Genomic DNA, 57671 nt, shown 5'->3' on the forward strand with positions numbered 1-57671 from the left:
TGGTTGATAGCGTAAGGGAAACGCCCGGTCCCATTCCGAACCCGGAAGCTAAGCCTTACTGCGCCGATGGTACTGCACCTGGGAGGGTGTGGGAGAGTAGGACACCGCCGACCAAAAACTTTATAAAAACAGAAAGACCCAGGGAAAAACCCCTGGGTCTTTCGCCATTTTTGCTCTCAATAGACGTGATTGTGTTCATATAAATCTATTTTGGTGTTTTGGTCCATTAGGCGCATACTGAACTAATAATAATTTGTCTACAAGGAGGGTTTGATGGACCATCAACCTATTCACCTCGTGCTCATGGGGGTCAGTGGCTGTGGCAAAACTTCGGTAGCCCGCGCACTGGCTCAGCGCCTGTCGTGGCCGTACGCCGAGGCTGACGATTTTCATCCGCAGGAAAACAAGGACAAGATGGCCGCAGGCATCGCCTTGAATGATGACGACCGATGGCCTTGGCTCGAAAGCTTAAGTCGTTGGATGAGTGCCAATGCAATGGCTGGCAACAGTACAGTCGTGACTTGCTCTGCTTTAAAGAAGTCCTACCGTGACTTGCTTTCGCGGTCCTCTGGGAAAGTGTTCTTCGTGCACCTTTCTGGCCCTCAGGAGCTCATTGCACAGCGCATGAGCGCACGTACGGGTCATTTCATGCCAACCACGCTTCTTCCTTCGCAGTTTGCCACTCTTGAACAGCTTGGCGAAGAAGAAAACGGCATTACCTTGGACATCAATGCCTCAGTTAACGAGTTGGCTGATCAGGTAATTGCTGCAGTGAAGGGACTTCGCAAATGAATTCCTTGATTCTCGCTGCTGACTCGGCACCATTGACCGCGGCCCCTAGTGGTCAATTGATCTTCGCCGCTTGCCTTGGCATCGCAGCAATTATCCTGCTGATTACCGTTGCCAAGATTCATCCATTCCTGTCCCTGATGCTCGGATCTGCCACCTTGGCGCTGACCGCAGGCATCCCACTGGGCAAGACTTTCTCGTCGTTTAGCTCCGGTCTTGGATCTACCGTCGGCGGCGTCGGCGTCCTCATTGCGCTAGGCGCGATTATTGGTGCGCTTCTGGTCAGCTCGGGCGGCGCTGATGAGATCGTGGATACGTTCCTCGGTTCGACGAGCGTAGGGAAGCTGCCGTGGGTTATGGCTATGCTGGCCTTCATCATCGGCATCCCGCTGTTTTTCGAGGTCGGCCTCGTTCTGCTGATTCCAGTGGTCATGCTGGTGGCACGTCGCACGAAGACTCCAGTGATCCTGCTGGGTATTCCAGCACTGGCGGGTCTGTCCGCGCTTCACGGCCTTGTGCCACCGCACCCTGGCCCGCTGATCGCTATTGATGCGCTGAAGGCAAATCTTGGCATGACGCTGGGCTTCGGCCTCCTTGTTGCGATCCCGACCGTGATCATCTCTGGCCCTATCGCTGCGAAAATGATGGTCAAATGGGTGCCAATCGAGGCACCTGGCACCTTCGATGCGAAGGCTCCAATTGCCCGCGAAGACCGACCAAGCTTCGTCACTGCGCTATCCGTGATCCTCCTGCCGGTTGTTTTGATGCTGGCCAACACCATTGCGGAGACGACGGGTGTCGACCCGAAGTCCGGCCTTGGCACCGCTTTCGGCTTCGTTGGTAGCCCACTCGTCGCGCTCCTGATCACTGCTCTCTACGCCATGGTTGTTCTTGGTCTGCGGGTAGGGAAGAACCTCAAGGAAGTTTCTGACATCGTTGGCGGGTCCTTCGGCCCGATCGCCGGCATCTTGCTCATCGTGGGCGCCGGGGGCGGTTTCAAGCAGACCCTCGTTGACTCGGGCGTCGCAAAGGTGATCGGTGAGTGGATCCAGGGTGCTCCGCTGTCCCCACTGGTCGCTGGATGGCTCGTGGCTGTCGCCGTACGCCTCGCAACCGGTTCCGCTACCGTCTCCACCATCACCACCGCGGGCATCATGGCTCCTGTTGCCGCTGCGGGCATGTCGGACACCCACATTGCGCTGCTGGTGCTGGCCATCGGCGCTGGCTCTGTCTTCCTCTCCCACGTCAACGACGCCGGCTTCTGGCTTGTCAAGGAATACTTCGGCATGACCATCGGCGAAACCTTCAAGACGTGGTCCCTCATGGAAACCATCCTGTCGGTTGTCGGTCTGCTGTCCGTGCTGCTGCTCGGCCTGGTGGTCTAGCCCGCGCTTCTCGACGACTAAAGCGGTGATCCTTCACAACGAAAGGTCACCGCTTTTCTCTTTGCCTAGTTGAACAACGCCACAATCACAGCGCCGCCCGCAACCTGGATTGCAAGATATCCCAAGCCCTTGCGGGCTGGCAGCGTGCCAACCTCCTTGGCTAGCGTCGACCAGGTGGATAGTGCGCCGGCGAGACCGGCCCCAAGAAACACGGGAGCGATCGTGTGAGACGTTGCCCAGCCAAGCAGGGCGCAGGCGAGCATGTTGGCCACGAAGGTGCCCCACAATGGTGGCAGTGTGCGAGATAAGAACAAGCGGCCCACTCCGCCGATCGCACCACCCAGAAAGACCTGAAGCAAAGTCATGTCGCTGACCTTTCCGCAAACAGGTTGCCAACGTGCCAGGCTCCCAGGCAAAGGACTACCGTGACAGCCATGGCGATGGGATCGCGGGACAGTTCAAAAGCACTGAAGGTGGTGAAACCGCCCATGACGCCAGTTCCCCAAAACAGGCCCGGACGAAGCCTGCCCATGAGAAAACACCCCAGCACGTTGATGGCAACCGTGACCCAGATGGTGGGGCCACCAAGGGCTAGAAACGCATAGCGGGCCACGGCACCGATACCGGCGCCGCAGCCCGCTTTCAGGTAATCCTTCACATCTTAAGTAGTTTAGCTACTTCCAGTCGGTCTTTTGATCCACCAGGAACTGCGCCACGTCTTCGTGGGAAGCGCGAAGCTTTGGATCGAACTTAAGATAAGCCAGTGTTTCACGCGCCACCAGGCCAGACAGCAGGATCAGGCCAATCAGGTTTGGAAGCGCCATCAGGCCGTTTGCAAGGTCAGCCAGGGTCCACACGGTTTCCAGCTCAGTGGTTGCGCCGAAGAACACCACCACGGTGAAGATCAGGCGGTAGGGGAGGGCGCCGTGGCGTCCAACCAGGCGCTCCATGCAGCGCTCGCCATAGTAGGACCAGCCGATGATCGTCGAAAAGGCGAAGAATACGAGGGAAACGGAAACGATCATGCCGCCGTAGTGGCCAGGCAAGCCGGTGGCAAAGGCATCGGAGGTCATCGTGCCGGCGTGTTCCTTACCCTGATTCCAGGTGCCGGTGGAGATGATCACGAGGCCGGTGAAGGACACCACGATCAGGGTGTCGATGAAGGTTTGGGTCATGGACACCAGACCCTGGCGGACTGGGTGGGAAGTCTTGGCTGCAGCGGCGGCGATCGACGCGGAACCCATGCCGGACTCGTTAGAGAAAATGCCGCGGGCAACACCCATTTGCAGGGCGATCATGATGGAGGAACCAAGGAAGCCACCAGCTGCAGCGGTGCCGGTGAAGGCATCGGTGAAGACGAGGGCCAGTGCGCCTGGGATCTTCTCAGCATTAATAATGAGCACCACGATTGCGCCGACAATGTACAGCAGAATCATCAGCGGAACGAAAGCTGCGGTGACTTTACCAATCGACTGGATACCGCCCAGGAGAACGGCGCCCAGCGCAACGAACATGATGATGCCCGAAATGTGAGGTTCGATGCCGAAAGCGTCATGCAAACCTGTAGCTACAGCGTTGGCCTGCGTGAGGTTGCCGATGCCGAAGCTAGCGATGATGGCGAAGACGGTGAAGGATAGGCCGAGGATCTTGCCTACTGGCCCCTTGATGCCCTTCTCTAGGTAGTACTGAGGGCCACCAGATTGTTCGCCGGCGCTGTCAGTGGTACGGAATCGGACACCGAGGAAGGCTTCGGTGTATTTCGACGCCATGCCCACGAGGCCAGTAACCCACATCCAGAACAGCGAGCCAGGGCCGCCGACCGAAATTGCGGTTGCGACGCCCACGATGTTGCCCACGCCCACGGTGGCGGCCAGTGCGGTGGTTAGCGCCTGGTAATTGGTGATGTCACCTTCACCGCTTTGGTCATTGCGGTCGATCAGTCCATGGCGCAACGCAGTGAAAAGGGTTCGGAACTGCAGGCCGCGGAGCCGTACCGTCAGGATCAGACCGGTGCCCAAAAGAAGCGGAATGAGGAAGAAAGGACCCCATACAAAAGAATCGATGTCACCCAAAAGGGTGTTGAAATCTGACATATATCCTTCCCTCTGCCGCTGTATGTTCTACGCCCCCATGCATAGTTTGGGGTGATGTGGATAACATTCTGCCGTGCGAGGTGGGAAAAGGGAAGTGCCAATCCCCCCGTTATGCACCCGAATGAGGAAAATGACGGGGTGGAGGGCCTCTCATCCCCTGCGAGGGCGCAGGTAAACGGGAAAGATGGAAAGCGTACCCAGGTATCAATTCGCGTGAAGGAGAACAGCATGGCACACGAGCGTGCGGGACAACCGGCCAAGTCCGAGGATCTCATCGATATTGCGGCACTGGTCGCCGCGTACTACACCCTGGAACCGGACGTGGAGAATCCGGATCAGCAGGTAGCCTTCGGCACCTCCGGCCACCGTGGCTCCGCGTTTGATACTGCTTTCAATGAAAACCACATCATTGCGATCACCCAGGCGATCGTGGAGTACCGCAAGCAGCAGGGCATCGAAGGTCCGCTGTTTATCGGCCGTGACACTCACGCGCTGTCCGAACCGGCCATGCTGTCCGCCCTCGAGGTGCTGCTGGCCACCGATATTGAGGTCTACGTTGACGACCGTGGCCGCTACACCCCGACCCCGGCAGTCTCCCACGCGATCTTGTCCTACAACGCCAAGCTTGAGGGTGGTGTGCTCGGCAACTCGCCTGAGCGTGCCGACGGCATTGTGATCACCCCGTCCCACAACCCACCGCGAGACGGCGGCTTCAAGTACAACCCTCCTCACGGTGGACCTGCTGATACTGACGCCACCGATTGGATTGCCAAGCGTGCCAATGAGCTACTTGCTAACGAGCTTGAGGGGATTGAGCTCACCCGTGTCGACGGTGTATTGGATGAGCGCGCGACGCCGTACAACTACTTGGATTCCTACGTTGACGACCTGCCAAACGTGATCAACATTGAGGCCATCAAGAAGGCTGGCATCCGCATCGGCGCTGACCCAATGGGTGGGGCATCGGTCGACTACTGGGGTGCGATCGCCGAGAAGCACGGTCTCGATCTGACCGTCGTGAACCCGGATGTGGACGCCACCTGGCGTTTCATGACCCTGGATACCGATGGCAAGATCCGCATGGACTGCTCCTCGCCAAACGCCATGGCATCTCTTATCCAGAACCGCGACAAGTTCGATATCGCCACCGGCAACGACGCAGATTCGGACCGCCACGGCATCGTCACTCCGGATGCGGGCCTGATGAACCCGAACCACTACCTGGCTGTCGCCATCGACTACCTCTTCGCCAACCGTCCGGGCTGGGGTGAGAACACTGCCGTCGGCAAGACGCTCGTGTCTTCCTCCATGATTGACCGCGTCGTCGCTGCCCTCGGCCGCGAGCTCGTCGAGGTTCCGGTCGGATTCAAGTGGTTCGTGCCTGGCCTTATCGACGGCTCCGTCGGTTTCGGCGGTGAGGAGTCTGCGGGTGCGTCTTTCCTTCGCCATGACGGCACTGTGTGGTCTACCGACAAGGATGGCATCATTCTCGACCTGCTTGCTGCGGAAATCCTTGCGGTAACCGGCAAGACCCCATCCCAGCGCTACGCTGAGCTGGCCGAGCAGTATGGCGCTCCTGCATATGCACGCACGGATGCTGAGGCGAACCGCGAGCAGAAGGCCGTGCTGAAGAAGCTGTCCCCGGAGCAGGTGACCGCCACCGAGCTGGCTGGCGAGCCGATCGTGGCTAAGATGACTGAGGCTCCTGGTAATGGCGCAGCCATTGGTGGGCTTAAAGTCACAACCGAAAATGCTTGGTTTGCCGCCCGCCCATCTGGTACTGAGGATAAGTACAAGATCTATGCCGAGTCTTTCAAGGGTGAAGAGCACTTGAAGCAGGTCCAGCAGGAAGCTCAGCAGCTAGTTTCGGCGGTTCTCGAAAACTCCTAGCGAGCTGGCAGGAACAACCGAAAGAAATGTATATATGTCAACTAAAGTGAGTGTTGCAATCCTCAGTGCCTTCTCGAGGTTCGGATTGGCGCTCATCTGGTTGGTATCTGGGATCCAGAAAATGCTGAATCCCATGGAGTTTCGGCAATCCATCGAGGCGTACGAAATCTTTTCACCTCCGCTGGTGTCGGTAGTTGCCATGCTGCTTCCACCAGTTGAGGTGGTGCTTGGACTGTTTCTGCTGATTGGGCTGTTCGTGGTGCCCTCTGCCGTGGTGACTGCACTGATCATGGCAGGGTTCATCGTCGGTGTAGCCTCCGCTGCGGTACGTGGACTTCAGATAGACTGTGGCTGTTTTTCCCCAGGTGACGGTGAGCCCAGCTCGTTGGGGCTGGTGATTGCACGAGATGTCCTATTTTTGGCGATGGCCATCTGGGCGATACTATCTCCATATAGAAAACTTGCACTTCATCCGTAGTTGACGTGCCTAATGCAAAGCGAGACGAACATGAGTAACAAGATCAAGAACCCAAATGAAAAGGGCAATGGCTTTTTGTGGGCTTTGCTCGCAGTGTTGCTGATCGCCGCGGTCATCGTCGGCTACATCTTCATGAGCAACAAGGACTCCAAGATTGAAAAGGTCACTCAGGGCATCGAAAAGACCGATGTCAATGTCGAGATGACTATGACGAACAACGCGTACCAGCTCAAGTCTTCCAAGTCGACGAGCTCGACCCCTCAGGTCGATCTGTACGAGGACTTCTCTTGCCCTCACTGTGCCGATCTGGCCATCGCTACTGACGGTGACATGCTGAAGGCAATTGAAGCCGGCGAGCTGATCGTCAATGTGCGCACCCTGAACTTCCTTGATGGTGAGGCTACGGATGGTCACTCTACCCGCGCAGGGGATGCCCTGATGATTGCTGCGCAGCAGGGCGATGCAGATGTGTACTGGAACTTCCGCGACATGCTGATGAAGAAGCAGGCCGACATCTACGCCAAGTGGGAGATGAAGGACTTCGCTGAGGCTGCGCGCCAGGTGGGCGCCAACGACGAAACCGTGAAGAAGATCGCCGAGGCTCCAAAGGAGCACACCGAGGCAATTGCGATGTTCCGCGCCAACGAAGAGAAGCTGAAGACGGAAACTGGCAAGGTTTCCTCTCCTCGCATCATCAAGAATGGCAAGGACATCAACGACCTGAAGAATTGGGTCGCTGAAGCCAAGAAGTAAAACACCAAAAGAACTCCTCCACAGCAATGTGGAGGAGTTCTTTTATGGGTTAGGTAGCAAAATGTGCGTCTGGTTGGACTAGCCCGCTACCACTTTGACGAGTCTGTTTTGACGAAGATTGCAGGACAGGCTGGGCGGTGAGATGCGACGACCTTGATTCTTCGTCAAAGCAACTTCGTCAAACACACCACCCCCTCAGAGTCGCTCTCCAGGATTCACGCGAATCGACCGACCAATTGGCATGCCCTATCTCCCGATGACTCCCGGGACGACGCGCACCTGCAACGCCTTGAGCCTCGCAATGACAGATGAGCCGGGCGTCAGCTTGAGCTCCGAAGCAGAATGCGGGGTGACGTCAGCGAAGAATTGCCCGCCACCGGCATTGATGACCACACGCACGTAGGAGCCGTGGTGGCTCAGCGCTGCGACAGTTCCTGGCAGAGCGTTTCGAGAAGAGCTCTTCCCTTGCACCCCCGGGGGCTCCACGCTGACAGCACGGGGCGAGAACAAGGCCGTTACAGACTCATCGACGCTAAGTGGCACATCCGTCTGCCCCTGGACCTCAACACTGCCACACGTCAGTGTGACCACCTCATCCACCTGAGTAACCACACCAGAAAGCGCACACAACCCCGCAAATTCAGCGACGAAACTAGAGGAAGGGGCCGCCAAAATACGCGCAGGGACACCCGACTGAGTGATCTGGCCATCCTCGACTACCAGGAGCTGATCGGCCAGCAGTGCAACGTCAACCGGATCGTGGGTCACCATCAGCACCGGAATGTCTGACAAACGAGTGCGAAGGACATCACGCAGCATTGAAGCGGAGGAAGCGTCGACGGCGGCCAAGGGCTCGTCGAGAAGCAAAATCTGCGGCGAGGCAGCCAGCGCACGCGCCAAAGACACCCGCGCAGCCTGACCACCCGAAATTTCTGAGGGGTAGCGGTGCGCGAGATCCGTGGCTCCAACCGCAGCGAGCTCGCTCCAGGCTCTAACGCGGTCGCGGCAGGCAAAGCGCACGTTTTCCAGCACAGTCATATTTGGGAATAGGGCGGGGTATTGGGTGAGGATGATGGCGTCGCGAAGGCGGGGGCGCAGGCGCCGGAGCAGCGTTGTCTTTCCCGCGCCATTGGGGCCGATCACCGTGGTCCACCCGGAAAACTTCAGAGTGCGATCATCCACGGTGACGGTTTGAGGCGGCGCCACAGCCGGAGGAAGTTCAATGATGTCCGGCAGGGCTTGTCGACGGCCACTGCGCGCCTTCGCCAGCAGCCACGGCGTCACCCCTGACAAGGCCACCAAAAACGTTGCCAGACCGAGCAGGATGGCCGCCAGAGCCAGCGCAAGCTCTGGTTGGGCCTCTCTTTCCAGGTAGATGGCCAGAGGCATAGTGCGAGTGATGCCAGGCATCGAGCCAGCGAAGGTGAGTGTGGCCCCGAATTCTCCCAGGGCGCGTGCCATCGCGAGCGCCGTGCCGGACAATACCGATGGGGCGATGAGCGGAAGAATCACCTGAAAAAGCGTTCGGTTACGCCCCGCGCCGAGCCCGCGTGCTGCCTCTACATAACGTACATCCAGGCTTTTCAGTGCGGACTCTGTGCTGAGGACGAGGAAGGGCAGTCCAACAAAGATTTGGGCCAGGATGACCGATGCGGTGGAAAAAGCGAAGAACTCGCCGATAGCTGGAAACGTCGAGCCGATCCAACTGCGCCGGCCAAAGGCGGATAGCAGCGCAAGACCTCCCACGACCGGCGGCATCGTCATCGGGACGACGACGAGCACTCGCAGGGCTGGAGCAAAGCGCCCCGCGCGCGACAATGCGATGGCCAGGGGGATTCCGATGACGACGATAATCAGCGTGGCAACCAGGGAGGTTTTCACCGATAGCCATAGCGCAGCGGCACCTTCGGTGGATCCTAGCAACCTAGGGATTTCAGGCCAGGGAACGTCGCTAAGCAGGGCAAGCAGTGGAATGCCCAGGATCGCTAGCGCGATGATCGCGGGGGCGTAGACCCAACGTGGCGCGGTCATGGGGCGCCGAAACCGAACTCTTGGAGTCGGGCTTTACCTGCGTCGCTGAGCAGATACTCGGTGAAGGGATTATCGCCGGTGAGGTTCGCGATCATATAGTCGCTGCGAACCTGCTCGGCCCCCGGAATGTCGACGGCATGGAAGGAACCTGCATCAGTGCGGTACACAATCCCAGCGTCCGCCTGGCCACTGCGGACCTTACCCACCACATCAGTAACTTTTTGCTCCTCGCTTACCGGACGCAGCTGCCATTCAAACTGGCTGAGCACCTTCTTCGTGGTCGCGCCACACGGAACTTGCTCGGCGCAGACTACAGTCTTCACCTCATTCAGGCGCTGATCGACCGCGGAAATCCCGTGGGGATTGTCGGGCGCCGTGATGAGGACCAGGGAATTCGTGGCAAAAGGGGAGGCTGACACGGACAGCTTTTCTTGCGCGCGCTCCATCGAGCGCCGGTCAGCGGTGGCGAGGACATCGGCCGGCGCCCCGGCCGCAATTTGGTCAACCAGGTTCTGCGACCCATCAAACGAGACCACAACGTCCAGGTCCGGGTGCAGCTTTTCGACGTCCTTCTCAATTTCCTTGAAGCTAGTGTGCAAGCTAGCTGCAGCAAATACTGTGAGGGGCCGCTTTTCAGATTGTTGACCGCAGGCCGTGAGGCCAAGCACGCCGGTCAGCGCGACAATCAACGCAGGCGCGAGCAATTTCTTCCGCATCTTCCACCTTTCTTGATGTCCAGAGTAGTCGGTGGGCACAGACGACTAACCTCCCGAAACATCTTTTGATGTCTCGGGAGGTAGAGGTTCCCTTTTTCCGTCAGTTCCGTAAAGCTATGCGCCTTCGCCAGGGATCTGGCCGTCAGCGCGCTTGTTGGTGGACACCGGTGCCCAACCCTTGTTGCTTGGCAGGGTGCTGGTGTGTGGGGTGCGGGAGCGGTACACCACGTATGGGCGGGTGGTGTACTGCAATGGCGGGGTCATCGCGTGTACGAGCCTGGTGAACGGCCACACCATGAACAGCAGGAACCCTGCCACGATGTGGAGCTTGAAGGACATCGGTACGTCCGCCATCAGGGATGGGTCTGCTTGGAAGCTGAACACTCCGCGCAGCCATGGGGAGATTGTCTCACGGTAGTCGTATCCGTGGGAGCCACCAAAGATCTGATTTTGCACGGTAGCAATGGTGCCTAGGACGATAGGAACCGCCAGCATGATGTACATGATCTTGTCGTTTGTGGTAGTGGCGCGGAAGACAGACTTATCCATGCGGCGACGCCACAACAAACCAATCAGGCCGAGGATCGTAGCGATAGCCGCGATGGTGCCCGGAATCGTGGCTACCCAGTGGTACATGTGATCCGACAAACCGACTGCTCGGGTCCAGGACTTCGGAATGATCAGTCCGATGAAATGGCCCACGGCAACGAACAAAATGCCGTAGTGGAACAGCGGGGACGCAAAGCGGATCAGCTTGTTGCCCAAGAACTGGGAGCTGCGGGACGTCCAGCTGTATTGGTCATTGCGGAATCGCCAAATACTGCCAACCACCAACACGGCGACAGAAATCCACGGGAAGACGACCCACAGGAAGGTTTCAAATGCACTCATGATCGAGCCTCCGGTTCACTGGTGGGAAAGGGAAGAGCCTGGCCGACCATCTCCGTAGGCGGGCCGGCGGTAACTAGGGACAGGTAGCGCTCACGAGTTGCCTCATCGAGTTCAGGCAATGTTGCTGTGAGGGCGTCGAGTAGATGCGAATACGGACTCTTGCGATCGTGCAGGGCAGAGCGCAGCACTTCGATGCCATCGCGATGGGTGGCGAGCACTCCGGCAGCGATGCCCTCAGTTTCCTGCGCCGCAGCTTCGAGCACCACGCAAAGGTGATCGGGAAGCTCGTCCCGAGATTGCTCGAAACCACAGGCAGAGAGCATTTCTTTGAAACTGATCAAGGCAGCACCACGCTGGCGGGTATCGCCCGTTGCGTAGTACGACAGATACAAGCTGCAGCGACGACGCTGATCAAAAGTATCCACGTAGTGAGTTTGCAACTCGCGCAGGGAGTGCGACTCGGCAAAGGAAATGAATGCGCCCAGCTGTCCGGTGACGGACTCCGGGAGCTCGCCCAGAGTAGCCGACACCGCTGCAACACGATCTGCGAAGTCCTCGCTTGGATAATCCAGGAGGACAGCGCAGCTCATCCACACCACCCGATGTTGCTCATCGGTCAAGGAGACCGTGGGTGGGGCGTCGGCAAGCTGCTTGGGGCGCCCGAGAAAATTGACAACCATGGTTAATTCCTCGGGAACATTGAGTCAGGACGGGTGCCTGGCTCCCAGCTTGCCAGCGGAACTGTACCGGAGCCTGCAGCGACTTCCGTGGCAGGAACGCCGTGGAACTGGGCAGCGAAGTCGGCGCCGTTGCCCACGTAATCCTCCACTGCGCATCCCATGGCGGCGATGCCGGCAGGGGTTTCGGTGTGCGCGGTTGGGATGACGTAGCGGTCGTCGTACTTGGCGATCGCAAGCAGCTTGTACATCGCTTCCAATTGCTCGCCGGTAAGGCCCACTGCTTCAGCGATTTCCGGTGATGGTTCGCGTCCGGTGCGGACCTCGCGCATGTAAGTACGCATCGCAGCCAGGCGACGCAGCACCTTTTCCACCACGGCGGTGTCGCCTGCGGTGAACAGGGAGGCCATGTACTCGAGCGGGATACGCATCGTGGAGATTGCGGTGTACAGGATGCGGTGGTTTTCGCCATCGTTGCCAGAGGCAGTGACAGCATCGACCACTGGGGACAGTGGAGGGATGTACCACACCATCGGCAGGGTGCGGTACTCCGGGTGAAGTGGCAATGCCAGCTTGTACTCGGAGATCAGCTTCCAGACAGGGGACTGCTGAGCAGCCTCGATCCAGGATTCCGGTATACCCTCGCGTCGGGCGCCTTCGATCACTGCCGGATCGTGTGGATCCAGCATGATCGCGCGCTGTGCTTCGTAGAGGTCGTGCTCGTTTTCCGTGGCAGCGGCCTCGCCGACGCGATCGGCATCGTAGAAGATGACGCCGAGGTAGCGCAGACGGCCGACGCAGGTTTCGGAACAGATGGTTGGCTCGCCAACCTCAAGGCGTGGGTAGCACAAGGTGCACTTTTCGGCCTTGCCAGAAGCGTGGTTGAAGTAGACCTTCTTGTAAGGGCAGCCGGAGACGCACATGCGCCAGCCACGACATGCATCCTGGTCGACCAACACAATGCCGTCTTCCACGCGCTTGTACATCGCACCCGATGGGCAGGAAGACACGCAGGTTGGGTTGAGGCAGTGCTCGCAGATGCGAGGCAGGTAGAACATGAATGCGTTCTCGATCTCAGTCTTGACCTGCTCGTTCATCTTCTGCAGCACGGGATCTTCGTGCATGGTCTCCAGAGAGCCACCGAGGTCGTCATCCCAGTTGGAGGACCACTTGATGGTGTCCATTGGCTTGCCCGAGAGCTGCGAGACCGGACGTGCGGTAGGCACGTGCTTTGCGCCCGCTGGAGTGGACAGGAGCTTGTCGTACTCGTAGGACCATGGCTCGTAGTAGTCGTCCAGATCTGGCATGTCCGGGTTGGCGAAGATGGTGGCGAGCTTCTTCAAGCGTCCACCGGAGCGAGGCTTGAGCTTGCCGTCCTTGGTGCGAACCCAGCCACCCTTGTACTTGTCCTGGTCTTCCCACTGCTTCGGGTAGCCGACACCCGGGCGGGTTTCGACGTTGTTGAACCAGACGTACTCGGTGCCGCCACGGTTGGTCCAGGCCTGCTTGCAGGTGACTGAGCACGTGTGGCAGCCGATGCACTTGTCCAGGTTCATGACCATGGTGATTTGTGCCATGACCTTCATTAGTATTCAACCTCCTGGGAGCGGCGACGCAGGATGGTGACTTCGTCGCGCTGATTGCCGGTCGGGCCGGTGTAGTTAAACGCATAGGCGTGCTGGGCGTAGCCACCAATGAGGTGCGATGGCTTGATCAGGATGCGGGTGAGGGCGTTGTGAATACCACCGCGCTTTCCGGAGGTTTCGGCCACCGGCACACCCACTGTGCGCTCTTGCGCGTGGTGCATGTACACCGTGCCTTCCGGCATGCGGTGAGACACAACTGCGCGGGCGGCGATGACGCCGTTGCGGTTGTAGCCTTCCACCCAGTCGTTGTCCTTCACACCGATCTTCGCAGCGTCTGCAGGGGACATCCACACGGTCTGGCCACCGCGAGACAGTGCCAGCATGTGCAGGTTGTCGAAGTACTGCGAGTGGATCGCCCACTTGTTGTGTGGGGTCAGGTAGCGCACGGCCACCTCTGCGACCCCGTCTGCGCCGGTGCTGGTGGCGCCGATGGCCGACTCACCGTACAGGTGGTGCAGGTCAAGTGGTGGTCGGAAGACTGGCAGAGCCTCGCCGATGTCGCGCATCCAGTCGTGATCTAGGTAGTAGTGCTGGCGACCGGTGAGCGTGTGGAACGGCTTGGAACGCTCGATGTTGATCACGAAGGCGTTGTAGCGGCGACCGCCGTGCTCACTGCCGGACCATTCCGGCGAGGTGATCACCGGGGTTGGGCGGGAGGAGACATCCACGAAGGTTACGCGCTTACCAGCTTCTTCCTCGGACAGGTCCGACAGCTTGGTACCGGTGCGCTGTTCGATGTTCTTGAAGCCTTCCGTGGCCAGGCGACCGTTGGTGGTACCGGACAGACGCAGCACCATCTCGACGGCCTTGACGTCGGTGTCGATGAGCGCGCGGCCCGCCTTATCGACGCCATTAATTTCCTTCAGCTCTTGGATCTCGCGCGTCGGATCGAACTTCACGCCCTTGGTCATCAGGCCAACCTTCTCAGGCAGCGGACCAATCGAGTTGAACTTATCGATCACCGTGGTGTAATCGCGCTCGAACGGAATGATTTTTGGCATGGTCACGCCAGGGATCTTTGGGGTGGACTCCCACGGAGTGACGCTACCCTGTGGCGTTGCCATGGCCTCTGGGGTGTCATGGTTCAGCGGCGCAGTGATGACGTCAGTCTGGGTGCCCAGGTGCGTCTTAGCCATCTGGCTAAAGCGGCCGGCCAGGTCCTGGAACATCTGGAAGTCGCTGCGTGCTTCCCATGGTGGGTTGATCGCCGCATTGAAGGCGTGCACGTATGGGTGCATGTCGGTGGAGGAGATGTCGTTCTTCTCATACCAGGTGGCAGCAGGGAAGATGATGTCCGAGTGCAGCGTGGTGGAGGTGTTGCGGAAGTCCGCGGTGAACATCAGGTCCACCTTGCCTACAGCTGCCTCGTCACGCCAGACCATTTCCTTTGGTCGGCGATCCTCCGGCACTTCCTCGCCCTGGACTGAGTTATCGCAGCCCAGCATGTGGCGGTAGAAGTACTCGGCACCCTTCGCAGAAGAGCCCAGCAGGTTGGTGCGCCAGTTGGCGATGATGCGTGGGAAGTTCTCCGGTGCCGACGGATCTTCCACGGCGAACTTCAGCTCCCCGGATTCGATCTGCTCGACAACGAATTCCTTGATGTCCTTGCCCTGTGCTTTAGCCTGCTCCGCGATCAGCAGCGGGTTACGGTTGAATGTCGGGTAGGACGGCATCCAGCCGCGCCGGGATGCTTCCACCAGGGTGTCGGCAGTGGTCTTGCCGTCGAAGGAACCCTGGGAGAGCGGGGAGGCGATGCGATTTGCTTCGGTGCCGTCGTAACGCCACTGCTCGGTGGTGAGGTACCAGAAGCCGGTGGAGATCATGTGGCGTGGCGGGCGGACCCAGTCGAGGGCGAAGGCGAACTGCTGCCAGCCGGTGATCGGGCGAACCTTTTCCTGGCCGACGTAGTGCGCCCAGCCGCCGCCGTTCACGCCCTGGCAGCCGGTCATGGTGGTCAGCGCGAGGAAGGTGCGGTAGATCGTGTCGGAGTGGTAGAAGTGGTTCGTGCCGGCGCCCATGACGATCATGGAGCGCCCCTCGGTGTCGATCGCATTCTGCGCGAATTCGCGGCCGATGCGGATCGCGGCGTTCGCAGGAACACCGGTGTGCTCTTCCTGCCAGCCAGGGGTGCCTGGGGTGGAAGCATCGGTGTAGTCTGCTGGCCACTCGCCTGGCAGGCCGTCACGGGCCACAGCGTAGCGAGCAAGTAGCACGTCGAAAACGGTGGTGACCAGGTGCTCACCGACGCGTCGACAAGGCACGCCACGCTTCACGACGCCCGCGCCCACCGGACCCGGGTTGTTCTTGTCTGCGGGGAGATCGAAGCGTGGCAAAGAAATCTCGGCAGTTTCGCTGCCGGGCATGCCGTACACGGACATGACCGGATCCACACCATCGAGGTTGAGGTTCCACTTGCCCACGCCCTGCTCACCGTAACGGTCAGCGAGGGTGCCGCCCGGATCCTTGATGGAGCCGTCGGCCTCCATGACCAGTGGTCGGAACTCGGAGTTCTCGGTTTCTTGCAGGTTGCCGCCAACTTCGGCAGCGGTGAGGAACTTTCCTGGTACCCACTGGCCGTCCACCTGCTCCAGCTTGATTAGGAATGGCGAGTCGGTGAAGCGCTTCATGTACTCCATGAAGCGAGGAGTCTGCTGTTCGACGTGGAATTCCTTGAGGATCACGTGCCCCATTGCCAGGGCTAGAGCGCCGTCGGTACCTGGGTGGATGCGCAGCCATTCGTCGGCGAACTTGGTATTGTCCGCGTAGTCAGGGGAGACCGCGACGACCTTCTGGCCGTGGTAGCGGGCTTCCGTCATGAAGTGAGCGTCCGGGGTACGGGTCAGTGGGATGTTAGAGCCCCACATGATCAGGTAGTCGGAGTTGAACCAGTCGGCGGACTCCGGCACGTCGGTCTGGTCGCCGAAGACCTGTGGCGAAGCCATTGGCAGGTCGGCGTACCAGTCGTAGAAGGAGAGCATCGAGGAGCCGATGAGCTCGTAGAAGCGGGAACCGGCGCCATAGGAAATCATGGACATTGCCGGGATCACGGTGAAGCCCGCGATGCGGTCCGGGCCCCACTGCTTCACGGTGTAAACGTGAGCTGCGGCGACCATTTCCATGGCCTCATCCCAGCTGCATCGGACCAGGCCGCCCTTGCCACGGGCCTGCTTGTAGGCCTTGGACTTCTCGGGATCCTCCACCACATCGCGCCATGCCAGCACTGGATCGCCGAGGCGCTTCTTGGCCTCGCGGTAGTAGTCCAGCAAAATGCCGCGAACGTATGGGTAGCGGATGCGGGTTGGGGAGTAGGTGTACCAGGAGAAAGCTGCGCCACGAGGGCAGCCACGTGGCTCGTACTCAGGCATGTGTGGGCCGACCGTTGGGTAGTCAGTTTCCTGGGTCTCCCAGGTGATCACGCCGTCCTTGACGTAGACCTTCCAGGAGCAGGAACCGGTGCAGTTCACGCCGTGGGTGGAACGCACGACCTTGTCGTGGGACCAGCGCTGGCGGTAGAACTTGTCCGCCTCCCGGCCTCCTTGCAGGAAGATTTGGCGGGAGTCGTCGCTTACCTGACCTTTGCGGAGGAACCCGCCGAGGTTGAACAGGGGATTAGTTTGCGTCATTTCATTGCTCCTTGGCTTAGCCTGGGAAAGGTGCGCCTGGGCGGGCGTAGAAGATCCAGGTCAGGGCGGTGGCGAAGGCGAAGAAGCCTGCGCAGCAGTAGTAGAAGAGCTGGGCGTCCATGCTGGACAGGGCGATACCGACGAAGAATGGGCCGAAGGATGCGATCGCCGCGGTCCAACCGATGACGCCACCAGCCTGACGAGGTGGGAGAATCATTGGCATTTGCTTGAAGGTGCCGGCGTTGCCGAGGCCACCGAAGAAGAACATCACGAGCATGGCGCCGAAGTACCACCAGAAGTCATCTGGGCTAGATGGCTTGAGGAAGAAACCAGCGACGATCGTGGAGATGGTCATGCCCACGCCACAGATAAAGGTCCAGATTGCGCCACCGAACTTGTCGCACAGTGGGCCCCAAGCTGCGCGAACCGAGGAGCCGATGAGCGGAGCGAGGAAGGCGTAGGTTGCGCCCTTTGGCAGGTCAGCTGGGTTGTAGGTCTGGGCGAACTGGGAGGCAGCGCCGAAAGTCTTGTTCACCAGCAGCGCGTACTGGGCGGAGAAGCCGGAGAAAGCGCCGAAGGTCATGATGTAGATGATCGTCAGGATCCAGGTGTTCTTGTTGCCGAAGATGTCCAGCTGCTGCTTGAAATTAGCGGTCACCGGCACGTCCTTGAGGAACATGAACGCGAAAACCGAGGCAAGGATTGCCCAAGGGATGAAGAAAAAGGCCACGTTGTGGACCCAAATGTCGGTGTTTCCTGGGGTGCGCTGCGGTGCCACGAATCCGATGCCCAGCAGGGTAAAGCCCATGAGCCACGGTGCCATCAACTGAATGAGGGAAACACCGAAGTTGCCGATACCAGCCTGCAGGCCGAGGGCGGTGCCGGACATGCGCTTAGGGAAGAAGTAGCCGGTGGAAGGCATGTATCCGGAGAAGCAGCCACCACCGATGCCGGTCATGGCAGCGAGGATGAGGAGCCACCAGTATGGGGTTTCCGGGTTGGTTACTGCGAAGCCCCAGCCAGCCATCGGGATGATGAACAGCAGGGAAGTGAATCCGACCATCTTTCTCGTGCCGATGAGTGGAGGCATGAACATGTAGATCAGGCGGATGCAGCCACCCGACAAACCAGGAATCGCGGCGAGCCAATACAGCTGAGATGCGGAGAGATGAAATCCAATTTCATTCAGTTTTGGGGCGATGGCGGAAACCAAAAACCAGACGCAAAAACCGAGAGTGAGAGAGAAGGTGGAGATTGCGAGTGTGCGCCAGGAAATGCTTTTATCCCAACCGTCATCCGTGGTGGTATCCCACCCCTTGATGACGCGGCCAGAAGTATCTAGCGTTGACATGTGGTGACCTTTCGTCAGCTCCAAAGCACACATTTCCGCACCTCGGAGGTGTAAGTATTGTCTCCTAGAGCGTACCGAAAAACCTGAGTTTAGAAAGCGTATTATCTGAACTGTTGGTTGCATTATGATTAACGAAACGCTTTTGTTCCCTAATTAAAAGTATGTGACATATCACTTAAGAAGGGTTTAAAAAGTGGCTAATTTGAATTTAATTTGATCGTAAATAGCAAAAGTGAAGGTAGGAGTAATGATTATGGAAAATGAAATTAAAGGTGTTGTGATCACAATTTCTGATCGCTGCGCCCGGGGCGTCCGCGAGGACAAGTCTGGGCCACTCGCGGTGGAAAAACTCGCTGAATTTAACGTCTCCTGCCCGCCCCCGATCGTGGTTACTGATGACATCCCCGAAATCCAAGGCGCAATCAAGGCAGCACTCGACGACGGAGCCCGCTTCATCTTCACCACGGGCGGCACTGGCGTAACGCCTCGTGACTTCACCCCAGAAGCCACGAAACCATTTCTCTCAGCCGAGCTGCCGGGCATCGCGGAGCAAATCCGGGCCTTTGGACTGCAAAAGACGCCACTGGCAGGGCTCTCTCGCGCGCTCGTGGGCATCACAGAGCGTGGCGAGAACGGGGCATTCCTGGTGAACGCGCCGGGATCAACGGGTGGTGTGAAGGATACAGTGGCCGTCGTCGGGCCACTGATCGAGCATGTACTATCCCAGCTCGTCGGAAGCGATCACATGGCGTGATAGCTCGCTGAGCTGCGCCAAGTCAGCGGGGGAGTCGGCGTCCATGGTCCATGCCGGGACATCGACCGTCCCGCAATCAAGTCCGCGATACATCGCACGCACGGATTTATCCCGCGGGGTATCTAGCGCTGCCACCGCTCGCTCCAACGCTTCTCGACGAATCACAGCTAGCAGTTGCTGGCGCTGCCCGTCGGGTGTCTGTGCCAGCACTGCGTCGTGCTCGCCTAGCTGGTCAGCCAACACCGGAAGCACTCGCGCAGCTAGGGGAGCGTCGCCGCCCACGATGCCCACCAGTTCCGACCTGCACAGTGCCAAAGCAGCCGCGATACCTGCGACTGGGCCGCCGAAAGGCGGGTCCTCGAGTGCACGGCTGATGCCGCTCTCAAGTTCGAGGTCGTCGGGGGCGACGACGATGGGGCGGGCACCAATGGCGTGGGCGTCGGCAAGCAGCCAGTCAATGAGACGGCGACCGTGCAGCAGGCGGGCCAATTTCTGGCCACCGCCCATACGGCTCGCGCGACCGCCACCCAAAATGATGAGGTCAAACACTATTCTGGGCGTACCCAATCGCCGGATCGGCCACCGGACTTAGCGGTGATTCGGCAGTTTTCGATCTTCGCGCTACGGTCGACGCCCTTAACCATGTCGACTACCGCCAGCGCAGCCACCGTCACTGCGGTGAGCGCCTCCATCTCCACGCCCGTGCGGTCAGCGGTACGAACGGTCGCCTCAATCTCGACGGCAGTGTCACCGAATTCGACCTCAACGGCGCAACCATGCACACCGATGATGTGGGCCAGTGGCAACAGCTCCGGGGTCTTCTTCGCAGCAGCGATACCTGCGATGCGTGCGACTGCGGCGACGTCGCCCTTAGGTACCGTCCCGTTCTTGAGGGCTTCGAGTACCTCGGCAGAGCAAGTGACCTGGCCCTTTGCCGTGGCCGTGCGGATCGTTGGCGTCTTTTCGGTGACGTCGACCATGTAAGCGCGGCCGTCATTGTTGAGGTGGGTGAATTTCATTTTTTCTCCTAAATTGCGATTGCCGGGCACAGCTGGCCAGGTTCGAGGGTAATGCCTTCTTCCGGAAGCACCAGCAGCGCGTTGGCGAGGTGCAAGCTGGCCACCAAGTGCGAGCCCAGGCCCTTCTCGTGCACAAACCCAGCTGCCTTATCGACGCGCACCGGCACGTAGCGACGTCGCCCGCCCTTAAACTCAATGCGCTGTGCCACTGGCACGAAGAACTCCGGGTGCTCGGACACCGTGCCCTGCAGCTTCGCGAGAACCGCACGCAGGTGAATCGTTGCGGAAACGAACACACTGACCGGATTGCCGGGAAGGGCCACGAGCTTGGCATCGCCAATGCGCCCGTAACCTTGTGGTTTTCCAGGTTGCTGGTTCACTTTGGCAAACTGCAACTCCGCCTTCCCCGAGGCCGCGAGCTCCTTCACTGGGTCATAAGCGCCAGCCGATACGCCACCAGTTGTCACCACGACGTCGGCTTCCGTTGCCGCCTTAGCGAGCACCTCAGCGAAGTTTCCAGCAACATCGGAAGCGCGGAAAATACCGATGACCTCAGCACCCCAGCCTGGTAGCAAACCCTGCAGCAAGATGGAATTCGAATCTGGAATCTGGCCAGGTTCCAGCGCCTGACCGGGTTCCGCCAGCTCAGAGCCAGTGGATACGATGGCGACTCGCGGGCGACGATACACCTCAACTTCGGCATGACCGATCGAGGCGGCCGTGCTGAGCGCCGTAGCTGTGAGGACAGTACCAGCTTCAATTCCCACCACACCCGGCTGGATATCCTCACCAGCGGGGCGAATGTGCTGTCCAATTGTCACGGGCTCATGGATGGTCACCTGTGGTGGGCACGGGCGGGGGCCAGGCTGAGAATCCGTGTGTTCAACCGGCACGACGCACGTAGCACCCTCCGGGACCGGCGCACCCGTCATGATGCGTGCAGCCTTACCCTCGGGCAACGAAGTGGGGGCGCTGCCAGCAGGAATATCGGTGACAACATCAAAAGATGCACCCGGCGCCACATCAGCGGCAACGTTGAGCGCGAAACCATCCATCGCCGAGTTGGCAAAAGGTGGAACAGCAAGCTTCGCGACGACCGGAACCGCCACCACGCGTCCCAGCGCCGCGCCCAATGGCAGGCGCTCAGTACCGACCGGGACGATGTCCCGGGTAAGAGCTTCCGTATACTCTTCCACAGAAATCAACATGTCTATGTTTTGCCCTTCTACCCGGTGAGGATGCCCTAATGAATGAGATTGTACAGTCCTGGGTCGGAGAAGATCCCGTCGATATGGCAGCGATGCTAGGTGCCGTCAGCCACCCGCGCGCCGGTGCCACCGCGACCTTCATCGGTGTCGTCCGCAACCACGACGGTGGCAGGGACGTGGATTACCTCGACTACTCCGCACACCCAATTGCGAACAGCATCCTGCAGGAACTGGCAGAAAAGATCGCGAAGCGCGACCAAATCCACGGTGTGTTTGTCGCTCACCGAATTGGGCGCCTGCAGATCGGCGACATCGCGCTTGCTGCTGCCGTTTCCGCGGAACACCGCGCCGAGGCATTCGACGCTGTTCGTGACCTGGTGGAAGAAGTGAAAAAGCAGCTTCCAGTGTGGAAGCTGCAGCAGTTCAGCGATGGCGACCAGGAATGGTCGAACCTGCCGTAGAAATCTTTCCCCTAATTGGGCACGAATTCTGGCGTTTCCCCAGGATGGCTTACCCAAGGACGGGAAAGATTTCGGAGGGGAGGAAAAACCTCCCCTATTAGGACAGGTTTTCCGGCAAAACCCCAGGAAGGCTTGCCCAAGGACGGGAAAGATTTCCTAACCGCCGGCGAAAGGTGGCAGCAGTTCCAGCTGCGTCACCTTCGCTTCCACTGAGCGGTCGCGAATGAAGCCCTCTGGCCCAAGCACTGCGCAGAAGTCGGCCAACTTGGAAAGTTGCTCGTTTCCGCTGGTTGCCTGGCTAATGACGTCGGCAATGCTCGCGCCCGCAGGGACAGTGACCACGGTTGAGTCGGTGCCTGCTGCAGCTGCGGCGGCTGCGAAGAACTTGACGGTAATGTCCATATTTTTCTCCTTGAGGGGTTAGCCGCCGATGGCGGACATTCCTCGCTGTGGTTGGAGGAAATCGGGGGAGTCGATGCCGTGACCTGGCAGTTTTCGGGCCATTTCGCCGGCCCAAGCCTCGGCTAATTCCTGGTCGCTAGCTCCGCCTCGCAGCAGTTCACGCAGGTTGAGCTCTCTCCGGGAGAATAGGCAGTTGCGGATCTGGCCGTCGGCGGTGAGTCGGGTGCGGTCGCAGTCGCCACAAAATGGTTTTGTCACAGATGCGATGATGCCGACTTGCCCAACGATAGGGCCGGACTCAGAGGTACGCACGTCCCACACCTTTGCCGGTGAGGATGCTCGCTGCCCAGATGCTGGTGTCAGGTGGTATTTCTCCTCGATGGCGCGCTTGATGTCGGACGCCTTGACCATGATGTTGCGATCCCACACCTGTGGAGGTCCCAGTGGCATCTCCTCGATGAATCGGAGCTGGAAACCGTTTTCCAGGCAGTAGTCGAGGAGGGGAACGATGTCCTCTTCGTTGGTGTTCGGCATGACTACCGTGTTCACCTTGATAGGTCCCAGGCCAGATTTCTTGGCGGCTTGGAGGCCGGTGAGGACGTCGTGCAGGCGGTCGCGACGGGTGAGGGCTGCGAAACGCTCCTGGTCAAGGGAATCTAGCGAAATGTTGATGCGCTTGAGTCCGGCATTCTTTAGGGCGTCGATATGGCGCGCTAGGCTCAATGCGTTGGTGGTGAGCGAAATATCGGGACTCTCGCCGTTATCACAGGTGAGCGCTGAGGTGGCTGCGATGAGCTTTTCTAGGCCTGGACGCAAAAGAGGTTCGCCACCGGTGAAACGCACGGAGCGGATGCCGAGAATCTCCACGCCGATGCGAACGAGGCGTGCGAGCTCGTCCAGGGTGAGGATGCGGGAGTCTTCGATCCATTGCATTCCTTCGGCCGGCATGCAGTAGGTGCAGCGGAGGTTGCACCGATCGGTGACCGATACCCGAAGGTCGCGGGCGACGCGTCCGTATGAATCGGTGAGACGGATCGGCGGTTGTGACATGGGGATTATCCTACGTGTCAGCCCCGTTCAGACGCTAATCTGTATGCATGACCTGCAAATTTGTATTTGTAATTTGCGCCGGTGTAATGTCAAGGAAGCTTTAAGGGGCTATGGCGCAGCTGGTAGCGCACCACACTGGCAGTGTGGGGGTCACGGGTTCGAGTCCCGTTAGCTCCACTTGAATTTAAGGTCCGTCTTCTTTGGAAGGTGGACCTTTTGCTTTACCCCCACTTTATGGCGACAGTGCCCGCGATCTTCCGAAAATGGAAGAATGGCACTATGACTGATAACTCCGCAATCACGTCCCTTGACCGCGCCGCATCATTCGAAAAGCTCAAGTCTGTTAGCCTCGGTCGCCTCGTCGTGCACCGTTCTGATGAGTTCGACATTTTCCCACTGAACTTTGTGGTCGACGGCGAAGATATTTACTTCCGCTCTGCAGAAGGATCGAAGCTGTTTTCCGTTGCCCTTAATAATGAAGTGCTGTTCGAGGCTGACGAAGTGGTCGATGGAAAGGCGTGGTCGGTGGTTGTCCGCGGCGAGGCCAATCTGCTGACTGCTACGGCCGATATCAACTACGCGGATTCGCTGGGATTGAAGCCATGGATTCCGACCCTGAAGTACAACTTCGTCAAGATCACTGCTCGTGAGGTATCGGGTAGGGAATTTGAGCTCGGTGACGAGCCTGAACGCTACTAAGAACCATTTTTCATCGCCCAAATATTAGGTTTTCGCGATACTATGTAGCGGTGACTTTTTTATCGCAGCTATTTACTCGCGTTGGTCGACGTACGGCGGTTGCTGCATCAGTCGCGGTGACTGCATTGGCGTTCCCGCAAGCCTGCTACGGAGGCTCGTCGCTGAGTTCTGATGGGGGAGCTGGGTTCCCAACCCCTCCGCCACCACCTCAGCTGGTGGATTGTCAGGTCTGGCAGGCTGGTGCGACTGCGGTGAACGCGCCGTTTGGGGCGCAGGGGGTCGAGCTGAACAAGTCCTTCACTGCCAATGGGGTGAAGGGAAATTATCACCTTTTTGCTCGTGGCGTTGACTTCTCAAAGCCAGTCCGCGTGGTCGTGCGCTTGCATGGCGATGGTGGCAGGGAATACGACAACCCGGATGGACTCACATCCTGTTTGGCGGACGTAGCAAACCGGCACAATGCAATCTATGTGGTGCCAAAGTCGCCAGATACCGTCGGGTCGATCACGTGGTGGGAGGATATCCCGCGCAATCGAGCTTGGCTGGGAGCATTGTTGCAGCAGGAAATCTACTCTCGCTATGGGCTGAGTGCCACAAACAGCGTGTGGATGGGCTACTCCGGTGGAGCGGAGATGCTGACCTACGGCATCCTGGCACGCTACCCAGAGTGGGTGGGCGAGAGCGCGACAATGATCGGCGGAGGTGGCGCTCCTGCCAACGTTTACAACTCCGCGACGCCGGAGCAGAAGGCATCGGTGCGGCTCGGCTGGGTCACGGGCCTTAACGACGACGGCAGCGATGGATCCTACAATGCCCTGGCGAGCGCTCGAGCTGGCGCCCAATTCTATCGGGGCCAAGGCTTCATGCGTGTTTCAGAGTCCTATCCTGCGAACGTGAACCATTACACCGTTCCACAGCTCCTCGCGCTCGAACAGCAACTAGCGGGCCAGGATGTAAAAATTGGATAACTGCTTAGCTGAAAAATTCATGGGAAGGTTTTAACCTTTAGGCTTTCTTCATAGCCCTCTCCTTTGCTTAAGGAGGGGGCATTTTTGCATGTCAGCTAGAGTATCAACAATGCATGCTCCGTTATTCAATTGCAATATCGCATTTACCTCAGGTTAACCTAAGGAAAAACTCGCTGTTAGTTGTGATGATCCTGAGGAAAGTGGGTAAAGTGCAGCTTGGCAATGGATTGAAATGTATGAAATCATTGCAACTTCCAAATTTGTCATTAACTGACGGAAAGGAATTTGTGCAGTGCAACGGTGCAATGTGTCAGATTTGATACTTGCGACCGGTGTTTTTCTGGATGCATAGTATGTGTCCGTGTGTAATTGATAAGCGTCCATTTAGTTAAGAAAAGTATGAGCATTTAAATCGTTCAACACTTTTACAGGTAAGAAACCCTTAGACTCTGGGAGCCTGTTTGAAGGGACAAGACGTAATGCAAACTGACAGTACTGGTGTGCTCACCCCTGAAGAAGAAGCACAGCGACTTAAAGGGATCGATCATCCCGAACTCGCGATCTACGGTGTGGGCACCGTCCCCGACGAGCGGACGCTAGTAGATATCGTGGAAAAGACCATGGCCTCTCACCCGGATGCCGTGGCGATCGAGGGCGCGAACGGCACGCTCACCTACGCAGAGCTTCGCGCAGCCGTCGCAAAGCAGCATGAGGTGTTGGCCAGCCACGGAATCGGTCTCGGCGACCGCATCGGCATTCGCGTGCCGTCCGGCACCACCGACCTGTACGTGGCAATCTTGGCCACCATCTGCGCAGGTGCAGCATACGTTCCAGTCGACTGGGACGACCCCGACGAGCGTGCGAACACCGTGTGGGAGGAAGCAGACGTCGTCGCGGTTTACGGTGCCGACCTCTCCCTGACCACGCTGCGTGAGCGCGATGAGCGTGCCACACCGGCGCGTCCGACACTCGACCACGATGCCTGGATCATCTTCACCTCCGGATCCACCGGCAAGCCAAAGGGCGTAGCAATCACCCACCGCAGCGCGGCGGCATTGGTGGATGTTGAGGCGGATTTCTACCTGTCTCAAGAGCACCTGCGACCAGGGGACCGCGTCATGGCAGGCTTGTCCGTCGCCTTCGACGCCTCCTGCGAAGAAATGTGGCTGGCCTGGCGTTCCGGCGCCACCCTAGTGGCCGCCCCGCGCGACATCGTTCGTTCTGGCGAGGACCTCGGACGCTGGATTATCGCCGAAAACATCACCGCAGTTTCCACCGTTCCAACACTGGCCTCCCTGTGGCCGGTTGAGGCCCTGGACAAGGTGCGCCTGCTCATCTTTGGCGGCGAAGCCTGCCCGATTGAGCTCATCGAAAAGTACGAACTTCCAGGTCGAGAGGTATGGAACACCTACGGCCCAACCGAAGCAACAGTCATCGCAACCGCTGAACTCCTCACCACTGAGCCACCAGTGCGCATTGGCCGACCAATCGAAGGCTGGGAACTCGTCGTCGTCGACACCGAGGGCAACCCAGTCAAGTGGGGCGAGACCGGCGAGCTGATCATCGGCGGTGTCGGCCTCGGTCGCTACCTCGACGCGGCTAAGGACGCGGAGAAGTACGCGCCGCTGCCGTCGATGGGTTGGGAGCGCGCCTACCGCACCGGCGATCTGGTTCGTGCAGAACAGAAGGGTCTCGTGTTTGCGGGACGTATCGACGACCAAATCAAAATCGGTGGTAAGCGCATGGAACTCGGCGAGGTGGACGCTCACCTCACCGCGATGCCAGGCATTCGCACCGGTGCTGCAGCAGTTCACAAGACGAAGGCCGGGACATCTGTGCTGGTCGGATACCTTGCGCCAGAAGAAGGCGCCACGATCGACCTCGATGAGATCCGCCCGCTGCTGGCCAAGCGCCTTCCTGGTGGCGTGGTCCCAAGCCTGTGCGTCATGGACCAATTGCCGATGAAGACCTCCGGCAAGGTTGACCGCAAGCTGCTGCCGTGGCCACTGCCGTCGACAGGCGACGAAAAGGAAGATGTTCCTGAGCACATGCAGTGGCTCGCCGACCTGTGGCTCGACCAGCTTGGACCGGTTCCGCTCAACCCGGCCTCTAACTTCTTCGAATTGGGCGGCGGCTCAGTGGCAATCGCGCGCCTGGTCACAGCGCTGCGCGAACAGTACCCGGGTGCCGATATCGCAGCCCTGTACGCGCATCCAACGCTGCAGGAGATGTACGACTACGCCACGTCACTAGGCGCCGCAGGAAACAAGCGACGCGAACCGGAACCAATCCCGGCATCCGCTGGCTGGATCCAGGCTCTGACTGTTGCAGCGCTGTACGGTTACAACGCTGCTCGCTACATGGTCGGCATCCTGGCTGTTGTCGCGGCCCTGTATTACTTCTTCTCCGCAGGTTGGGTGCCACGCGTTCCCGTGCTGCCGATCCTGCTGGGCTGGCTGCTGTTGTTCTCCACCCCAGGCCGCATGCTGATCGCGACGGTTTCCATCAGGTTGCTGAACCGCAACTTGAAACCGGGCGAATACCTCCGAGGCGGGGGAGTGCACATGCGAGTGTGGGCAGCTCAGCGCATTTTGGAGCACCTGAAGTTCGACAAGATCTATGGATCTCCAATGGCCAACACCTTGCACCGCGCCCTAGGCGCCAAGGTGGGCAACGACTGCACCCTGCACCACGCACCAAGCGTTACCGGATTGCTCACGATTAGCAACCGAGTCAGCGTCGAAGCAGAGGCGGACCTCAACGGCTATTGGCTTGATGGCGACCGTTTTATTCTCGGCGAAGTAACCCTGGATCAAGGTTCGCGCGTTGGTGAGCGTTGTATCGCCATGCCAGGTGCGCATGTGCGAGAAGGCGCCGAGATTGTCCCAGGTTCTCGCATCACCGGAACCATTCCGGCGAACGAAACCTGGGGTGGTTCACCGATCGTCCGCATGGGCGCAGCTGATGAAGCGTGGCCAGAACAGCGACCTGAGGACATCGATCAGGTGCACGTTTGGTCTCCAATGCGCAACTTCTTCGGCTACCAGGCGGCAGTGCTGTGGCTGACTGTGATGCCGGTGCTGGCGCTTATTCCTGGTGGCATGCTCGTGCTGGGTCCAGTGATCCACAATCAGTGGTACGACCAGGTATTCCCAATTTTCGCCCTGTGGCTGCCGGTCTTCGTACTTTTGACGATCGCAACGTGGCTCAGCCTCGTGATCCTCACTGTTCGCATCGCCTCGGTGTTCGTACGACCTGGCTACTTTGCCTCCCACAGCTCTGTGGGACTGTCGCTCTGGATCATTCACACCTGTCTGCAGCGCACCCTCGTCTCGACGTACTTCATCTACGCATCCTTCTTCACCCCGACGTTCATGCGCATGATGGGCGCCAAGGTGGGACGCAACGTGGAAATCTCCACCATCGAGACCATCCCGCACCTCACTGTGTTCCGTGATGGCAGCTTCATGGCTGACCACGCCCTTATCTCGTCCACCCGCCACAAGAACGGTTGGGTGCATGTCGGTAGCTCGGTGATTGGCGAAAAGAGCTTCGTGGGTAACTCGGCGATCATCGGCCCTGACCGCGATCTTCCCGACGATTCCCTGGTCGCCGTTCTCTCCTCCGTGCCGACGAAGCCGGCCATCGGCACCAGCTGGCTCGGCCGAAGCAGCGAGCCTATCCCGCGCGCCAAAGTTGAGGCAGATGCAGCGGCGACGTACCAGCCACCAATGCACCTGCAGATTGCACGAGTGTGCGTGGAGCTGTGCCGTCTGATCCCTGCGATCATCGCGGGCTACATCGATCTCGCCATCGTGTGGGCGCTGACGTGGATCTACATCGAAGGTGGCATGGGAGTCGAAGGCCTGATCACTGCGGCGATCGCGTCCTACCCGGTTGTCTTCGCTGCCGGCCTCTTCGCAACCCTCCTGCCCGTGGCATTGAAGTGGATTCTGATTGGCCGTTTCAAGGCCGTCAACAAGCCACTGTTCTGCAGCTTTGTCTGGCGCGGCGAGCTTTTCGACGTCTTTTCCGAATCACTCGCGGTCCCGAGCTTCATCCGCATGTGCCTGGGATCCCCAATGTTCAATGCCTGGGCACGTCTGATGGGCGTAAAGATTGGAAAGAACGTGTGGTGTGAAACCTGGTGGCTGCCGGAATTTGACCTGATCACGCTCGAAGACGGCGTGAGCATCAACCGTGGCACCGTGCTGCAAACCCACCTGTTCCACGACCGTGTGATGTCCATGGAAAAGGTCACCTTCAAAGCCGGATCAACCCTGGGACCGAACAGCTTCGTGCTGCCAGGCGCCACCGTTAATGAACGCACGACGGTATTTCCAGGTTCGCTCGTGATGCGTCAGGAGACGCTGCCAGCTGACACCGTGTGGTCTGGCAATCCGGTCCGCCACATTGCTGAAGTTACGGACACCGACAACAGCATGGCCTTTGCAGACATGATTGCGCAGCCAAATTCGAACGCGCCAGCAACAGACGCGGTTTCCGTTTTGAACCTGACCCCGGAAGGAGCGCGCTGGGACAAAGCGAACAGCTAGTTCGCTCCGGCTAAGGAGAAGACAATGACGCATATACAAGAATCAAGCAGTCGCCCACAGCCGGGTCCTCGGCCTCCGCGTCCGATCTGGACGGGTACAGACGAAGATGCACTTGGCAGGGAGTACTCCACCGTCAAGGAGGCCGCAGCGCCGGACGCTGAGGCCCCTGTAGCAAAGGCGGAAGAAAAGCCGGTCAAGGGTAAAAAGCGTGTCGTAGGCATCGACGTCGCCCGTGGCTTTGCTGTGATCGGCATGATTGCAGTTCACACCATGCCCAGCTCCTACAAGAATGGCGAGGCCACGTGGGCCTGGCTGGCGTTTTCCGGCAAGTCTGCGCCGTTGTTCGCGATGCTGGCCGGCATCAGCCTCGCTTTCATGACCGGCGGCCGACGCCCACACGCGGGTATTCAGGGGCGTAGGTCCCGGGTTTCGATCATGGTCCGTGCTGCTGTGCTGTTTATCCTCGGAGCATCCGTTAACTCGCTCACGGATCCCGCACCGGAGAACATTTTGCCGTACTACGGTTTGCTCTTCCTGTTTGCCGTGCCATTCACGGCGGTTCGCGTCCGCTACCTCATCATGAGCGCAATCGGATTTGCAGTACTCGGGCCAGTAGTGATGTACCTGGCGTTGGAATACATGGGTGCGGACTTCCTCCATAACCCAAGCTTTCTCGATTTGATGGATAACCCGGGGCTAGCGTTCGTTACCTTGCTGCTCACCGGTACCTATCCAGCTCTCATTTGGATGAGCTACATCTGCCTGGGCATGGCGCTTGGTCGCATGAAGCTGGCAGAAACGTCGGTGCAGTGGGGAATTCTCGGTTCCGGCATTGCCTTGATTGCAGTTTCCGCAGTGATCTCTGACTTGCTCGTCTGGTGGCTGCCAACGCACGACATCTTGGCAGCGGCAACCAATTCCACGGATGTGGAAGAAATGCTGCTCAACTACTCGGTTTACGGTGGTGGCATGGGCACGCTGCCTACTGATCATCCGCTGTGGCTTGCTGTTAACGGCCCGCACCTGAACACCCCGTTCTCGCAGTCATACAGTGCTGGCTTCGCGCTCGTTGCTGTGGGAGGCCTCTCGCTTCTTGCCGGTCGTGTACCTAAGCTCTTCCATCCGCTTGCCGTCATGGGCACCATGACCCTGACGCTGTATGTTGCGCACTGCGTGGCCCTCGAGCCTTTGTTCACCCAGGACTTTGTGGACATCACCCGCACGCAGGGCTTGATTTTCCAGGTCATCGTCGCAGTGGTCTTTGCGATTGTGTGGAAGAAGTTCTTTACCCAGGGGCCGTTGGAGAAGCCGGTTAGTGAAATCTCCAAGCGCGTTGCAATGGCAGTGATCCCAGGAAAGGACGCAGATCCAGCTGCAGCCCGCAAAGACTACAACCCGCCTCAGTTCAATCCTGAACTGAACAAGGTGTAGTTTCCCAGGCGACCGAGGCAATATGGCCTCGGTCGTTTGCTATTGGGATAGGGGTGAGGGACCAACCCTGCGGGGTGAGCGGTTTCTTGAGCGAACCGATTTCATCGGTTGCTGGGTCGCGCACTAACCCCACTTCAAGGCCTTTGAGCAGGGCTTCCTTGTATGTCCAGGCCTGAGTGACCTTGCGTGGATGAGGGCGTCGACGTCCGGGGAGCCTTGTGCGCAGCCTCCGTTGGTCCGCAGCGTGAAAGACCTTGATCAGCTGTTCGGCCTGGTCTTTCGTTTGTAGCTGCTCAATATCAATCCCAGTTCTTTCACCAACGGTGCTGATACTCAGCGCCATCGCTTCGGTCGTTCGGCTGAGTGAATATCGGCAGGTTCCGTCCACAAGGTATGGAGGGCCGGGTGGTAGCACCATGTCAGTAGGGGAGCAGCCGGTGGCGTCGGCAAGCGCTTGCTTGGTGAGCTCGCGGGAAAGCGTTTTCGCTTCTGCGTACGTGCGCGGGTGTTCGCCGAGATCGTGGAAGAAAATGACGTACACCTGCAGGTGATCAGGCGCGCCGGGGACGTGCTGCAGAAAGCTGGTTAGTTCCGCCACCAGGTGTCCTGCGGAGTGACCGGCAGAGTGCGCTTGTGACGGCCGATGTGCCACAGGTGCTCGAGGCGCTGGGTGGCCTCGGGGGAGACGTCACGAACGCCCTCCACGAAGTCATCGATGTCCGAGTAAGTGACACCGAGTGCTTCCTCGTCAGGAAGCATTGGTTTGTTATCTTCCAGGTCGGCCGTCGGGACCTTTCGCCAGGTGCTGTCAGGGGCGTGCAAATAGCGGAGCAGCTCGGCACCCTGACGCTTGGACAGGCCGAACAGTGGCAGGATGTCGGCGCCACCGTCGCCAAACTTAGTGAAGAAGCCCGTTACGTTTTCGGAGGCGTGATCGGTGCCGATGACAAGCAGCCCTTTTTCGCCAGCGAGGGCGTACTGCGCGATCATCCGCTGGCGAGCCTTGACATTTCCGCGGTTGAAATCGCCCAGATGCTCGTGCCCAAGGGCCTCGGCCACCGCGAGCTCCATGGCGGAGGTGGCATCCTTTATATTCACGGTGACGGCGTGGTCTGGGGCAATGAATTCCATGGCTACATCGGCGTCATGCGCATCGGCCTGAACTCCATGAGGCAAGCGCATGGCCCAGAATTCTGCCTCGTAGCTTTCCGAGCGAAGCTTTTCCACGGCCAGCTGTGCCAGGCGCCCCGCCAGGGTAGAGTCCTGGCCTCCGGAAATGCCCAGCACGAAACCTTTCAGACCCGTGCTGCGCACATAATCCGCGAGGAAAGCCACCCGGTCCCGCACTTCCTGTGCAGGATCGATCTGGGGCTTGGTGTGGAGGGCTGCAACGATCTCAGAACGCAGATGCGACATGACATCCAGCATAGTGAAGTGGCAGTGTGGGTGAAGTGAAAGAAAAGATGAAGACACCGTCCTATGCGCGAGTGGTCGCAGCGATCGCTGCACTGGGGGGTGTGCTGTTTGGCTATGACACCGGCGTCATGTCAGGTGCACTGTTATATATAGGGAACGATTTTGATCTCACCCCAGCGACTGAAGGTGTTGTCACCTCGATGCTGCTTGTCGGCGCGGCTGTGGGGGCGCTCGCTGGTGGCAGGGTAGCGGATGCGATTGGTCGAAAACTGACCCTCATTATTGGTGGCGCGATCTTCGTGCTCGGGTCACTGTTTTGCGCCGTGTCCGGATCGGTGGTGGCACTCGGTGCCTCCCGCACGATGTTGGGCGCTGCTGTGGGCTTGGTGTCGATTGTGGTGCCAATGTACATCTCGGAAATGGTTCCGCCTGCGGTGCGTGGTTCGCTTGTCTCACTGAACACGCTGATGATTGTGGTGGGGCAGTTGCTCGCTTTCCTCACCAATTCTGCGCTGGCTCACACGGGTAACTGGCGACTCATGCTGGGGCTCGCCGCTGTCCCAGGCCTGGTTCTTGCGCTAGGCATGCTGTTCATGACGGACTCTCCGGTGTGGCTCATGCGTCAAGGTAGACGCGACGAGGCGTTGCGGGTGGCCCGCAGGGTGGGGCTGGATGAGGAGCTTGTGGCGTCGAATAGTGCGGATCAGCGTAGCTCGCGCGAGGTGCGGGCCCAGGAGTGGCTCGCCTTGTCGACGCCGTGGGTCCGCAGCACAGTCGTCGTTGCCGTTTTGGTTGGCATCACGCAGCAAATCACTGGTGTGAACGCCATCGTCTACTTTGCGCCCAAGATGATGAACCTGGTGGGCATCTCCACCGAAAATGCTGTGTACACGTCGATTTTGATCGGCTCGGTGAGTGTTGTGTCGTGCTGGGTGGGAATGATGCTCGTGGATCGGGTCGGCCGGCGACGCCTACTCACAATCGGTTTGGTGGGAACCACGTCGTCGCTGATTTTGCTCGCTATTGCTTACAAGTTTGCAGAGACTGATGTGCGAGCTTCGTGGTTCGTCCTCGCCCTCATGGCTCTGTTCATCGCATTCCAACAGGCAGCGGTTTCGCTGACCACCTGGCTGTTGCTCAGCGAGCTCGTGCCCCGAGCTGCGCGCGGCCTGGGCATGGGAATCGCGGGGCTGGGGCTGTGGCTGGCGAACTGGGCGGTGGCCCAAGGGTTCCTGCCTCTTGTCGACGCCGTCGGCGGACCCGCATCCTTCCTGCTCTTCGCACTATTGGGAGCATTGGCCCTTGTCTTTGTGCGTCGGGAAGTGCCAGAAACAACCGGCTTAGAGCTCGATGAAATTGGCGCACTCATGGAGAGTCGATTCTCTCGCTAGTAGTCGCTTTTTGGAGTTTGGGCGCAGGTGGGTTAATATAGTGCTTCGTGTCGTGGCTGGCTGCAGAGCTAGTCGCCGTGAGTCGGTGCAATCCCTGCATCTGACTGTCTATTCGCGCAATAAAAGAAAGGAGCGCCCGAATGAAGGTACGTAAATCCCTTCGGTCGCTGAAGAACAAGCCGGGCGCCCAGGTTGTGCGTCGTCACGGCAAGGTCTTCGTCATCAACAAGAAGGACCCACGCTTCAAGGCTCGCCAGGGCTAATTGTCCCTGAAGGCTTACGCGCCCGCACCGTTTTTCGGTGCGGGCGTTTTGCTTTCTCCGCGAGGGCGATAATCCGAGTTAGATAATGGCCACTTCACTAGTGCTACAGGCCCATTATCTAACTCGGATTATCGCTGTCGCGGGAGTCCATTCGCTCACTATGGACAATCCGGTGCACTTGAAGCGGGACTAGTCCGCCCGTGCCAGGGGTGTGGCTGGAGTGAAGGATGATGTCTGCGTGTGCGTTTTGTAACACTTTGATAACGGAGTCTGTGTGCGAGCTGGGAAAATGCCAGCCGTGTAAGTCGGGGTGGTGACATCGTTGTAATTCGAACCGTTGATAAGGCGCAACATGTAGTGTCTGCAGTCAATGACATCCTGCGAATTCCGTCCATGTAACTACTAGATATAGTATCCGTTGCACTTTTTCGGCACAACGTATAGTGTCTTTACTTGTCATCGGAACACCGAGAGCGCAGGCGCTAGTGCTTCCGATAAGAACAGCAAGAAACAGGAATCTTCGTAGCTCCCAGCGGGCGCCAATCTCTTAAGGATCGATCAACATGGCAATCACCGTGTACAGCAAGCCAGCATGTGTTCAGTGCACCGCAACCAAGAAGGCACTCGACCGCGCAGGTCTCGAATACAACATCGTTGACATCAGCCTCGACGATGAAGCACGTGACTACGTCATGGCTCTCGGTTACCTCCAGGCTCCAGTCGTTGAGGCTAACGGCGAGCACTGGTCCGGTTTCCGCCCAGAGCGCATCCGCAGCCTCGCTGCAGAAGTAGCCTAAGTAATTACGCCCCGTCCCTAAAGATCCACAAGAGACGCAGTGACAATCACGTCGCTGTGAAGATTCCATAGGGGCAAAATAAAATCAGCCGCCCGATCGAGACGACTTCCCGAGTTGGGCGGCCTTTGTTATGTGACACCCCTCGTATGCAAGTGAGAAAAGCATGCTCATCGTCTATTTTTCTTCGGCCACTGGAAACACTCACCGGTTCGTAGAAAAGCTCGGATTGCCGTCCAAACGCATTCCACTGCGGAAAGATGATGAGCCTTTGGTCGTCGATGAGCCCTACGTGCTGGTGTGCCCCACATACGGTGGCGGCGTTTCTATCACGGGGGAGAACTCCCGGCCCGTGCCCGTGCAGGTCATCAGATTTTTGAACAACGAGCACAATCGCAGCCTAATTCGGGCCGTCATTTCTGGCGGAAACTCGAATTTCGGAAGCGACTTTGGGCGGGCAGGCGATGTGATCTCGCAAAAATGCAAGGTGCCATACGTGTATCGATTCGAGCTCATGGGCAACGATGAAGATGTTCGTACGGTCCTGGGCGGGCTCCGTGACAATGCAGAAGAACTAGGACTTTCTCCGAGTACCGACGCTGCGCAGGCAAGCCACGTACTCTAGAGAGCAACAACCACCAAGTCAAAGAGGAAAAGTATCCGTGACCACCACAAATGAATCCATCAAGGATCCAATGGCTGCAGCTGATCAGCTCGACTACCACGCACTCAACGCGCTGCTTAACCTTTATGATAATGACGGCAAGATCCAGTTCGATAAGGATCGCGCTGCCGCTCGTCAGTTCTTCCTGCAGCACGTCAACCAGAACACGGTGTTCTTCCACAATCTGGAGGAAAAGCTTGACTACCTGCTGGAGAACAACTACTACGAGAAGGAAGTGCTGGATCAGTACGACTTCCCGTTTGTGAAGTCCCTGTTCAAGCGCGCATACGCCGTGAAGTTCCGTTTCACTACCTTCCTTGGCGCTTACAAGTACTACACCTCTTACACGCTCAAGACTTTCGACGGAAAGCGCTACCTCGAGCGCTTCGAGGACCGCGTGTGCATGGTGGCTCTCACGCTCGCTGCCGGCGACAAGCAGATGGCAGAGCACCTCGTTGACGAAATTATGGGCGGTCGCTTCCAGCCGGCCACCCCGACCTTCCTCAACTCCGGCAAGGCTCAGCGTGGCGAGCCTGTGTCCTGCTTCCTGCTCCGCATTGAGGACAACATGGAGTCCATTGGTCGCTCCATCAACTCTGCACTGCAGCTGTCCAAGCGCGGTGGCGGCGTGGCGCTGTTGCTTTCCAACCTGCGTGAAGCAGGCGCACCGATCAAGAAGATCCAGAACCAGTCCTCTGGCGTTATCCCAGTGATGAAACTGCTGGAAGATTCCTTCTCCTACGCTAACCAGCTCGGCGCTCGCCAGGGTGCAGGCGCGGTGTACTTGCACGCGCACCACCCAGACATCATGAAGTTCCTGGACACCAAGCGCGAGAATGCGGACGAGAAGATCCGTATTAAGACGCTGTCCCTTGGCGTGGTGATCCCGGACATCACCTTCGAGCTGGCCAAGAAGAACGACGACATGTACCTGTTCTCCCCGTACGACGTTGAGCGCGTCTACGGCAAGCCTTTCGCCGATGTGCCGATCTCTGAGCACTACCACGAGATGGTCGAGGACGGCCGCATCCACAAGACGAAGATCAACGCTCGTACCTTCTTCCAGACCTTGGCGGAGATCCAGTTCGAGTCCGGTTACCCATACATCATGTTTGAGGACACGGTGAACAAGGCGAACCCAATCGCGGGCCGCATCACCCACTCGAACCTGTGCTCCGAGATCCTGCAGATTTCCACCCCGTCCACCTTCAACGCTGATCTGTCTTACAAGGAGATCGGCGAGGACATTTCCTGCAACCTGGGTTCCCTGAACATTGCGCTGACCATGGATTCCCCGGACTTCTCCAAGACCATCGAGACCGCGATCCGTGGCCTTACTGCAGTGTCCGAGCAGACCTCTATCGACTCGGTGCCTTCCATTAAGAAGGGCAACGACGCCGCTCACGCGATTGGCCTCGGCCAGATGAACCTGCATGGGTTCCTGGGGCGCGAGCGCATTCACTATGGCTCTGAAGAGGGCTTGGACTTCACCAACGCGTACTTCGCAGCTGTGCTGTACGAATGCCTCAAGGCATCCCACAAGATTGCTGTGGAGCGTGGCCAGAAGTTCGCTGGTTTCGAAGAGTCTGAGTACGCGTCCGGCGCCTACTTCGATCGTTTCGATCCGGCAGACTTCCAGCCGAAGACCGAGCGCGTGAAGGAGCTGTTCGCAAACTCGACCGTCCACATTCCGACCGCGGAGGAGTGGGCCGAGCTCAAGGCTGCCGTGATGAAGGACGGTATTTTCAACCGCAACCTGCAGGCTGTTCCACCAACGGGTTCGATTTCCTACATCAACCACTCCACGTCCTCGATCCACCCGATCGCCTCCCGCATCGAGATCCGCAAGGAAGGCAAGATCGGTCGCGTCTACTACCCGGCGCCGTTCATGACGAACGACAACCTGGAGTTCTTCGAGGACGCCTACGAGATCGGCTTCGAGAAGATCATCGACACCTACGCCGTCGCCACGAAGTACGTGGACCAGGGCCTGTCCCTGACGCTTTTCTTCAAGGACACCGCCACCACCCGCGACATCAACCGCGCGCAGATCTACGCGTGGCGCAAGGGCATCAAGACGATCTACTACATCCGCCTCCGCCAGACCGCGCTGGAGGGTACGGAAGTTGAGGGTTGCGTCAGCTGCATGCTGTAGCTTGCCGACGAACAGTCGCTAACATTCGTGTGGGTCAGGCTGCGCCCACGCGAATTCGATCATTTCCTTCAAGACAGCCAAATCAACACGGGCAAGCCGGGTGATGTAAATACACCCCTTGCCCGTTTTGTGTGGGCCCAGGCGCTCCAGGAAAGGCTCAAATAGGGAAGCGTCGCAGGTCAAGTACAGTGAAAACCTCGCGCTAGCAGCGGCGAAAGCAATCTTGGCTGCCGTTCCGGAATGCCCGGAAGCGTAGGTGTAATGGTAGGAGCCGAAACCAATGATCTTGCGTCCCCAAACTACCGGCTTTTGACCGCTGACCTCGCTGAAAAGCGAAAGGAGGTATTCGGCGTCCTCCCGCTTGGAATCGGGAAGATCGGCGAATACCTCTTCTGGCTTGGTAGGTGTAGGCACGGTTTGCATGCCTTACAGCCTAGGCTGCGGCGTAGGTTCCTTCGAACTCAAGCAGCTTCTTGCACATCTGCTCGGCGGTCTCGTCGTTGCGCTCGTAGACTGCGCGGGCGAGATCATCGTAGTAATTCAGGAGCTGCTCGGATGGGGTGGTATCGAAACCGCCGGCATCGAAACGTGCCTGAATGACCGCAGTGATCGACGGGACCAGAGCGGTGAACATCTCGTTGTCAGAGCTGGACAGCAGCAGGGAGTGGAACTCGATGTTTGCAGCGAGGAATTCCTGGCTGGCTCCTTGACCCAATTCTCCGAGGTTGCGCATCGTTGCGGCTAGGTCACGGAGACGCTGGCCGTCTCGTTGGCTTGCCGCGATGGCAGCGATGCGTGCGGAACGAGGCGCGATTGCCTCGCGGAGTGCAGTGAGGGAGTCGAGTTGCTCGCCGCGCTGTGCCGGGATATTCAGGCGCCAACGGATGATTTGGGCGCTGAATACGGACCAGCGATCTGCCGGCAGGACAGTGATACCGACACGACGTGAGGAGGACACCATTCCAAGGTGTTCGAGGGCGCGCATGGTTTCGCGCGCAACGGTCCGGGAAATGGAAAACGTTTCGCACAGGGTTTGAAGGGTGAATTTCTCGCCTGGTTGAATTTTCCCGCTTACGATGTCCGAGCCAATGTGATCGAGCACAGACTCCAGCAATGGGGCGTGCGATCGAAGTGGCATGGATGGCATGAAACATTCCTTCGGTTGAGCGATTGTGTCAGCCAAAGCCTCGTGAGCTTTGGTAGTTGAACACATAACGCGTGACAGTGCGCGCCCAGATTAGCATTCCCTTTCGTCCAAACCGTTGAACAATGTCCGATTGGGAAAGGTTGCTCGAATCAGCAACGGGCAGCATCACGCGGATGCAGTGCTTCAAAATCTAATACATTAAATTCTTATGCGCCAACGTCCTTTGTGAATTAAATGCCATTCACCTCCAGTTATCGGAGGTGTGATGAAACCTTGTGCTGAAAAAAATATGCGAGAACTGAACAGGATATGCGCCTGGATGAAATTAGGTGAATGTAAAAGTGGGCATGACTAGGAAATAGCCTGAGCCTGGAATGTGGGAAACGCGCTCAAAATTTTGATGAGATTTCAAATCTTTCTGCCAGTTATAGCGTTCAGCCCCTTAAGGATGATGCTTTCATTAGGGGAATAAAAATCGGAGATTAGTGAATAAAACAATTGGCCAATCGAGCTGATAAGGCATTGGTTGCAAATGGATGAAACTGGACCGCAGTGCTACTTCCTGCCCGTAACGGGGCTATGGTGGATGGGACTGAAGTATGTCACCGCACACTAAGGGGCTTGAACCACAATGACTCTTGAATCGCATGCGCCATCGCATCGTCACGACGAAGAAAACCACCTGCTCTCAGGGCCAATTTCGGCAATTAACTGGAACGAGATTCCAGATGAAAAGGACCAGGAAGTGTGGGACCGTCTGACGGGTAACTTCTGGCTGCCGGAGAAGGTTCCTGTATCCAACGACATCAAGAACTGGGAGATGTTCAACGAGCAGGAACGTTTGGCCACCATGCGTGTGTTCACTGGCCTCACACTGCTGGACACCATTCAGGGCACTGTCGGCGCAGTATCCCTTATTCCTGATGCCATCACTCCTCATGAGGAAGCGGTGCTCACCAACATCGCGTTCATGGAGTCAGTTCATGCCAAGAGCTACTCCAATATCTTCATGACTCTCGCATCGACCGCAGAAATTAACGATGCCTTCCGATGGTCCGAAGAAAATGAATACCTGCAGAACAAGGCAAAGATCATTCTTGACTTCTATGACGGCGAAGATCCGCTGAAGCGCAAGATTGCCTCCACGCTGCTGGAGTCATTCCTCTTCTACTCTGGCTTTTACCTTCCTATGTACTGGTCCTCCCACGGCAAGCTCACAAACACCGCTGACATGATTCGCCTCATCATTCGCGACGAGGCTGTTCATGGCTACTACATTGGTTACAAGTATCAGCGTGGGCTGGAGAAGGTCTCGCAAGAGCGCCGCGACGAGCTGAAGGACCACACTTTTGGTCTGCTGTACGACCTCTACGAGAACGAGATCCAGTACACCGAAGACCTTTACGATGAACTTGGATGGACTGAGGACGTTAAGAAGTTCCTTCGCTACAACGCAAACAAGGCGCTGAACAATCTCGGCTACGAGGGGCTCTTCCCAGCCGATGACACCCGCGTTTCCCCAGCGATCCTTTCAGCGCTTTCGCCAAATGCTGATGAAAACCACGACTTCTTCTCTGGCTCCGGTTCCTCGTATGTCATTGGTAAGGCCGAAGTAACCACGGATGACGACTGGGATTTCTAACAGGAGACCGATGTTGAAAACCCCTCCCACGCCGGGGGAGGGGGAAACTATCCCAAGGTATACCCCCGTCGACATTCTTTAGTTACCGGAAATGGGGCGGGGACGCTAGACTCAACCGGGTAACCGGTCTATTGATCGGGTAGGTTCGTTATGCCTCAAACCTAAATTTGGGACATAATCAAGAAAGATTCTGTGAGGGCAGGGTCTTTCGCTTAGTCAGGAGGAACTAATGACCGCTGTAGCGCCTAAGGTCGACCCTTCGGTCGTACCCGCCAGGCCTGCACCAACAGGCAATTCCCGCAAGGGTTCTTTTGCCTGGAAGATGCTGACCACCACCGACCACAAGCAGCTGGGCATCATGTACATCATCATGTCCTTCAGCTTCTTCTTCCTCGGTGGCTTGATGGCTTTGCTTATCCGTGCTGAGCTGTTCTCCCCAGGACTCCAGTTCCTGTCTAACGAGCAGTTCAACCAGCTGTTCACCATGCACGGCACCGTCATGCTGCTGCTGTACGGCACCCCAATCGTGTGGGGCTTTGCTAACTACATCCTTCCGCTGCAGATCGGCGCTCCAGACGTTGCCTTCCCACGTCTGAACGCTTTCGGCTTCTGGCTCACCACCATCGGTGGCGTGGCTATGCTTTCCGGCTTCCTGACCCCAGGTGGTGCTGCAGACTTCGGCTGGACCATGTACTCCCCACTGTCTGACGCAATTCACTCTCCAGGCATCGGCTCTGACATGTGGATCGTCGGCGTTGGCGCCGGTGGCGTTGGTACCATCGCTTCCGCCATCAACATGGTGACCACCATTCTGTGTCTGCGTGCTCCAGGTATGACCATGTTCCGCATGTCCATCTTCACCTGGAACATCTTCGTTACCTCCATCCTGGCTCTGCTGATCTTCCCAGTGCTGACCGCTGCAGCTCTCGGCGTTCTCTACGACCGTAAGCTCGGTGGACACCTCTTCGATCCAGGCAACGGTGGCTCCATCATGTGGCAGCACCTCTTCTGGTTCTTCGGCCACCCAGAGGTTTACGTCCTGGCACTGCCATTCTTCGGTATCATCTCCGAAATTGTCCCAGTGTTTTCTCGTAAGCCAATGTTCGGCTACGTCGGTCTGATCTTCGCAACGCTGTCCATCGCAGCGCTGTCCATGGCCGTGTGGGCACACCACATGTTCGTCACTGGTGCGATCCTGCTGCCATTCTTCTCCTTCATGACCTTCCTGATCTCCGTGCCAACCGGCGTGAAGTTCTTCAACTGGGTCGGCACCATGTGGAAGGGCCACATCTCCTGGGAGACCCCAATGGTTTGGACCATGGGCTTCCTCGTTACCTTCCTCTTCGGCGGTCTCACCGGCATCATGCTGGCATCCCCACCACTGGACTTCCACATCTCTGACACCTACTTCGTGGTTGCTCACTTCCACTACACTCTGTTCGGCACCATCGTGTTCGCATCCTGTGCAGGCGTGTACTTCTGGTTCCCTAAGATGACCGGTCGCATGCTGGACGAGAAGCTTGGTATGTGGCACTTCTGGCTCTCCTTCTTCGGTTTCCACGGCACCTTCCTGGTTCAGCACTGGCTGGGCAACATGGGTATGCCACGTCGTTACGCTGACTACCTGGATACCGACGGCTTCACCCTCCTGAACCAGATCTCCACCGTGTCTGCTTTCATCCTGGGCCTGTCCGTTCTGCCATTCATCTGGAACGTCTTCAAGTCCTGGCGCTACGGCGAGATCGTCACGGTCGACGATCCATGGGGTTACGGCAACTCCCTCGAGTGGGCAACGTCGTGCCCACCTCCACGCCACAACTTCACCTCCATGCCTCGCATCCGCTCCGAGCGCCCAGCGTTCGAGCTGCACTACCCTCACATGGTTGAGCGTATGCGCGCAGAGGCACACGCTGGTCGCCACTAAGCACCACGCCCTCACTTAAACCACAAGCACCCCCATTCGGCTCTAAGCCGGTGGGGGTGCTTCATTTGTGCTCCTAGTGTCCGCTGGGGACAATAGTGCACATGACGTCCTGCGAACCATTCAACGCACTACTCCCGGAGCTCGTTCCAGTTCTCATCACCATCTCCGGCGAAGACCAAGCTGGGCTGTCAGCTTCCGTGTTCCGCGTCCTCGCCGCACACGAGGCGCAGCTCGTCGACATCGAACAATCAGTATTCCGAGGGCGCGTATCACTTGCAGCCTTCGTAGGACTGAAGGAGGGGCGCGTCGCCAAGGTCGAGGAAGGCTTGCGTGAGACGCTCAAAGTGCGAGGTGCACGCGTGGGCGTCGAGAAGCTAACCGCCATCCCGGAGCCTCGGCACCATTCCACCCACGTCATCGCACTGCTCGGAGCGACAGTTACTGCCGAGCATGTCCACCGCGTTGGCCAAACCTTGGCTGACTACGGGGCAAACATTGAGGCCTACCGGGGGCTAACTGACTACCCAATCACCGCGATTGAGCTTGACGTCTCGGTGTCGAACCCACATCCTGGTGGTGGAGTCCCACTGCGCCGTGCGCTTGCCCAGGTCTCACATGACTTAGGCATCGATATTGCCATTGACCGTGCAGGGCTGGAGCGACGCGCAAAGCGACTCATCTGTTTCGACTGCGACTCCACGCTGATCACGCAGGAAGTCATTGAGATGCTCGCTGCTTATGCCGGTAAGGAAGCGGAAGTCGCCGCAGTTACAGAGCGGGCAATGCGAGGTGAACTTGATTTTGAGGAATCGCTCCGCGAGCGCGTCGCCACCCTGGCAGGCTTGGATGAGAGCGTGATCCGGAATGTGGCCAAGGACCTGCAGCTCACCCCTGGTGTGCGTACCACGCTGAAGGCATTGCAGAAGCTTGGTTTCAAGACGGCTGTTGTTTCTGGTGGCTTCATTCAGGTTCTGGAAGATCTTGCTGCGGAGCTTGAGCTCGATTATGTGCGTGCAAATACGCTTGAGATCGTGGACGGAAAACTCACCGGTCGCGTAATCGGTAAGGTGGTTGATCGTAAGGCAAAGGAAGATTTCTTGCGAGAATTTGCGGCGGATTCCGGCCTGGACATGCGAAACACAGTGGCGGTCGGCGACGGCGCCAACGACATCGACATGATCTCGGCCGCGGGCCTCGGCATCGCATTCAACGCTAAGCCAGCGCTCCGAAACGTTGCAGATACCTCCGTGAATTCTCCGTTTATGGACGAGATTCTGTACATGTTGGGATTGAACAAGCTTGATGTTGAACGAGCAGTTCACTGAGGAATTCGCAGTAGCGCACACCCGCCTCAAGAAAGTCTTCGATCCGGGACGGGGCGGTGAGAACCCCGAGGATCCAATAACGGTGCAGGCCATGCCGATCGTCTTGGAGATCCCCAAAAGCACCCTGCCACAGCGTACCGAACTGCTGGAAGCTGCAGCTAGGGCGGTGGCCGCCACCTGCCTCGATCCTCGGGCAGGCCAAGACACCGCCTATGCCGAGGCGCTGGGTTCCTGGTACGGCGCGCGGATTCGTAAGGTGGCCCGGCGTGCACGTAATGCGGCATGGGAGCGCGTGCAAACTCTCCCCGGCGTGACGGTGGAGCAGGGAAGTGCCCGCGCTCGGGCTTTTGTGCCTTCCCCTGTTCATTTGACTGATCCACTGATCGGCAAGCTGCAAATCGGCGGGACTGATCTGCCAATTGACGAGCCGGGGGAGGTGGTTCCAGAAATACCGCTGATCGGGGTGGATGAGTCCCTAGGGATGAGCGTCGGCAAGGCTGCAGCCCAGGTGGGGCACGCATCCATGCTGCTCGCTGCGCACATGCCGCTCGACTGGTGCCATAGGTGGGCCGAGCACGGTTTCGTGCTGCAAGTTCGTCATCTGGCCGCCGATGACTTCAGCGAATGGTCCGGAAGGGCGTCCGCTGTCCCGGTTCGCGATGCCGGTTACACCGAGGTCGCCCCCGGATCGATGACGGTGTTCGCCGATGCGAACGGGTTCTAAACGATGAGTAAGGGATGGGTTCCAGATCAACACGGCGCGTGGGTCATGGTCACCGTGCCACTGCTCCTCGGAGTGTGGCTAGCTGGGCCACAACTGCTTCATCTTCCGCTCGCGATCGCCTGGTACGCGGGTTACTTCGCCTTCTTCGACGTGAGTTGGTGGCTTCGCGCCCGTGGCAAGCGCAAGCGGGACTACATTCCTGCGCTGGCTACCTACGGAAGCTTGTGCGCATTGGCGGCGATCGTGGTTATTGTGGCGCAGCCCCGCGTGCTGTGGTGGGCTGCGGTGTTCGGCCCGCTCATCGCCATCGCGGTCTACGAGGCTTATCGACGCCGCCCTCGCTCGCTTGCTTCCGGCATTTCCACTGTGTTGGCATCTGCTGCCATGACATCGCTGGCGAGCTTTGTGTTGGGAACGCCAATGACAGAGTTAACGCTGCGCGCAACGGCGCTGCTGGCGCTGTACTTTGTCGGCACCATTTTCTACGTGAAGTCGCTCATTAGGGAGCGTCGAAATCCGAAGTTCAGCCAGCTTTCCGCGCTGGTGCACGCTGTTTTCTGCGCTTGTGCGTTTTGTCTTTCCCCATGGGCCGGTCTGGTGTTTGTGGCGTTGACAGTGCGGGCCTGGCTGATGCCATGGTTGGGGCGAAAACGAGACAAGCCATGGACCCCAAAGTTCGTGGGAATGACCGAAATGCTGTCCACTGCGCTTGTTGTTGTGACAGCTGTGATCTAAGTCAATTACAGATACAATGAGATTGTCATATTTAATCCAGGAATAAGGGCGTGAGCGAGCGATGACGTACGGGCAGGATCCATCAGCTTTTGATGCTGGCTATCACCAGAATTATGGCAACTATGCAAATGCTGCACCGGGGCCTCAACCTCTTCCACCTGGAAAGTTCGATGCTATTCGCTCCCTGGAACAAGGCTGGCGGATCTTTGCTGAAAAACCCGGAGGCTGGATTGGCTCGGCGGCGGTTTACATGGGTATCTTCTTCGTCGGCTATTTGGCCAGCTACTTTTCGCTGATCTTCATCTTTACGAGCAGGATTGACGAAGAAACCGGCGAGTTCGACGGCAGCAATATGTCGTGGGGAATCATCGCCGCACTCGCAGCGGTGCTGGTCATCTCGATCATCGCCGCTCTGATATGGGAGTTAGTTACGGTCCGTGAGGCCGTGTATGCGGTCGGCGGGAAGAAGCCTGAATTCAAGGACTTCTTTACCTTCCGCAGGTGTGGCGTGCTGTTCCTGATGCTCATCGTGGTCGGTCTGCTGGCTACTTTGGGTATGTTTGCGCTCATCATCGGCATGTTTGTTGTGGCCTTCTTCTTTATGTTTGCCATGTTTGCCATCGTGTTCGAGGACATGAGCATCGGCAGCGCTTTGAAGACTTCCTACACTGTGGCAAAGGAAAACGTCGGGCAAACGCTGCTGTTGTGGTTGCTGACATCCATCATTAATGGCATTGGTGGTTCGTTTATCTTTGGTGTGCTGCTCACGGGGCCACTGTGCTACATCGCGATCGCGCACGCCTACATGACTGCTACAGGACGACCGGTAAGTGAGCGCAGGGCGCGCAGTTAGCGCGGAACACTCGTAACAGGCGATCACCGTTGGTGATCGCCTTTTCTTGCGCCCCGATATTGATAGATCAACAGTATGGATAAATATACTTTTCCCATGCGAACGAGGGCCCAGTTAGGTACTCTGTCAAGGTCCAATGTTCATGTTAGAAAGGCACAAAAGTCGTGACTAACCCGTTTGGTTCGCCGGGGCAATACCCGCAAGGCGATCAAAATGCCTACCAACAAAACCCGTATGGGCAGCCACAGAATCAGGGATACCAACAGGGCTACCAGCAGCAGGGCTACCAGCAGTTCCAGCCACAGAATCCTTATGCCTTTGACGCCATGAACTCCATGACCCAGGGCTGGCGGGTTTTCAAGGAAAATCCAATGCCGTGGATCGTTGGCGCGCTGGTGTGGGGCGGAATTGGATTTGTCATCTTTATCATCGGTTACATTCCGCTGATTATGGCTCTTGTTGAATCTTCCCAAACGTACAGCGATGAATTCCCACTTGGGGCGTTCATGATTTTCATGATGTTCGCGCTCGTCGCAGTTGCGGCATGGTCGGTTGGTTACGCGGTCATGTCCAAGGTTTCCGTGAAGGCTGTCGCTGGTTCTCCGGTGACGGTGGGGGACTTCTTCCAATTCCAGGGAGTGGGCAAGGTCATTGGCGTTGCAATTCTGGTGCAGCTTGTCGTCCAAGTAGGTAACTTCTTCCTAGTTGCCGGCATCGTGGCGAGCTTCCTGTTCTACTTCGCGATTGTTGCTGCAGCCGCTCGCCCAAACGACGACATCATGGCTGCTTTCAAGATTTCTTTTGAAATCGCCACCAAGAACTTCGTGCAGACGCTGTTGCTGATGATTCTGGCTTCGATCGTCATGATGGTCGGTAGCTTCGTCCTGCTTATCGGCATGGTCGCTGCGTTCCCGGTGATGATCATTGGCCTAACGCACGCATTCCAAACTGCTACTAAGGGACCAGTCCAGAACCGTGCACAGTAACGCGCCCCAGCGCCCTTTTGAAGCGGCGATCCAAATGGTTTCTCGCAATGCGGCGTCCGTTGTTTCGGCTACCGCATTGTGGGGTCTTGCTTACATAGTGCTATTCGCGGCCTACTTTGGTCTGCTGTTCTACTTAGATGAAGTTGCGCAGCTTTCCCAAAGCGAGCTCAACAAGGTCGCCCCCTTCGCGGTCGGCGCCTTGGTGCTGGGGATCGCGCTCATCTCTACCGCGTACCTGGGTATTTTCCATGCTCGAGCAGCGGAAATGTTGGATGGTAGGCCTGTTACTTTTGCAGGTTGTTTCAACCCACGGGGCGCATGTGCTCCAGCCTGCGCGTACCTGATCTCCAAATCTCTCGCGCTTGGGCCATTTTTTGCGTTTGGCATTTACTCCGGCGTGAAGCAGGTGGAACCAAGCTTGACCTGGGCAATAGCAGCTATGGTCGTGACGCTGTGGACGCTCATCGTCGCTTACCTGACGATGTTTGCCACCGCTGCCGCTACCTCTCGCGGAGTTGCCGGTGGCTTCACGGCGTCCCTCGCCCTCACGACCACCCGGGCAGGGGAGACCTGGAAAACCATTGGCGTCGTTTTCCTCACACGCTTGGTGGAGAACGTCATTTTGGTCCTGGCCTACCTGCTAACCGCGCCCTTCCTATCCTTCGCCATGGTGGCGAAGTTTAGGCAGCTCACGGCGCAGAATCTTCCCGGCAGCGGAACGGGGAATCGCCTCTACTAGGTGCACAGCCCGGACTTTTTCAAAGCCGGGCACCCTAGCTGCCACGAATCCCATGACCTCGGCTGGGGAAACATTTCCCACCACATAGGCCTCCGGCTGTTCCTCGCCCAGCTCGTCGATGCCGCGCGTCACCGCAGCATCGCGTACGCCTGGCATCTCCATGATGAGCTGCTCCAACTTCACCGGCGACACCTGAAAACCGTGGTACTTGATCATGTCTTTCAGACGATCGACCACGGTAAACGAGCCGTCCGGATTCTCCCGCACCATATCGCCGGTGCGCACCCAGCCGTCGACAAGCGTGCGGGCGGTGGCGGCCGGGTCACCGAGGTAGCCCTGCATCGTCTGCGGCCCACGCACCCACATTTCGCCCTCGGTTGCGGGGTCGAGCGTTTCGGGGTCGCGCACGCTTATCGACGTCCCAGGCAGCGGATGCCCGATCGAGGCAATATCCGTGCCGTCTTTCCACGCTAGGTGAGTAACCGGCGCGGTCTCCGTGAGGCCGAAACCTTGCCTGACCTTCACGTTCAATCGGTCTTGGACTCGGATTGCCAGGGCCGGGTCGAGTGGTGCGGCCCCGGAAATGATGGTGTGAAGTGCGTGGAAGTCAGCCGGTTGCACTGCAGGGGAATCGGCGAGTAACCGCGCGAGAGGCGGTGCGATGAACGTGAGTCCGACCTGTTCCTCGGGGTGGACCGAGATGAATCGTCCGGCTTCAAAGTTTTCCGCCACGATGCGTGCCCGCAGGTAAAGCGGGACGTTGAGTAGAGCGGTGAGTCCGTAGATGTGGCTGAAGGGGAGCATCGACAGGCAAGTTTCCCCAGCCGTCAGCGGTAGCACTTCGGCGAACTGTGTCACGTTCGATGCTAGCGCACGGTGGGGCAGCATCACGGCCTTCGGTGTTCCGGTGGTGCCCGAAGAAAACGGCAAACACGCGAGCTGTTCCGGCTCGATGTCAGGCGATGGGGACACCAGCGAGCCACGAGGTTTCATCCACATGGAGAGGTTTTCCTCGGTGATCAGGAGCTTGGCGCCCACAACAGTGAGCAGTCCGGACAGCTCCTCGCCCTTCACATGCAGTGGCAGCGGGGTAGCAACCGCGCCGATCTTCAGCACTGCGTGGAAGCAGGCCGCGAAATCGATGCCATTGCCTAGTTGGATGCCCACCACGTGGCGAGGTCCGATGCCGTGGCTTGAGAGCTGCGCCGCGATGTCGTCGATAAGCTCGGCCAGCGCAGGGTAGGTGATGCGTCGCTCGCCGGTGATCATGGCGGTGGTCTCAGGTAGATTGCCACCGAAAATAGTTGAGTAAAGGTCGCTCACTGTGCCACCAGTCGCTTGAGAGCTGCCTTTGCGGTAGCTGAATCCGTCGTCTCCCAGAACCGTGGCATGGATCGGCGGAGGAAAGATCCGTATCGTTTGGTCACTAGTCGATTATCCAGCACTGCAACTACGCCTCGGTCGGTGACATGGCGGAGCAATCGCCCCGCGCCCTGGGCCATGAGCAAAGCAGCATGCGTGGCCGCCACCTCCATGAAACCATTGCGTCCCTCAGCGTCTGCCGCTTCTTTTCGGGCCTGCAACAGTGGATCATCCGGGCGCGGGAACGGGATGCGGTCAATGATGACGAGCGAACACGCACTGCCCGGAACGTCCACGCCCTGCCACAGCGTGAGCGTGCCGAACAAACAGGAGTTCTCGTCGGCTGCAAACTTTGCGACGAGCGCGCCAGTTGAATCCTCACCCTGGCAGTAGACATCGAATGGCAAACGCTTTCGCATCTGCTCGGTCACCTGCTCGGCCGCGCGCCGGGAGGAGAACAACCCCAGCGTTCGGCCACCCGCAGCCATGATGAGCTCGTAAATCTCGTCCATCGTTTCCTGGGTGACACCGTCGCGACCTGGATCAGGAAGGTGCTGCGCCGTGTACAAAATGCCCGACTTTGCAGGATCAAACGGAGTACCAGCATCGAGGCTGTCCCAGGTTCCCTTGGCCAGGCCCCAGCTGGCAGCCATGGCATCAAAATTGCCACCGATTGTCAGCGTTGCCGAGGCGAGAATCACGGTGTTTTCCGCGAACAACCTGCTGTGGAGCAAACCTGCCACGGAGAGGGGAGCGACGCGCAAGATATTGCCACGGCGCCCCTCTTTGCTCAGCCACACCACGTCGGTGTGTTGGGCTGGATCAGACTGGGCAAACACTTCCAGAATGCGGATGATGGCGTCGTGAATGTCAGTCAGGTGATTAGCAAGTGACTGGCGTTCGGCGTAGCGCTCCGGCTGATTCGAGGCCTCGCCATCCGGCGCACGAGAAATCGTTTCGCGGAGGGACCACAGTGCATCCTTCAGAGCAATCAACGTGTGCTGAGCGGGCTCAGGCATCGATTTCCAGCGGCCTTCTGGAGCGATGTCGAAGACGTCGTCAAGCTCCTTGGCTAGCTCGGTAACCTTTTCCTCGCGCCCCTCGGCACCCAACTTCCCGGCGCGCTTGGCAGTGAGGTTGAGGGAGGCGACCGATATTTCGTTGCTGGCCACCGCGGTGATGCGGCCGTCGAGCTCGTGGGCTTCGTCGATGATGACGATGTCGTGTTCCGGCAGGATATTGATGTCCGCGAGCGCGTCGATCGCGAGCAGCGCGTGGTTAGTCACGATGACATCCACGTCTTTGGTTGCTTGCCGGGCCTTTTCCGCGAAGCAGTCTTCGCCATGCGGGCAGCGGGGCGCGCCCAAACATTCACGCGCTGAGACGCTGAGTTGGCGCCATGCCAGGTCGGGTACGCCGGGTTCGAGGTGGTCTCGGTCGCCGGTTTCCGTCTCCCCGGCCCAATCGTGCAGTCGCTTGATGTGGGCTCCGAGCCACGACAGGTCTTCTTCCTCGATGAGGGCCTGGTCATCCAATGCCGCTGACTGCGCCACCTTATTCAGACAGAGGTAGTTTTGGCGACCCTTCATGATGGCGAACGTGGGTTTCTTAGCCAACAGCGGTTCCAGCGCCTCGGCAAGCCGTGGCAGGTCTCGCTCGACGAGCTGCCTTTGCAGCGCAATCGTTGCCGTTGACACCACCACGGTGGAGCCCGTTTCCTGCGCGTGCCGAATGGCAGGGACCAGGTAGGCCAGCGACTTACCGGTGCCCGTGCCGGCTTGCACCGCGAGGTGCCGCTCCTGCTCCATCGCGCGAGTAACGGCGTCAGCCATCGCTGCTTGGCCTTCTCGACGCGTTCCGCCTAGCGCCGCCACCGCGGCAGCAAGCAATTCACCAGTTGAGGGCGCAGAAGTGTCAGACATTGGGTCTTTCTCTTTAAAAGGCGGCTGGAAGCTTCCCATTCACTTTAGCTTTAAGCGGTCCGTAGTGGTGCCTTGCTTTTGTTGCGTAGGGAAATGCAAAAGGCCGACCCCACATGTCGTGGGAGTCGGCCGTTTTGCGTTGGTGGTTAAGCCATGTCGGTTGCGCCGTCCATGGAGCCTGCACCGGTGTTCATGTCGATGTCGATGGTTGGGGCGAGGTCAGAGGTGACATCCTGGTAGGAGTCGTAGACCAGGTCGTCGTTGGTGTCGAAGCCCTGGACGTCTGCGTAGCCGTCGAAGTCCTCGTCAGCGAGCAGGGTGTCGGTCATGCCGTCGTGGTCGGTGTCGGTGTGCTGCTCGTCGATGCGACCGTCGTAGTTGCCGTCGACGTAGACGGTGTCGGTTGTGCCGTCAGCGTTGGAGTCGTACTCGATGACGTCAGCCTTGCCGTCAGCGTTGGTGTCGGAGATGAGGGAGTCGTTGTAGCCGTCGCCGTCCAGGTCGATCACGTTGCCACCAGCGGTGTTGGTTGCTGCAGCTGGAGCGTTCTCGGTGCTTGGGGCTGCTGCTGCAGGTGCCTCGGAGGCTGGTGCCTCTGGAGCTGGAGCTGGAGCTGCGGCTGGTGCGCCGGTGCCGCCAGCAGCAACATCGTTGACGTTGTCGCCGAGCAGGTTGCCGAGGGCTTCCTGAGCTGGGGTCATGGTGTCGCCGGAGGTGTAGTCAGCGGTGCCGTCAGCGTTGGTGTCGTGGTGGTAGACACCACCGGTGCCGTCAGCGTGGTCGGTGTGAACGCTGTCTACCTTGCCGTCGCCATCGCGGTCGTAGGCGCGAACATCGTGGTAGCCGTCGCCATCGGTGTCGATGCGGACGCCGTCGATCTTGCCGTCGTTGTCCTGGTCAATTGCTTCGCGGTTGCCGCCAGCTGCCGCTGGAGCGTCAGCTGCTGGAGCCTCAGGAGCTGGTGCCTCGGAAGCTGGTGCTTCCTGAGCAGGTGCCTCGGAAGCTGCAGCGTTAGGAGCAGCTGCTGCACCCGCGCCTGCACCTGCAGCGCCGGCGCCGGCTGCTGCGGATGGAGCTACGTCGGAAGCCTGTGGCTCGGAGTTGCCACCGAGGCCCTTTTCAAAGGCCTGCTTGCCGAGGTTCTCCTGGATACCGGACATCTGGCCCTGGCCGTTGGTGCTGTCGATGATGCCGTCTTCGTTGTGATCGTACTGGTCAACGTCGGTCTTGCCGTCGCCGTCGGTGTCGTAGGACACTGCGTCGACCTTGCCGTCTTCGTTGAAGTCGCGGATCTTGGTGTCGGTGACGCCGTCGCCATCGGTGTCGATCTCGATCTTGTCGACGCGGTTGTTGTCGTCGATGTCTTCTACGTGGGTGTCGATCAGACCGTCGTTGTTAGCGTCCACGGAGACTCGGTCCATGGAGCCGTCCTTGTCGTTGTCAACCATGACGGTGTCGGTGATGCCGTCCTTGTCGAAGTCCATGTCCATGCGGTCGACGCGGCCGTCTTCGTTGGAGTCGGTAACGGTGCCGTCTACGCGACCATCGTTGTCCATGTCCACCTGGAAGGTGTCCTGCTTGCCGTCGAAGTCTGCGTCCTGTGCGCCGAGGATGTCAGCGTAAGCCTTGTTGCCGTTAGCGTCGGTGTACTCGAACTTGTTTGGAACACCGTTCTCGGTGTTGGACTCTGCAGCGTTCTTGTTGTAATCAGACATTGGTTTTACCTTTCTGTGTTGATGGTCATTGCCATCGGTGTTGGGATTAGTATCGTTCAGGACTTCGTTTCTGTCCTGTCGTTTATGGAATGCAGCAACTCTCGAATATGTTCCGCGGGGGTAGATAATGCGTATTATTTCCTGAATTACGGGCTATAAAACGTGCGTTGAACGTGTATTTCAGCAACAATGTAGGAATCGCCCGAACGGGGGTACTTCCTTCCGGGAGTACCACATTTGATACGTAGGATAAGTGAACTTAGAGTGACTGCACCGGTAAATCAGACCAGGCAGCGTGGGCCGAAGGAATCTGTGGTCCGAGCTGCTGAAATCGCGCGCAAGTACGGACGTACGGGCCCAGCTGATCATGCAGTGACCCTCATGGATGCGAAATTTCGTGCGGGCACCGTCGTCGTTGTTGGTGAGATCAAGCGAGGAAAATCCTCTCTCGTTAATGCGTTGGTGGGGCAGCGGAACCTGCTTCCGGTCGACGTTTTGATGTGTACCTCCGCCCCCATCCGTGTACTTGCCCGCACGGAATGGGAAGACGAGCCACGCTGCCAACTGGTTCGTGGCGATCACAAAGATGATATTCCGGTCGCTGACCTGCCGAAGTGGGTGACGCACCAGTCGATCCAGCAGATTGATAGCGCTGAATCGACTGAAGAGGCAGCCAAGCTACTGCCAACCGCCGCGGAAATCACCGTTGGGTTTGGCGGGCTGGGCAACGTCACCGTCATTGACACCCCAGGTGTGGGCGGCCTCGACGAGCACGCGATCACCGCGGCTCTCACTGAGGCTCGCCAGGCTGGCGTGCTGCTGATGGTGTGTGATGCTTCCACTCCAATTACCTCGCCGGAAATGGACATCCTGCGTCGTGCCCGCGAGACAGTTGGCTCCGTCATCGTGGCCGTCACCAAAACGGATAAGAATATCCGCAGGTGGCGCTCCATTGTCGACGACAACCGTCGCCTCATCACCCAGCACCTCGGCCTCGAAATCCCGGTGGTTGGTGTCTCCAGCCTCCGCGCCCTAGATGCCATGGAAGAAACTGACCCCGAGCGCCGCGCGCTTATCGACGCCCGATCCGGCATGGCTGACCTGCGCAAATGCATTCGCCAAGCACTTGCCTCCTCAACGGGCATTGGCCTGACCAGCGCCCTCGACACGATGCGCATCACCATGATGGGCATCAAGAAGGACATTGCGCAGGATATTGAACTGAACTCGGCAACGTCGGATGCCGTCGCCAAGCTTGAGGAAGAGCGCGCCCGACTGGAGCGCTTCCGCGATGACACCAGCGAGTGGGAGCAGCTTTTCCAGCGCGACATTTCCCTGGCTAGGAATGAGATTTCCGGCAAGCTCGACCGTGATCTGGAACAGCTGCGCATCAACTGGACCGACCGAGTTAATGCCGACGGTATGCGTGTGCTTCGCAGCAAGCCACAGGTATTCACCAGTCAGATTGAAATCGAACTCAGGAAGATCCTGGAAGACAGTGTGGCTGCGATTTTGACGCACGTTGAACGAAGCTGTCGCGATCTGCTGCAAGATGACCTCTCTACCCGCGAGGTGATGGGCAGCATCATGGCGTCGCTGATGCCGGCGGAGATCGTTAATAGGGAAGTGGACAAGAAGTCTAAGGATCTGGTCGATCCCGCGGTGCTCACCATGGGTGTCATGGGTGCGGGACTGGTCGGCTTTGTGGGACTGAGTACCGTCGCCCTGGCAGGACCCGTCTTTGGCGGCGTGTGGGTCGGCGTGAACCTGGCTTACCGCGCCATGCGTAATGGCAAGCAGCACCTGATCACGTGGATTAGGGAAATGCAGGCGACCACCCGTTCCTCCGCGATGCGCATGATCGACCAGATCATCACCAACGCCCGCACCGAAATCATGCTGCGCCACCGCTCGAATCTGCGCACCAAGCAGCGTGAAATTCAGAGCAAGATCGAGGAAGCGCGCCGAATTGCGCAGGAATCTGAAACGGAGCGCAAACAGCGCGTGATGCGCCTGCAAAAGAATCACGACATCGTCTCCGCGACAATCCGAGAACTTGAAATGCAGAAACAGGCTGTTCAGGCCCAGGTGAAGGGACAGTAACAATGACCATGAACCAGACTGTTGATACGTCACGTGATGCTTCGATTGCTGCGCTGACGACCCTGCTAACCCAAGCCACTGACGCGCTGGCCCAAGGTGGACCCGACCTCGCGGAACATGCCACTGAGCTGCGGAAAATGGTGTCTCGTCCGCCACGCGTGGCCATCGTCGGCCGCCTGAAGTCCGGCAAATCCACGCTGGTCAACGCACTGACACAGCACGACATTGCGGCCACAGGCACTCTGGAATGCACCATGGCCGTGAGCATGTACTTTGACGGCGCACCGGCCCGCGCCGAAGTTCGTCGCATGGACGGTCAAGTCGAGCGTATCCCGCTCAGCAACGGCCCACTCAAGGACCTGGGAATGCCCCTCGATCAGGTCGACCACATCGAGCAGTTTCTGCCGAACGCCCAGCTCAGGCGACTGTCCCTCATTGACACTCCTGGCACGGCAACCCTGACCGTCGAAAATGAGGCGCGCACCCGCCGCGTCCTCGTCGATGGCCAACAAGACACCAAGCGCGCCAGCTCCTGGGCGGACTCGCTGGTGTTCCTTTCCGATTCCGCTCCTCGCGAAGACGAAAAGCGTTTCCTTTCGCAACTGGGAATGACGCCACTGACCTCGATCGGTCTGCTTTCGCGCGCCGATTCCTTCGGCGAAGGCGCGTTCGGGCATCGCGACCCTCTCGACTACGCGCGCGAACACGCCATGGCGATCGCCGGCGAACTGAAGAACTCTGTTTCTCAGGTGCTGCCACTTTCTGGATTGATGGCGGAATCTGCGCTGGTCGGACGCGTCACCGGCGAGGTTGCGCGCACCCTCGCGATGCTTGCCCCGCTCGGCCGCGAGCAGCTTCTCGACGTCATCGAGCTGCCGGATCCTTCCGTCATTGTTCCTGGTTTTACTGCACAGATGCGCGACATGCTGCTCGATACGGTAGGCGAGTACGGCATCATCGCTGGCCGTGACATCGCAGCCCGCCAAGGGGCTGTCGGCCTGATGCAGTGGATGGTCGAGCGCTCGGGCATCAACCGCTTGACGGAAGTGCTGACCGGAGAGATTAGCTACTTCGCAGTGCTGCAGCGAGCGGTCCGCATGCTTGATTTCCTCGATGAATTGGCCGGAAGCGTTGCCAACAAGGATCACGTGCGTTGGGTGCAGTCGGTTACCCTTGCGCAGCCGGGCATGCACTTCGTGATGTTGTACCGCAGCTACCGAAATACTTACGCCGCTACCCCTGATTCCAATCTGCTCATGCCACTGCGTTCCGCAATTGCGGCCCGCACGGCAGCGGAAGTGGTGGACCTTCCGCCACAAACACCACCTGAGCAGGTGAAAATGGAACTCCAGCGGCGGCTCGGAGAGATGCAGAACATGGCCATGGGACTGCTTTCTGCAGCTGAAGACGAGGCGCGCGAACGACTTGTTGTGGCCTATCAGGCGGCGCTGAAGGCTATGAGCTGATTTTTCATTCGCCCTGCCTGCATGAAACAAATGGTTTAGTATCGGTTCGTTAGTCCCTAAAAGAGTAATAATTTCAGGTTTGGAGATGTGAAAGCATGAGCCAAGAGTGGCATTTTGCAATTGACTTTGGCACCAGCAATACCTCAGCTGCTCACACAGCTCCTCTTAATGGTGCAGTGGAAGTTGTGGCGCTCACCCATCGCTCCAATCTGATGCCTTCCGCTGTCTACCTGGAGGACAACGAAGTTCTTGCAGGTGACACCGCACTTCTGCGTGGCCGTCGCGACGCATCCAAACTTTTGCTTTCGCCGAAGCGCTACATCGATCATGACGTGGTTCAGCTCGGTGGACATGATGCCAATACGCAGGAACTGGTAGCGGCAGTTATTTCTGCAGCTCTGGATCGTGCCCGCACCCAGCACGCGGGTACTGAGCCGGCAACCATTACGCTGACCCACCCGGAGGCGTGGTCCGTACACTCCGTCGATCAGCTCAAGCGTTCCGCGGAGAAGGCAGGTGCGAAGCCACACCAAATCCGCACCATTTCCGAGCCACGCGCAGCAGCGATCCACTACGCTGCCCAGCAGAATATTCCTGCAGGTAAGCACGTTGCCGTCTTCGACTTCGGTGGTGGCACGCTTGATATTGCGGTGCTTGAATCGCAGGCAGATGGAAACTTCCGCGTAGTTGCTGCCAAGGGCGATAACTCGCTGGGCGGCCGCACAGTAGACAACCTGATGTTCCGCTGGGTGCTGACCCAGCTGGAACACGATGACCCAGACTTTGCTGACTACGTGCGCACCGCACCGGTGTCCGTCATGCACTCACTCGAAGAAGCGATCCGTGAGTCCAAGGAACTGCTCTCGGATACGTCCTCGGCCACGATTTCCGTGTCCACACCGCAGGGGGAGCGCGACGTACTCATCACCCGCGATGAGTTCAACGGCATCATCCAAGATTCCATTTCCCGCGCCGTCGAGCTGACCCAGGCGGCATTGCAGCAGGCAGGCGTCGACGAGCGCAATACGCCGATCTACATGACCGGTGGCTCCTCCCGCATCCCTTACGTGCAAAACCGTTTGGGTGAAATCGGCACTGTGATGACGCTCGATGACCCGAAGACCGTGGTGTCCCGTGGTGCGCTGCGCGCAACGCTCAGCGGTTTCACCGCAGGTAGCGCCCCAGTTACCGCGGTTAACCCCGCGGTAGGAAACACTGCCCCTGTTGAGGTTCCGGGCAACCCATTCGAGCAGAACCCATATGGCGCTCCTGAGGCACCTGCTGGTGGAAACCCTTATGGCAACGCGCCAGCGAATGACACCAAGGCGTTTGCTTCGCCAATGGGTGGCCAGGCTGCGCCGTCGGCAAGCGGCCCGGTCGCTGCTGGAGCACAGAAGAAGTCCGGCAGCAAGGTCATGTTGTTCTCGCTACTCGGCGTCGTTGTCGTGGGAGCGCTGGTGTCCGTGCTGCTGGT

At 58.5% G+C, this 57671-nt stretch carries 49 protein-coding genes, 1 tRNA gene and 1 rRNA gene (1 of these 51 running past the window's edge); 29 read left to right on the top strand and 22 right to left on the bottom strand.

Features of this window, described 5'->3' with window-relative positions; genetic code table 11:
- The 3 genes from rrf to WG939_RS08140 all read left to right on the top strand — a co-directional run.
- Nucleotides 1-113, top strand: a 5S ribosomal RNA gene (rrf, locus tag WG939_RS08130); the annotation flags it as partial.
- Nucleotides 114-273: 160 nt separating this feature from the next.
- Nucleotides 274-792 (top strand): gluconokinase, encoded by a 519-nt coding sequence (locus WG939_RS08135; RefSeq protein ID WP_339984575.1) that lies wholly within the window; start codon nt 274-276, stop codon nt 790-792.
- Complete coding sequence (locus WG939_RS08140) at nt 789-2174, top strand: GntP family permease (protein ID WP_339984578.1); 1386 nt, start codon at nt 789-791, stop codon at nt 2172-2174. Before WG939_RS08135 ends, WG939_RS08140 begins: the two co-directional genes overlap by 4 nt.
- Before the next feature lie 65 nt (nt 2175-2239).
- Here the strand turns inward: WG939_RS08140 and WG939_RS08145 are convergent, their stop codons facing one another.
- From WG939_RS08145 to WG939_RS08155, 3 genes are read right to left on the bottom strand one after another with little or no spacing between them, the layout of a single operon-like run.
- Nucleotides 2240-2539: a FluC/FEX family fluoride channel gene (locus tag WG939_RS08145; protein ID WP_339984580.1), complete on the bottom strand. Its 300-nt coding sequence runs from the start codon at nt 2537-2539 to the stop codon at nt 2240-2242.
- Nucleotides 2536-2832 carry a CrcB family protein gene (locus WG939_RS08150; protein ID WP_339984583.1) on the bottom strand — a complete coding sequence of 99 codons (297 nt, stop codon included), beginning with the start codon at nt 2830-2832 and terminating at the stop codon, nt 2536-2538. The genes WG939_RS08145 and WG939_RS08150 overlap by 4 nt, the downstream gene beginning before the upstream one ends.
- A gap of 16 nt (nt 2833-2848) precedes the next feature.
- Nucleotides 2849-4267 carry an alanine/glycine:cation symporter family protein gene (locus tag WG939_RS08155; protein WP_339984585.1) on the bottom strand — a complete coding sequence of 473 codons (1419 nt, stop codon included), beginning with the start codon at nt 4265-4267 and terminating at the stop codon, nt 2849-2851.
- A gap of 228 nt (nt 4268-4495) precedes the next feature.
- Between WG939_RS08155 and pgm the strand changes: the two genes are divergently transcribed.
- Genes pgm through WG939_RS08170 form a run of 3 tightly spaced genes read left to right on the top strand, consistent with a single transcriptional unit; the run spans nt 4496 to nt 7388 of the window.
- Nucleotides 4496-6157, top strand: a complete 1662-nt coding sequence (gene pgm / locus WG939_RS08160; protein ID WP_339984587.1) for a phosphoglucomutase (alpha-D-glucose-1,6-bisphosphate-dependent) — start codon at nt 4496-4498, stop codon at nt 6155-6157.
- 34 nt (nt 6158-6191) lie between these two features.
- The gene (locus WG939_RS08165; RefSeq protein ID WP_339984590.1) at nt 6192-6635 is read left to right on the top strand and encodes a MauE/DoxX family redox-associated membrane protein; all 444 of its coding nucleotides are present in this window, start codon (nt 6192-6194) and stop codon (nt 6633-6635) included.
- Between the two features lie 30 nt (nt 6636-6665).
- Nucleotides 6666-7388, top strand: a complete 723-nt coding sequence (locus WG939_RS08170; RefSeq protein ID WP_339984593.1) for a DsbA family protein — start codon at nt 6666-6668, stop codon at nt 7386-7388.
- 246 nt (nt 7389-7634) lie between these two features.
- Here the strand turns inward: WG939_RS08170 and WG939_RS08175 are convergent, their stop codons facing one another.
- The 7 genes from WG939_RS08175 to WG939_RS08205 form a co-directional block, all read right to left on the bottom strand.
- Complete coding sequence (locus tag WG939_RS08175; RefSeq protein ID WP_339984596.1) at nt 7635-9419, bottom strand: ATP-binding cassette domain-containing protein; 1785 nt, start codon at nt 9417-9419, stop codon at nt 7635-7637.
- Nucleotides 9416-10135 carry a molybdate ABC transporter substrate-binding protein gene (gene modA, locus WG939_RS08180; RefSeq protein WP_339984598.1) on the bottom strand — a complete coding sequence of 240 codons (720 nt, stop codon included), beginning with the start codon at nt 10133-10135 and terminating at the stop codon, nt 9416-9418. The genes WG939_RS08175 and modA overlap by 4 nt, the downstream gene beginning before the upstream one ends.
- Before the next feature lie 114 nt (nt 10136-10249).
- The gene (gene narI, locus WG939_RS08185) at nt 10250-11026 is read right to left on the bottom strand and encodes a respiratory nitrate reductase subunit gamma (RefSeq protein WP_339984600.1); all 777 of its coding nucleotides are present in this window, start codon (nt 11024-11026) and stop codon (nt 10250-10252) included.
- Nucleotides 11023-11706 carry a nitrate reductase molybdenum cofactor assembly chaperone gene (gene narJ / locus WG939_RS08190; RefSeq protein ID WP_339984602.1) on the bottom strand — a complete coding sequence of 228 codons (684 nt, stop codon included), beginning with the start codon at nt 11704-11706 and terminating at the stop codon, nt 11023-11025. The genes narI and narJ overlap by 4 nt, the downstream gene beginning before the upstream one ends.
- A gap of 2 nt (nt 11707-11708) precedes the next feature.
- Nucleotides 11709-13289: a nitrate reductase subunit beta gene (narH, locus tag WG939_RS08195; RefSeq protein ID WP_339984604.1), complete on the bottom strand. Its 1581-nt coding sequence runs from the start codon at nt 13287-13289 to the stop codon at nt 11709-11711.
- Nucleotides 13289-16972, bottom strand: coding sequence for a nitrate reductase subunit alpha (locus tag WG939_RS08200; RefSeq protein ID WP_339984606.1), 3684 nt, complete (start codon nt 16970-16972; stop codon nt 13289-13291). Before WG939_RS08200 ends, narH begins: the two co-directional genes overlap by 1 nt.
- Before the next feature lie 16 nt (nt 16973-16988).
- On the bottom strand, nt 16989-18323 hold the full coding sequence (locus WG939_RS08205) for a nitrate/nitrite transporter (RefSeq protein ID WP_339984608.1): 1335 nt from the start codon (nt 18321-18323) through the stop codon (nt 16989-16991).
- A gap of 277 nt (nt 18324-18600) precedes the next feature.
- Between WG939_RS08205 and WG939_RS08210 the strand changes: the two genes are divergently transcribed.
- On the top strand, nt 18601-19077 hold the full coding sequence (locus tag WG939_RS08210; protein WP_339984610.1) for a MogA/MoaB family molybdenum cofactor biosynthesis protein: 477 nt from the start codon (nt 18601-18603) through the stop codon (nt 19075-19077).
- Here the strand turns inward: WG939_RS08210 and mobA are convergent.
- Genes mobA through WG939_RS08225 form a run of 3 tightly spaced genes read right to left on the bottom strand, consistent with a single transcriptional unit; the run spans nt 19042 to nt 21304 of the window.
- Nucleotides 19042-19626, bottom strand: coding sequence for a molybdenum cofactor guanylyltransferase (gene mobA / locus WG939_RS08215; RefSeq protein ID WP_339984612.1), 585 nt, complete (start codon nt 19624-19626; stop codon nt 19042-19044). The two genes, WG939_RS08210 and mobA, sit on opposite strands and share 36 nt — an antisense overlap.
- Nucleotides 19626-20096, bottom strand: a complete 471-nt coding sequence (gene moaC / locus WG939_RS08220) for a cyclic pyranopterin monophosphate synthase MoaC (protein WP_339984615.1) — start codon at nt 20094-20096, stop codon at nt 19626-19628. The genes mobA and moaC overlap by 1 nt, the downstream gene beginning before the upstream one ends.
- Nucleotides 20097-20104: 8 nt before the next feature.
- On the bottom strand, nt 20105-21304 hold the full coding sequence (locus WG939_RS08225) for a molybdopterin molybdotransferase MoeA (protein WP_339984617.1): 1200 nt from the start codon (nt 21302-21304) through the stop codon (nt 20105-20107).
- A gap of 38 nt (nt 21305-21342) precedes the next feature.
- Here WG939_RS08225 and WG939_RS08230 point away from each other — a divergent pair, with 38 nt between their 5' ends.
- Nucleotides 21343-21765 carry a molybdenum cofactor biosynthesis protein MoaE gene (locus tag WG939_RS08230; RefSeq protein ID WP_339984620.1) on the top strand — a complete coding sequence of 141 codons (423 nt, stop codon included), beginning with the start codon at nt 21343-21345 and terminating at the stop codon, nt 21763-21765.
- A gap of 156 nt (nt 21766-21921) precedes the next feature.
- On the opposite strand, the gene WG939_RS08235 is transcribed toward WG939_RS08230, so the two are convergent.
- Nucleotides 21922-22167: a MoaD/ThiS family protein gene (locus tag WG939_RS08235; RefSeq protein WP_339984622.1), complete on the bottom strand. Its 246-nt coding sequence runs from the start codon at nt 22165-22167 to the stop codon at nt 21922-21924.
- 18 nt (nt 22168-22185) lie between these two features.
- Complete coding sequence (gene moaA / locus WG939_RS08240) at nt 22186-23217, bottom strand: GTP 3',8-cyclase MoaA (RefSeq protein WP_339984624.1); 1032 nt, start codon at nt 23215-23217, stop codon at nt 22186-22188.
- Between the two features lie 104 nt (nt 23218-23321).
- Between moaA and WG939_RS08245 the strand changes: the two genes are divergently transcribed.
- The 5 genes from WG939_RS08245 to WG939_RS08265 all read left to right on the top strand — a co-directional run bounded on the left by WG939_RS08245 (nt 23322) and on the right by WG939_RS08265 (nt 30871).
- Nucleotides 23322-23394: transfer RNA gene (locus tag WG939_RS08245), tRNA-Ala, on the top strand.
- Nucleotides 23395-23496: 102 nt separating this feature from the next.
- A complete protein-coding gene (locus WG939_RS08250; protein WP_339984627.1) occupies nt 23497-23916 on the top strand; it encodes a pyridoxamine 5'-phosphate oxidase family protein in 420 nt (139 codons plus the stop codon).
- Nucleotides 23917-23966: 50 nt separating this feature from the next.
- Complete coding sequence (locus tag WG939_RS08255; protein ID WP_339984629.1) at nt 23967-24884, top strand: hypothetical protein; 918 nt, start codon at nt 23967-23969, stop codon at nt 24882-24884.
- A gap of 479 nt (nt 24885-25363) precedes the next feature.
- Nucleotides 25364-29440, top strand: coding sequence for a Pls/PosA family non-ribosomal peptide synthetase (locus WG939_RS08260; RefSeq protein WP_339984632.1), 4077 nt, complete (start codon nt 25364-25366; stop codon nt 29438-29440).
- Between the two features lie 24 nt (nt 29441-29464).
- Nucleotides 29465-30871, top strand: a complete 1407-nt coding sequence (locus WG939_RS08265; RefSeq protein ID WP_339984634.1) for a heparan-alpha-glucosaminide N-acetyltransferase domain-containing protein — start codon at nt 29465-29467, stop codon at nt 30869-30871.
- Here WG939_RS08265 and WG939_RS08270 read toward each other — a convergent pair.
- Nucleotides 30846-31469, bottom strand: coding sequence for a 4'-phosphopantetheinyl transferase family protein (locus WG939_RS08270; protein ID WP_339984636.1), 624 nt, complete (start codon nt 31467-31469; stop codon nt 30846-30848). The genes WG939_RS08265 and WG939_RS08270 overlap by 26 nt on opposite strands.
- Nucleotides 31457-32287 (bottom strand): ammonia-dependent NAD(+) synthetase, encoded by an 831-nt coding sequence (gene nadE, locus WG939_RS08275; protein ID WP_339984638.1) that lies wholly within the window; start codon nt 32285-32287, stop codon nt 31457-31459. Before nadE ends, WG939_RS08270 begins: the two co-directional genes overlap by 13 nt.
- A gap of 47 nt (nt 32288-32334) precedes the next feature.
- On the opposite strand from nadE, the gene WG939_RS08280 reads away from it, so the two are divergent.
- From WG939_RS08280 to nrdE, 5 genes are all read left to right on the top strand, one after another.
- The gene (locus WG939_RS08280; protein WP_339984640.1) at nt 32335-33678 is read left to right on the top strand and encodes a sugar porter family MFS transporter; all 1344 of its coding nucleotides are present in this window, start codon (nt 32335-32337) and stop codon (nt 33676-33678) included.
- Nucleotides 33679-33818: 140 nt separating this feature from the next.
- Nucleotides 33819-33941: a type B 50S ribosomal protein L36 gene (gene ykgO, locus WG939_RS08285; protein WP_012732041.1), complete on the top strand. Its 123-nt coding sequence runs from the start codon at nt 33819-33821 to the stop codon at nt 33939-33941.
- Nucleotides 33942-34504: 563 nt separating this feature from the next.
- Nucleotides 34505-34738 (top strand): glutaredoxin-like protein NrdH, encoded by a 234-nt coding sequence (gene nrdH, locus WG939_RS08290; protein WP_339984643.1) that lies wholly within the window; start codon nt 34505-34507, stop codon nt 34736-34738.
- Nucleotides 34739-34901: 163 nt separating this feature from the next.
- Entirely contained in the window at nt 34902-35360 is a 459-nt protein-coding gene (gene nrdI, locus WG939_RS08295) for a class Ib ribonucleoside-diphosphate reductase assembly flavoprotein NrdI (RefSeq protein ID WP_339984645.1), read from the top strand.
- A 70-nt stretch (nt 35361-35430) separates the two neighbouring features.
- Nucleotides 35431-37554 carry a class 1b ribonucleoside-diphosphate reductase subunit alpha gene (gene nrdE, locus WG939_RS08300; protein WP_339985229.1) on the top strand — a complete coding sequence of 708 codons (2124 nt, stop codon included), beginning with the start codon at nt 35431-35433 and terminating at the stop codon, nt 37552-37554.
- Nucleotides 37555-37572: 18 nt separating this feature from the next.
- Here the strand turns inward: nrdE and WG939_RS08305 are convergent, their stop codons facing one another.
- The gene (locus tag WG939_RS08305; protein ID WP_339984647.1) at nt 37573-37977 is read right to left on the bottom strand and encodes a DUF1801 domain-containing protein; all 405 of its coding nucleotides are present in this window, start codon (nt 37975-37977) and stop codon (nt 37573-37575) included.
- Nucleotides 37978-37987: 10 nt separating this feature from the next.
- Nucleotides 37988-38701, bottom strand: a complete 714-nt coding sequence (locus WG939_RS08310) for a FadR/GntR family transcriptional regulator (RefSeq protein ID WP_339984649.1) — start codon at nt 38699-38701, stop codon at nt 37988-37990.
- A gap of 631 nt (nt 38702-39332) precedes the next feature.
- On the opposite strand from WG939_RS08310, the gene nrdF reads away from it, so the two are divergent.
- The 8 genes from nrdF (at nt 39333) to WG939_RS08350 (ending at nt 47629) form a co-directional block, all read left to right on the top strand.
- Nucleotides 39333-40343, top strand: a complete 1011-nt coding sequence (gene nrdF, locus WG939_RS08315; protein WP_339984652.1) for a class 1b ribonucleoside-diphosphate reductase subunit beta — start codon at nt 39333-39335, stop codon at nt 40341-40343.
- Nucleotides 40344-40572: 229 nt separating this feature from the next.
- Nucleotides 40573-42267 (top strand): aa3-type cytochrome oxidase subunit I, encoded by a 1695-nt coding sequence (gene ctaD, locus WG939_RS08320; protein WP_339984654.1) that lies wholly within the window; start codon nt 40573-40575, stop codon nt 42265-42267.
- Nucleotides 42268-42368: 101 nt separating this feature from the next.
- Complete coding sequence (serB, locus tag WG939_RS08325; RefSeq protein WP_339984656.1) at nt 42369-43592, top strand: phosphoserine phosphatase SerB; 1224 nt, start codon at nt 42369-42371, stop codon at nt 43590-43592.
- Nucleotides 43570-44316, top strand: coding sequence for an aminoacyl-tRNA hydrolase (locus WG939_RS08330; protein WP_339984658.1), 747 nt, complete (start codon nt 43570-43572; stop codon nt 44314-44316). The genes serB and WG939_RS08330 overlap by 23 nt, the downstream gene beginning before the upstream one ends.
- A gap of 3 nt (nt 44317-44319) precedes the next feature.
- The gene (locus WG939_RS08335; protein ID WP_339984660.1) at nt 44320-45051 is read left to right on the top strand and encodes a YwiC-like family protein; all 732 of its coding nucleotides are present in this window, start codon (nt 44320-44322) and stop codon (nt 45049-45051) included.
- Nucleotides 45052-45112: 61 nt separating this feature from the next.
- Nucleotides 45113-45904, top strand: coding sequence for a hypothetical protein (locus WG939_RS08340; RefSeq protein ID WP_339984662.1), 792 nt, complete (start codon nt 45113-45115; stop codon nt 45902-45904).
- A 164-nt stretch (nt 45905-46068) separates the two neighbouring features.
- Nucleotides 46069-46890, top strand: a complete 822-nt coding sequence (locus tag WG939_RS08345; protein ID WP_339984663.1) for a hypothetical protein — start codon at nt 46069-46071, stop codon at nt 46888-46890.
- A 34-nt stretch (nt 46891-46924) separates the two neighbouring features.
- On the top strand, nt 46925-47629 hold the full coding sequence (locus WG939_RS08350) for a hypothetical protein (protein ID WP_339984665.1): 705 nt from the start codon (nt 46925-46927) through the stop codon (nt 47627-47629).
- Here the strand turns inward: WG939_RS08350 and WG939_RS08355 are convergent.
- The 3 genes from WG939_RS08355 to WG939_RS08365 all read right to left on the bottom strand — a co-directional run bounded on the left by WG939_RS08355 (nt 47546) and on the right by WG939_RS08365 (nt 52628).
- Nucleotides 47546-48952 carry a class I adenylate-forming enzyme family protein gene (locus tag WG939_RS08355; RefSeq protein ID WP_339984667.1) on the bottom strand — a complete coding sequence of 469 codons (1407 nt, stop codon included), beginning with the start codon at nt 48950-48952 and terminating at the stop codon, nt 47546-47548. The genes WG939_RS08350 and WG939_RS08355 overlap by 84 nt on opposite strands.
- A complete protein-coding gene (locus WG939_RS08360) occupies nt 48949-50913 on the bottom strand; it encodes an ATP-dependent DNA helicase (RefSeq protein WP_339984669.1) in 1965 nt (654 codons plus the stop codon). Before WG939_RS08360 ends, WG939_RS08355 begins: the two co-directional genes overlap by 4 nt.
- Before the next feature lie 146 nt (nt 50914-51059).
- Nucleotides 51060-52628 carry a hypothetical protein gene (locus WG939_RS08365; protein ID WP_339984671.1) on the bottom strand — a complete coding sequence of 523 codons (1569 nt, stop codon included), beginning with the start codon at nt 52626-52628 and terminating at the stop codon, nt 51060-51062.
- 264 nt (nt 52629-52892) lie between these two features.
- On the opposite strand from WG939_RS08365, the gene WG939_RS08370 reads away from it, so the two are divergent.
- From WG939_RS08370 to WG939_RS08380, 3 genes are all read left to right on the top strand, one after another.
- Nucleotides 52893-54731 carry a dynamin family protein gene (locus tag WG939_RS08370; RefSeq protein ID WP_339984673.1) on the top strand — a complete coding sequence of 613 codons (1839 nt, stop codon included), beginning with the start codon at nt 52893-52895 and terminating at the stop codon, nt 54729-54731.
- A 2-nt stretch (nt 54732-54733) separates the two neighbouring features.
- A complete protein-coding gene (locus WG939_RS08375; protein ID WP_339984675.1) occupies nt 54734-56197 on the top strand; it encodes a GTPase in 1464 nt (487 codons plus the stop codon).
- Between the two features lie 95 nt (nt 56198-56292).
- Nucleotides 56293-57671, top strand: the 5' portion of a protein-coding gene (locus tag WG939_RS08380; RefSeq protein WP_339984677.1) for an Hsp70 family protein. It continues 631 nt past the right edge of the window; only the first 1379 of its 2010 coding nucleotides appear in the window; the start codon lies at nt 56293-56295; the stop codon falls past the right edge of the window.

Origin of the sequence: Corynebacterium sp. H130, from assembly GCF_037572395.1 — a bacterium.
Lineage (GTDB): Bacteria > Actinomycetota > Actinomycetes > Mycobacteriales > Mycobacteriaceae > Corynebacterium.

What these genes read in the sequence shown, in the direction of transcription:
- narJ (WP_339984602.1), bottom strand. Translation starts at nt 11,706, where the DNA reads ATGGTTGTCAATTTTCTCGGGCGCCCCAAGCAGCTTGCCGACGCCCCA.
- WG939_RS08200 (WP_339984606.1), bottom strand. Translation starts at nt 16,972, where the DNA reads ATGACGCAAACTAATCCCCTGTTCAACCTCGGCGGGTTCCTCCGCAAA.
- moaA (WP_339984624.1), bottom strand. Translation starts at nt 23,217, where the DNA reads ATGTCACAACCGCCGATCCGTCTCACCGATTCATACGGACGCGTCGCC.
- WG939_RS08225 (WP_339984617.1), bottom strand. Translation starts at nt 21,304, where the DNA reads ATGTTGATTTCTGTGGAAGAGTATACGGAAGCTCTTACCCGGGACATC.
- pgm (WP_339984587.1), top strand. Translation starts at nt 4,496, where the DNA reads ATGGCACACGAGCGTGCGGGACAACCGGCCAAGTCCGAGGATCTCATC.
- moaC (WP_339984615.1), bottom strand. Translation starts at nt 20,096, where the DNA reads ATGAAATTCACCCACCTCAACAATGACGGCCGCGCTTACATGGTCGAC.
- WG939_RS08140 (WP_339984578.1), top strand. Translation starts at nt 789, where the DNA reads ATGAATTCCTTGATTCTCGCTGCTGACTCGGCACCATTGACCGCGGCC.
- nrdI (WP_339984645.1), top strand. Translation starts at nt 34,902, where the DNA reads ATGCTCATCGTCTATTTTTCTTCGGCCACTGGAAACACTCACCGGTTC.
- modA (WP_339984598.1), bottom strand. Translation starts at nt 10,135, where the DNA reads ATGCGGAAGAAATTGCTCGCGCCTGCGTTGATTGTCGCGCTGACCGGC.
- serB (WP_339984656.1), top strand. Translation starts at nt 42,369, where the DNA reads ATGACGTCCTGCGAACCATTCAACGCACTACTCCCGGAGCTCGTTCCA.
- WG939_RS08340 (WP_339984662.1), top strand. Translation starts at nt 45,113, where the DNA reads ATGACGTACGGGCAGGATCCATCAGCTTTTGATGCTGGCTATCACCAG.
- WG939_RS08145 (WP_339984580.1), bottom strand. Translation starts at nt 2,539, where the DNA reads ATGACTTTGCTTCAGGTCTTTCTGGGTGGTGCGATCGGCGGAGTGGGC.
- WG939_RS08280 (WP_339984640.1), top strand. Translation starts at nt 32,335, where the DNA reads ATGAAGACACCGTCCTATGCGCGAGTGGTCGCAGCGATCGCTGCACTG.
- ykgO (WP_012732041.1), top strand. Translation starts at nt 33,819, where the DNA reads ATGAAGGTACGTAAATCCCTTCGGTCGCTGAAGAACAAGCCGGGCGCC.
- WG939_RS08155 (WP_339984585.1), bottom strand. Translation starts at nt 4,267, where the DNA reads ATGTCAGATTTCAACACCCTTTTGGGTGACATCGATTCTTTTGTATGG.
- nrdH (WP_339984643.1), top strand. Translation starts at nt 34,505, where the DNA reads ATGGCAATCACCGTGTACAGCAAGCCAGCATGTGTTCAGTGCACCGCA.
- WG939_RS08235 (WP_339984622.1), bottom strand. Translation starts at nt 22,167, where the DNA reads ATGGACATTACCGTCAAGTTCTTCGCAGCCGCCGCAGCTGCAGCAGGC.
- WG939_RS08265 (WP_339984634.1), top strand. Translation starts at nt 29,465, where the DNA reads ATGACGCATATACAAGAATCAAGCAGTCGCCCACAGCCGGGTCCTCGG.
- WG939_RS08310 (WP_339984649.1), bottom strand. Translation starts at nt 38,701, where the DNA reads ATGCCATCCATGCCACTTCGATCGCACGCCCCATTGCTGGAGTCTGTG.
- WG939_RS08205 (WP_339984608.1), bottom strand. Translation starts at nt 18,323, where the DNA reads ATGTCAACGCTAGATACTTCTGGCCGCGTCATCAAGGGGTGGGATACC.
- WG939_RS08230 (WP_339984620.1), top strand. Translation starts at nt 21,343, where the DNA reads ATGAATGAGATTGTACAGTCCTGGGTCGGAGAAGATCCCGTCGATATG.
- narI (WP_339984600.1), bottom strand. Translation starts at nt 11,026, where the DNA reads ATGAGTGCATTTGAAACCTTCCTGTGGGTCGTCTTCCCGTGGATTTCT.
- WG939_RS08135 (WP_339984575.1), top strand. Translation starts at nt 274, where the DNA reads ATGGACCATCAACCTATTCACCTCGTGCTCATGGGGGTCAGTGGCTGT.
- nrdF (WP_339984652.1), top strand. Translation starts at nt 39,333, where the DNA reads ATGACTCTTGAATCGCATGCGCCATCGCATCGTCACGACGAAGAAAAC.
- WG939_RS08330 (WP_339984658.1), top strand. Translation starts at nt 43,570, where the DNA reads ATGTTGAACGAGCAGTTCACTGAGGAATTCGCAGTAGCGCACACCCGC.
- WG939_RS08305 (WP_339984647.1), bottom strand. Translation starts at nt 37,977, where the DNA reads ATGCAAACCGTGCCTACACCTACCAAGCCAGAAGAGGTATTCGCCGAT.
- WG939_RS08360 (WP_339984669.1), bottom strand. Translation starts at nt 50,913, where the DNA reads ATGTCTGACACTTCTGCGCCCTCAACTGGTGAATTGCTTGCTGCCGCG.
- WG939_RS08175 (WP_339984596.1), bottom strand. Translation starts at nt 9,419, where the DNA reads ATGACCGCGCCACGTTGGGTCTACGCCCCCGCGATCATCGCGCTAGCG.
- WG939_RS08170 (WP_339984593.1), top strand. Translation starts at nt 6,666, where the DNA reads ATGAGTAACAAGATCAAGAACCCAAATGAAAAGGGCAATGGCTTTTTG.
- WG939_RS08375 (WP_339984675.1), top strand. Translation starts at nt 54,734, where the DNA reads ATGACCATGAACCAGACTGTTGATACGTCACGTGATGCTTCGATTGCT.
- WG939_RS08165 (WP_339984590.1), top strand. Translation starts at nt 6,192, where the DNA reads ATGTCAACTAAAGTGAGTGTTGCAATCCTCAGTGCCTTCTCGAGGTTC.
- ctaD (WP_339984654.1), top strand. Translation starts at nt 40,573, where the DNA reads ATGACCGCTGTAGCGCCTAAGGTCGACCCTTCGGTCGTACCCGCCAGG.
- WG939_RS08260 (WP_339984632.1), top strand. Translation starts at nt 25,364, where the DNA reads ATGCAAACTGACAGTACTGGTGTGCTCACCCCTGAAGAAGAAGCACAG.
- WG939_RS08335 (WP_339984660.1), top strand. Translation starts at nt 44,320, where the DNA reads ATGAGTAAGGGATGGGTTCCAGATCAACACGGCGCGTGGGTCATGGTC.
- WG939_RS08250 (WP_339984627.1), top strand. Translation starts at nt 23,497, where the DNA reads ATGACTGATAACTCCGCAATCACGTCCCTTGACCGCGCCGCATCATTC.
- nadE (WP_339984638.1), bottom strand. Translation starts at nt 32,287, where the DNA reads ATGTCGCATCTGCGTTCTGAGATCGTTGCAGCCCTCCACACCAAGCCC.
- WG939_RS08365 (WP_339984671.1), bottom strand. Translation starts at nt 52,628, where the DNA reads ATGTCTGATTACAACAAGAACGCTGCAGAGTCCAACACCGAGAACGGT.
- WG939_RS08350 (WP_339984665.1), top strand. Translation starts at nt 46,925, where the DNA reads ATGGTTTCTCGCAATGCGGCGTCCGTTGTTTCGGCTACCGCATTGTGG.
- narH (WP_339984604.1), bottom strand. Translation starts at nt 13,289, where the DNA reads ATGAAGGTCATGGCACAAATCACCATGGTCATGAACCTGGACAAGTGC.
- nrdE (WP_339985229.1), top strand. Translation starts at nt 35,431, where the DNA reads ATGGCTGCAGCTGATCAGCTCGACTACCACGCACTCAACGCGCTGCTT.